Annotated in this window: 60 protein-coding genes and 1 tRNA gene (1 of these 61 running past the window's edge); 41 read left to right on the top strand and 20 right to left on the bottom strand. The window is 65.0% G+C overall.

Going from position 1 to position 55763, the window contains the following annotated elements; genetic code table 11:
- The 13 genes from AC1DN0_RS20130 to mnmH all read left to right on the top strand — a co-directional run.
- A partial coding sequence (locus AC1DN0_RS20130; protein WP_477145944.1) for a TorF family putative porin occupies positions 1-377 on the top strand: 377 nt, incomplete at its 5' end.
- A gap of 64 nt (positions 378-441) precedes the next feature.
- Positions 442-780 carry a P-II family nitrogen regulator gene (locus AC1DN0_RS20135; RefSeq protein WP_006159494.1) on the top strand — a complete coding sequence of 113 codons (339 nt, stop codon included), beginning with the start codon at positions 442-444 and terminating at the stop codon, positions 778-780.
- Between the two features lie 31 nt (positions 781-811).
- Positions 812-2344 carry an ammonium transporter gene (locus tag AC1DN0_RS20140; protein WP_045241381.1) on the top strand — a complete coding sequence of 511 codons (1533 nt, stop codon included), beginning with the start codon at positions 812-814 and terminating at the stop codon, positions 2342-2344.
- 28 nt (positions 2345-2372) lie between these two features.
- On the top strand, positions 2373-2570 hold the full coding sequence (locus tag AC1DN0_RS20145; protein WP_441626946.1) for a hypothetical protein: 198 nt from the start codon (positions 2373-2375) through the stop codon (positions 2568-2570).
- Between the two features lie 293 nt (positions 2571-2863).
- Entirely contained in the window at positions 2864-4159 is a 1296-nt protein-coding gene (gshA, locus tag AC1DN0_RS20150; RefSeq protein WP_035861103.1) for a glutamate--cysteine ligase, read from the top strand.
- A gap of 86 nt (positions 4160-4245) precedes the next feature.
- Positions 4246-5199, top strand: coding sequence for a glutathione synthase (gene gshB / locus AC1DN0_RS20155; RefSeq protein ID WP_441626948.1), 954 nt, complete (start codon positions 4246-4248; stop codon positions 5197-5199).
- Positions 5200-5289: 90 nt separating this feature from the next.
- Positions 5290-5745, top strand: coding sequence for a PTS sugar transporter subunit IIA (locus AC1DN0_RS20160; protein WP_035860999.1), 456 nt, complete (start codon positions 5290-5292; stop codon positions 5743-5745).
- Entirely contained in the window at positions 5714-5983 is a 270-nt protein-coding gene (locus AC1DN0_RS20165; RefSeq protein ID WP_477145945.1) for an HPr family phosphocarrier protein, read from the top strand. Before AC1DN0_RS20160 ends, AC1DN0_RS20165 begins: the two co-directional genes overlap by 32 nt.
- 137 nt (positions 5984-6120) lie before the next feature.
- Positions 6121-7896, top strand: a complete 1776-nt coding sequence (gene ptsP, locus AC1DN0_RS20170) for a phosphoenolpyruvate--protein phosphotransferase (protein WP_441626950.1) — start codon at positions 6121-6123, stop codon at positions 7894-7896.
- Positions 7897-8140: 244 nt separating this feature from the next.
- Positions 8141-8437, top strand: coding sequence for a (2Fe-2S)-binding protein (locus AC1DN0_RS20175; protein ID WP_045241377.1), 297 nt, complete (start codon positions 8141-8143; stop codon positions 8435-8437).
- A gap of 111 nt (positions 8438-8548) precedes the next feature.
- Positions 8549-9028 (top strand): bacterioferritin, encoded by a 480-nt coding sequence (gene bfr, locus AC1DN0_RS20180; protein ID WP_035861007.1) that lies wholly within the window; start codon positions 8549-8551, stop codon positions 9026-9028.
- Positions 9029-9303: 275 nt separating this feature from the next.
- On the top strand, positions 9304-10371 hold the full coding sequence (selD, locus tag AC1DN0_RS20185; protein WP_441626953.1) for a selenide, water dikinase SelD: 1068 nt from the start codon (positions 9304-9306) through the stop codon (positions 10369-10371).
- Positions 10371-11483, top strand: a complete 1113-nt coding sequence (gene mnmH, locus AC1DN0_RS20190; protein WP_441626955.1) for a tRNA 2-selenouridine(34) synthase MnmH — start codon at positions 10371-10373, stop codon at positions 11481-11483. The genes selD and mnmH overlap by 1 nt, the downstream gene beginning before the upstream one ends.
- Positions 11484-11490: 7 nt before the next feature.
- Here mnmH and AC1DN0_RS20195 read toward each other — a convergent pair whose 3' ends face one another.
- From AC1DN0_RS20195 to gpmA, 3 genes are all read right to left on the bottom strand, one after another.
- Positions 11491-12264, bottom strand: a complete 774-nt coding sequence (locus tag AC1DN0_RS20195) for a HesA/MoeB/ThiF family protein (RefSeq protein WP_441626957.1) — start codon at positions 12262-12264, stop codon at positions 11491-11493.
- Positions 12265-12315: 51 nt separating this feature from the next.
- Positions 12316-13908, bottom strand: coding sequence for a S41 family peptidase (locus AC1DN0_RS20200; protein ID WP_441626959.1), 1593 nt, complete (start codon positions 13906-13908; stop codon positions 12316-12318).
- A 165-nt stretch (positions 13909-14073) separates the two neighbouring features.
- Positions 14074-14820, bottom strand: a complete 747-nt coding sequence (gpmA, locus tag AC1DN0_RS20205; RefSeq protein ID WP_477102594.1) for a 2,3-diphosphoglycerate-dependent phosphoglycerate mutase — start codon at positions 14818-14820, stop codon at positions 14074-14076.
- Between the two features lie 140 nt (positions 14821-14960).
- On the opposite strand from gpmA, the gene AC1DN0_RS20210 reads away from it, so the two are divergent.
- The 5 genes from AC1DN0_RS20210 to AC1DN0_RS20230 all read left to right on the top strand — a co-directional run bounded on the left by AC1DN0_RS20210 (position 14961) and on the right by AC1DN0_RS20230 (position 18718).
- Complete coding sequence (locus tag AC1DN0_RS20210; RefSeq protein ID WP_441626963.1) at positions 14961-15374, top strand: rhodanese-like domain-containing protein; 414 nt, start codon at positions 14961-14963, stop codon at positions 15372-15374.
- Between the two features lie 135 nt (positions 15375-15509).
- The gene (gene grxC / locus AC1DN0_RS20215; protein ID WP_035861020.1) at positions 15510-15767 is read left to right on the top strand and encodes a glutaredoxin 3; all 258 of its coding nucleotides are present in this window, start codon (positions 15510-15512) and stop codon (positions 15765-15767) included.
- Positions 15768-15927: 160 nt separating this feature from the next.
- Complete coding sequence (gene secB / locus AC1DN0_RS20220) at positions 15928-16446, top strand: protein-export chaperone SecB (RefSeq protein ID WP_441626966.1); 519 nt, start codon at positions 15928-15930, stop codon at positions 16444-16446.
- Between the two features lie 107 nt (positions 16447-16553).
- Positions 16554-17570, top strand: coding sequence for an NAD(P)H-dependent glycerol-3-phosphate dehydrogenase (locus AC1DN0_RS20225; RefSeq protein ID WP_441626968.1), 1017 nt, complete (start codon positions 16554-16556; stop codon positions 17568-17570).
- 140 nt (positions 17571-17710) lie between these two features.
- Positions 17711-18718, top strand: coding sequence for a Bug family tripartite tricarboxylate transporter substrate binding protein (locus tag AC1DN0_RS20230; RefSeq protein ID WP_477145946.1), 1008 nt, complete (start codon positions 17711-17713; stop codon positions 18716-18718).
- 20 nt (positions 18719-18738) lie between these two features.
- Here the strand turns inward: AC1DN0_RS20230 and trmL are convergent, their stop codons facing one another.
- Entirely contained in the window at positions 18739-19209 is a 471-nt protein-coding gene (gene trmL / locus AC1DN0_RS20235; protein WP_441626972.1) for a tRNA (uridine(34)/cytosine(34)/5-carboxymethylaminomethyluridine(34)-2'-O)-methyltransferase TrmL, read from the bottom strand.
- Between the two features lie 128 nt (positions 19210-19337).
- On the bottom strand, positions 19338-20270 hold the full coding sequence (locus tag AC1DN0_RS20240) for a double zinc ribbon domain-containing protein (RefSeq protein ID WP_477145947.1): 933 nt from the start codon (positions 20268-20270) through the stop codon (positions 19338-19340).
- On the opposite strand from AC1DN0_RS20240, the gene AC1DN0_RS20245 reads away from it, so the two are divergent.
- The 8 genes from AC1DN0_RS20245 (at position 20259) to AC1DN0_RS20280 (ending at position 26994) form a co-directional block, all read left to right on the top strand.
- The gene (locus tag AC1DN0_RS20245) at positions 20259-21209 is read left to right on the top strand and encodes a methyltransferase domain-containing protein (RefSeq protein ID WP_441626974.1); all 951 of its coding nucleotides are present in this window, start codon (positions 20259-20261) and stop codon (positions 21207-21209) included. The genes AC1DN0_RS20240 and AC1DN0_RS20245 overlap by 12 nt on opposite strands.
- Positions 21210-21473: 264 nt before the next feature.
- Positions 21474-21983: a DUF2244 domain-containing protein gene (locus tag AC1DN0_RS20250; protein WP_441627092.1), complete on the top strand. Its 510-nt coding sequence runs from the start codon at positions 21474-21476 to the stop codon at positions 21981-21983.
- Positions 21984-22041: 58 nt separating this feature from the next.
- A complete protein-coding gene (gene coxB / locus AC1DN0_RS20255; RefSeq protein ID WP_441626976.1) occupies positions 22042-23307 on the top strand; it encodes a cytochrome c oxidase subunit II in 1266 nt (421 codons plus the stop codon).
- Between the two features lie 23 nt (positions 23308-23330).
- The gene (gene ctaD / locus AC1DN0_RS20260; RefSeq protein WP_035861038.1) at positions 23331-24935 is read left to right on the top strand and encodes a cytochrome c oxidase subunit I; all 1605 of its coding nucleotides are present in this window, start codon (positions 23331-23333) and stop codon (positions 24933-24935) included.
- 60 nt (positions 24936-24995) lie between these two features.
- Positions 24996-25127: a cytochrome oxidase small assembly protein gene (locus tag AC1DN0_RS20265; protein WP_276265928.1), complete on the top strand. Its 132-nt coding sequence runs from the start codon at positions 24996-24998 to the stop codon at positions 25125-25127.
- Positions 25128-25144: 17 nt separating this feature from the next.
- Positions 25145-25759, top strand: a complete 615-nt coding sequence (locus tag AC1DN0_RS20270; RefSeq protein WP_441626978.1) for a cytochrome c oxidase assembly protein — start codon at positions 25145-25147, stop codon at positions 25757-25759.
- Between the two features lie 31 nt (positions 25760-25790).
- Positions 25791-26003 (top strand): DUF2970 domain-containing protein, encoded by a 213-nt coding sequence (locus tag AC1DN0_RS20275; RefSeq protein ID WP_035861042.1) that lies wholly within the window; start codon positions 25791-25793, stop codon positions 26001-26003.
- A gap of 130 nt (positions 26004-26133) precedes the next feature.
- Positions 26134-26994, top strand: coding sequence for a cytochrome c oxidase subunit 3 (locus AC1DN0_RS20280; protein ID WP_441626980.1), 861 nt, complete (start codon positions 26134-26136; stop codon positions 26992-26994).
- A 167-nt stretch (positions 26995-27161) separates the two neighbouring features.
- On the opposite strand, the gene AC1DN0_RS20285 is transcribed toward AC1DN0_RS20280, so the two are convergent.
- On the bottom strand, positions 27162-27371 hold the full coding sequence (locus tag AC1DN0_RS20285) for a twin transmembrane helix small protein (RefSeq protein WP_035861044.1): 210 nt from the start codon (positions 27369-27371) through the stop codon (positions 27162-27164).
- 84 nt (positions 27372-27455) lie between these two features.
- Between AC1DN0_RS20285 and AC1DN0_RS20290 the strand changes: the two genes are divergently transcribed.
- The 5 genes from AC1DN0_RS20290 (at position 27456) to AC1DN0_RS20310 (ending at position 31810) form a co-directional block, all read left to right on the top strand.
- On the top strand, positions 27456-28199 hold the full coding sequence (locus AC1DN0_RS20290) for an SURF1 family protein (RefSeq protein ID WP_477102596.1): 744 nt from the start codon (positions 27456-27458) through the stop codon (positions 28197-28199).
- 133 nt (positions 28200-28332) lie between these two features.
- Positions 28333-28989 (top strand): SCO family protein, encoded by a 657-nt coding sequence (locus AC1DN0_RS20295; protein WP_441626984.1) that lies wholly within the window; start codon positions 28333-28335, stop codon positions 28987-28989.
- 7 nt (positions 28990-28996) lie between these two features.
- Positions 28997-30100, top strand: a complete 1104-nt coding sequence (locus AC1DN0_RS20300) for a COX15/CtaA family protein (protein WP_441626986.1) — start codon at positions 28997-28999, stop codon at positions 30098-30100.
- Entirely contained in the window at positions 30097-31032 is a 936-nt protein-coding gene (locus AC1DN0_RS20305; protein WP_035861055.1) for a heme o synthase, read from the top strand. The genes AC1DN0_RS20300 and AC1DN0_RS20305 overlap by 4 nt, the downstream gene beginning before the upstream one ends.
- A 148-nt stretch (positions 31033-31180) precedes the next feature.
- Complete coding sequence (locus AC1DN0_RS20310) at positions 31181-31810, top strand: SCO family protein (RefSeq protein WP_045241358.1); 630 nt, start codon at positions 31181-31183, stop codon at positions 31808-31810.
- A 114-nt stretch (positions 31811-31924) separates the two neighbouring features.
- Here the strand turns inward: AC1DN0_RS20310 and rpoH are convergent, their stop codons facing one another.
- A complete protein-coding gene (gene rpoH, locus AC1DN0_RS20315) occupies positions 31925-32821 on the bottom strand; it encodes an RNA polymerase sigma factor RpoH (RefSeq protein ID WP_477145948.1) in 897 nt (298 codons plus the stop codon).
- 390 nt (positions 32822-33211) lie between these two features.
- Between rpoH and AC1DN0_RS20320 the strand changes: the two genes are divergently transcribed.
- Complete coding sequence (locus tag AC1DN0_RS20320) at positions 33212-34087, top strand: pirin family protein (protein WP_441626989.1); 876 nt, start codon at positions 33212-33214, stop codon at positions 34085-34087.
- 17 nt (positions 34088-34104) lie between these two features.
- Here the strand turns inward: AC1DN0_RS20320 and ybiB are convergent, their stop codons facing one another.
- The 5 genes from ybiB to AC1DN0_RS20345 all read right to left on the bottom strand — a co-directional run bounded on the left by ybiB (position 34105) and on the right by AC1DN0_RS20345 (position 39387).
- A complete protein-coding gene (gene ybiB, locus AC1DN0_RS20325) occupies positions 34105-35115 on the bottom strand; it encodes a DNA-binding protein YbiB (RefSeq protein ID WP_441626991.1) in 1011 nt (336 codons plus the stop codon).
- A 114-nt stretch (positions 35116-35229) separates the two neighbouring features.
- The gene (locus AC1DN0_RS20330; RefSeq protein ID WP_477145949.1) at positions 35230-36033 is read right to left on the bottom strand and encodes an ABC transporter ATP-binding protein; all 804 of its coding nucleotides are present in this window, start codon (positions 36031-36033) and stop codon (positions 35230-35232) included.
- A 34-nt stretch (positions 36034-36067) separates the two neighbouring features.
- On the bottom strand, positions 36068-36862 hold the full coding sequence (gene ntrB, locus AC1DN0_RS20335) for a nitrate ABC transporter permease (RefSeq protein ID WP_235184883.1): 795 nt from the start codon (positions 36860-36862) through the stop codon (positions 36068-36070).
- Between the two features lie 233 nt (positions 36863-37095).
- Positions 37096-38415 carry a CmpA/NrtA family ABC transporter substrate-binding protein gene (locus AC1DN0_RS20340; RefSeq protein WP_045241387.1) on the bottom strand — a complete coding sequence of 440 codons (1320 nt, stop codon included), beginning with the start codon at positions 38413-38415 and terminating at the stop codon, positions 37096-37098.
- Between the two features lie 324 nt (positions 38416-38739).
- Positions 38740-39387 carry an ANTAR domain-containing response regulator gene (locus tag AC1DN0_RS20345; RefSeq protein ID WP_045241354.1) on the bottom strand — a complete coding sequence of 216 codons (648 nt, stop codon included), beginning with the start codon at positions 39385-39387 and terminating at the stop codon, positions 38740-38742.
- A 210-nt stretch (positions 39388-39597) separates the two neighbouring features.
- Between AC1DN0_RS20345 and AC1DN0_RS20350 the strand changes: the two genes are divergently transcribed.
- Both AC1DN0_RS20350 and maiA read left to right on the top strand, forming a co-directional pair.
- Positions 39598-40299 (top strand): fumarylacetoacetate hydrolase family protein, encoded by a 702-nt coding sequence (locus AC1DN0_RS20350; protein ID WP_441626995.1) that lies wholly within the window; start codon positions 39598-39600, stop codon positions 40297-40299.
- 4 nt (positions 40300-40303) lie between these two features.
- Positions 40304-40951 carry a maleylacetoacetate isomerase gene (maiA, locus tag AC1DN0_RS20355; protein WP_441626997.1) on the top strand — a complete coding sequence of 216 codons (648 nt, stop codon included), beginning with the start codon at positions 40304-40306 and terminating at the stop codon, positions 40949-40951.
- 81 nt (positions 40952-41032) lie between these two features.
- On the opposite strand, the gene ftsY is transcribed toward maiA, so the two are convergent.
- Positions 41033-42214, bottom strand: a complete 1182-nt coding sequence (gene ftsY, locus AC1DN0_RS20360; RefSeq protein WP_441626999.1) for a signal recognition particle-docking protein FtsY — start codon at positions 42212-42214, stop codon at positions 41033-41035.
- A 60-nt stretch (positions 42215-42274) separates the two neighbouring features.
- On the opposite strand from ftsY, the gene AC1DN0_RS20365 reads away from it, so the two are divergent.
- The 5 genes from AC1DN0_RS20365 to AC1DN0_RS20385 all read left to right on the top strand — a co-directional run bounded on the left by AC1DN0_RS20365 (position 42275) and on the right by AC1DN0_RS20385 (position 46911).
- Complete coding sequence (locus AC1DN0_RS20365) at positions 42275-43801, top strand: M16 family metallopeptidase (protein ID WP_477145950.1); 1527 nt, start codon at positions 42275-42277, stop codon at positions 43799-43801.
- Between the two features lie 20 nt (positions 43802-43821).
- A complete protein-coding gene (locus tag AC1DN0_RS20370; protein WP_441627003.1) occupies positions 43822-45183 on the top strand; it encodes a M16 family metallopeptidase in 1362 nt (453 codons plus the stop codon).
- A gap of 72 nt (positions 45184-45255) precedes the next feature.
- Positions 45256-45909, top strand: a complete 654-nt coding sequence (gene rsmD / locus AC1DN0_RS20375) for a 16S rRNA (guanine(966)-N(2))-methyltransferase RsmD (protein WP_441627005.1) — start codon at positions 45256-45258, stop codon at positions 45907-45909.
- Positions 45910-46096: 187 nt separating this feature from the next.
- Positions 46097-46582 carry a pantetheine-phosphate adenylyltransferase gene (coaD, locus tag AC1DN0_RS20380; RefSeq protein WP_035861092.1) on the top strand — a complete coding sequence of 162 codons (486 nt, stop codon included), beginning with the start codon at positions 46097-46099 and terminating at the stop codon, positions 46580-46582.
- A 68-nt stretch (positions 46583-46650) separates the two neighbouring features.
- Positions 46651-46911 carry a YfhL family 4Fe-4S dicluster ferredoxin gene (locus AC1DN0_RS20385; protein WP_035861094.1) on the top strand — a complete coding sequence of 87 codons (261 nt, stop codon included), beginning with the start codon at positions 46651-46653 and terminating at the stop codon, positions 46909-46911.
- Positions 46912-47010: 99 nt separating this feature from the next.
- On the opposite strand, the gene pth is transcribed toward AC1DN0_RS20385, so the two are convergent.
- The 7 genes from pth to AC1DN0_RS20420 form a co-directional block, all read right to left on the bottom strand.
- The gene (gene pth, locus AC1DN0_RS20390) at positions 47011-47604 is read right to left on the bottom strand and encodes an aminoacyl-tRNA hydrolase (RefSeq protein WP_441627008.1); all 594 of its coding nucleotides are present in this window, start codon (positions 47602-47604) and stop codon (positions 47011-47013) included.
- 334 nt (positions 47605-47938) lie between these two features.
- Positions 47939-48535, bottom strand: a complete 597-nt coding sequence (locus AC1DN0_RS20395; RefSeq protein WP_183032821.1) for a 50S ribosomal protein L25/general stress protein Ctc — start codon at positions 48533-48535, stop codon at positions 47939-47941.
- Positions 48536-48652: 117 nt separating this feature from the next.
- Positions 48653-49606: a ribose-phosphate pyrophosphokinase gene (locus tag AC1DN0_RS20400; protein WP_017229695.1), complete on the bottom strand. Its 954-nt coding sequence runs from the start codon at positions 49604-49606 to the stop codon at positions 48653-48655.
- Positions 49607-49705: 99 nt separating this feature from the next.
- Positions 49706-49782: transfer RNA gene (locus AC1DN0_RS20405), tRNA-Gln, on the bottom strand.
- Between the two features lie 60 nt (positions 49783-49842).
- Complete coding sequence (gene ispE / locus AC1DN0_RS20410; RefSeq protein ID WP_441627010.1) at positions 49843-50721, bottom strand: 4-(cytidine 5'-diphospho)-2-C-methyl-D-erythritol kinase; 879 nt, start codon at positions 50719-50721, stop codon at positions 49843-49845.
- Positions 50718-51332: a lipoprotein insertase outer membrane protein LolB gene (lolB, locus tag AC1DN0_RS20415; RefSeq protein ID WP_441627012.1), complete on the bottom strand. Its 615-nt coding sequence runs from the start codon at positions 51330-51332 to the stop codon at positions 50718-50720. The genes ispE and lolB overlap by 4 nt, the downstream gene beginning before the upstream one ends.
- An 84-nt stretch (positions 51333-51416) precedes the next feature.
- Positions 51417-53309 (bottom strand): tetratricopeptide repeat protein, encoded by a 1893-nt coding sequence (locus AC1DN0_RS20420; RefSeq protein WP_477145951.1) that lies wholly within the window; start codon positions 53307-53309, stop codon positions 51417-51419.
- A gap of 139 nt (positions 53310-53448) precedes the next feature.
- Here AC1DN0_RS20420 and mutM point away from each other — a divergent pair, with 139 nt between their 5' ends.
- The gene (mutM, locus tag AC1DN0_RS20425) at positions 53449-54363 is read left to right on the top strand and encodes a bifunctional DNA-formamidopyrimidine glycosylase/DNA-(apurinic or apyrimidinic site) lyase (RefSeq protein WP_441627016.1); all 915 of its coding nucleotides are present in this window, start codon (positions 53449-53451) and stop codon (positions 54361-54363) included.
- 273 nt (positions 54364-54636) lie between these two features.
- Positions 54637-55763, top strand: the 5' portion of a protein-coding gene (locus AC1DN0_RS20430; protein WP_441627018.1) for a dynamin family protein. 817 nt of this gene lie beyond the right edge of the window; the window shows 1127 of its 1944 coding nt (coding positions 1-1127); the start codon lies at positions 54637-54639; its stop codon lies off the right edge, out of view.

The following is a 55763-nucleotide window of genomic DNA, read 5'->3' on the forward strand; positions in this document are numbered from 1 at the left end:
GAAGTGTATGTCGGCGCCGGGAAGTGTATGTCGGCGCCGGCTACGGTCCTGTGTTCTTCAAGTATTCGCAGGCGCTGACCAACCTGTTCGGATTCGCCGACAGCAAGTACAGCTACTACGCCGACCTGTCGGCCAATGTGCCGCTGAATTTCTGGGACCTGACGCTGAACGCCCACGTGGGCTACCAGAACGTGAAACACGTGAACAGCGCCTCGTACACGGACTGGAAGCTGGGGCTGACCAAGGACCTGGGCAAGGGCTTCGCACTGGCGATCGCCTATATCGATACCAATGCCCACAACTCGGTCTACACCAATACGTCTGGCCGCTATGTCGGCAAGGCTACCGCCTGGGCTTCGATCACCAAGACTTTCTAAACACGCATCAGGTTGAGCGGGCGCCGGACGCACGCCGGGCCGTCCCGCTCAGAGGAGAAATCGGATGAAACTGATCATCGCCGTCATCAAGCCGTTCAAGCTCGACGAGGTGCGCGAAGCGCTCTCGGATGTGGGCGTGTCCGGCATCACCGTGACTGAAGTCAAGGGCTTCGGTCGCCAGAAGGGTCACACCGAACTGTACCGGGGCGCGGAGTACATCGTGGACTTCCTGCCCAAGGTGAAGATCGAAGTGGCCGTCCCGGACGATGTGGTCGACCGGGCCATCGAGGCGATCGAGAAATCGGCGCGGACCGGCAAGATTGGCGACGGCAAGATCTTTGTCGCGCCCATCGAGCAGGTCATCCGCATTCGTACCGGCGAGACCGGCGGCGACGCGCTGTGACGCACAGCCCAACGACAAGAGGTTAATCACAATGAAATCCTGGTTCAAGCGCATCCTGACAACCGGCGCCGTGGCGCTGGCCCTGGGCACGGCCGGCATCGGCCTGTCCACCCACGCCGTGGCACAGGACAAGCCCGCGCCCGAAGCCTCCGCGCCGGCCGCTGCCACCGCCGTACCTGCAGCTGCCCCTGCTCCCGCGGCAGCGGCGGCTGCGCCTGCAGAGGCTGCCGCCCCCGCCGCGGCGCCTGCACCGGTGCCCAACAAGGGCGATACCGCGTGGCTGCTGGTTTCCACGGCGTTCGTGATCCTGATGACGCTGCCGGGCCTGGCACTGTTCTACGGCGGCCTGGTCCGCTCGAAGAACATGCTGTCGGTGCTGATGCAGTGCCTGGTGATCTTCTCGCTGGTGTCGCTGCTGTGGGCCATCTACGGCTACAGCTTCGCCTTCACCGAGGGCAACGCCTTCTTTGGCGGCACCGACCGGCTCTTCATGAAGGGGCTCAACGTCGATGCCGTGGCTGCCACCTTCAGCAAGGGCGTGGTGGTGCCGGAACTGGCTTACTTCGCATTCCAGTGCGCTTTCGCGGCCATTACCTGCGGCCTGATCATCGGCGCCTTTGCCGAACGCGCCAAGTTCTCGGCCGTGCTGGTGTTCGTGGTGCTGTGGTTCACCTTCTCGTACATCCCGATGGCCCATATGGTCTGGTTCTGGCCCGGTCCTGACCTGTACACCGACGCGGCAGCAGGTACCGCAGCCACCGCCAAGGCTGGCTGGCTGTTCCAGAAGGGCGCGCTCGACTTCGCCGGCGGCACGGTGGTGCACATCAACGCAGCCGTCGCTGGCCTGGTGGGTGCCTTCATGTTCGGCAAGCGCATCGGATTCGGCCGTGAGGCCCTGCGTCCGCACAGCCTGACCTTCACCATGGTCGGCGCCTCGCTGCTGTGGTTCGGATGGTTCGGTTTCAACGCCGGTTCGGCGCTGGAAGCCAACGGTTCGGCTGCGCTGGCCTTTGTCAACACGCTGCTGGCGACCTGCGCCGCAGTGCTGTCCTGGACCTTCGGCGAATGGATCAGCAAGGGCAAGCCCTCGATGCTGGGCGGCGCTTCGGGCGCGGTGGCAGGCCTGGTGGCCATCACCCCGGCGGCCGGCTTCGTGGGCCCGATGGGCTCCATCGTGATCGGTATCGCCGCTGGCCTGCTGTGCCTGTGGGGCGTGACCGGCCTGAAGAAGCTGCTGGGCATGGACGACTCCCTGGATGTCTTTGGCGTGCACGGCGTGGGCGGCATCCTGGGTGCGTTGCTGACCGGCGTGTTTGCCTCGCCGAGCCTGGGCGGCACGGGGATTTACGACTACGTGACCAATAAGGTGGCGGACGACTATTCGATCATGGGCCAGTTGTGGATCCAGTTCGAAGGCGTGCTTACCACCATCGTGTGGTCGGGCGTGGTGGCCTTCGTGGCCTTCAAGCTGGTGGATATGCTGATCGGCCTGCGGGTGCCGGAAGAAGAAGAGCGCGAGGGCCTGGATATCACCTCGCACGGCGAGACCGCGTATGAAGCCTGATCGCAATGGTGTTGTGCTGGAGAGCTGATTGGGAATCTTCTCTCAGGAGTTTCGCCCGGCCTTGTGCCGGGCTTTTTTCGGTCAGGCGGCACGCTTCGTGGCGGAATCGGGGCGCATCCCGCCGTCATTGGCCGGGATGGCGGCGCTGTTCTTCGCAAAGTGCTTAAATCCGATCTTAAAAAGCTTCAATTGTTTTCAGGGGGTAGCGCACATACAGTGCGAGTGAGGCAGTTTCCTCCACCTGCAGAACGCTCCCCGTATCTGTCAGGCCATTTGAAAGCGCGGCTCCGGTCGCGCTTTTTTTTTCCTGCCCGCGGCCCTCGCCGGCAGGTCGCCCGGAAGTGTCTCCGATTGCTCCTGCGCCCACCCCCCCCCTTTTATTCCTGAGCCGCACCCCCATATCCGTATCCCTTATCCCTTATGCTGTCGCTCGCATATGCTTATTCAGGCGGCGCCAGCAGCCAATTGGCCGTTCCTCTACAATCTGGGCGAACGATAAAGACGATCACTAGGATGTATATGGTCCCGCATCTCATCACCGCGCTGAACGGTCCGCTGCTCGAGCTGGAAAAAAAGATCCTGGATGCGACGCCGTCCATCGAGCGCTGGTTCAGGCTGGAATGGCAGGAACATACGCCTCCGTTCTATTGTTCGGTCGACCTGCGCAATGCCGGCTTCAAGCTGGCCCCGGTCGATACCAACCTGTTCCCCGGCGGCTTCAACAACCTGGCGCCCGAAATGTTGCCCTTGGCCGTCCAGGCGGCCATGGCGGCAATCGAGAAGATCTGCCCGGACGCCAAGAACCTGCTGCTGATCCCCGAGCGCCACACCCGTAACATGTTCTACCTGCAGAACGTGGCGCGGCTGTCGCTGATCATGCGCCAGGCCGGTCTTAATGTCCGCCTGGGCTCGCTGTCCGAAGACATCACCGAACCGACCCCGATCGAGTTGCCCGACGGCCAGACGCTGGTGGTGGAGCCGTTGGCCCGCCTGGGCGCGCGCGGTCGCCGCCTGGGGCTGAAGGACTTCGAYCCCTGYTCGATCCTGCTCAACAACGAYCTCTCSGCCGGCATTCCGCCGATCCTGGAGAACATCAACGAGCAATACCTGCTGCCGCCGCTGCACGCGGGCTGGTCGACGCGCCGCAAGTCGAGCCATTTCGCCGCCTACGACGAGGTTGCCAAGAAGTTTGCCAAGCTGATCGACGTCGATCCGTGGATGGTCAACCCGTACTTCGCCAAGTGCTCGGGCATCGATTTCCACGAGCGCGTGGGTGAAGAGGCACTGGCCGACTCGGTCGAAGGCGTGCTCAAGAAGATCGCCAAGAAGTACCGCGAGTACGGCATCAAGGAAACACCCTATGTGGTGGTCAAGGCCGACGCGGGCACCTACGGCATGGGCATCATGACCATCAAGGATCCTTCCGAAATCAAGGGGCTGAACCGCAAGGAACGCAACAAGATGAGCGTCGTCAAGGAAGGCCTTGAGGTCAACGACGTCATCATCCAGGAAGGGGTGCACACCTTCGAGAAGGTCAACGAGGCGGTGGCCGAGCCGGTGGTGTACATGATCGACCGCTATGTGGTCGGCGGCTTCTACCGCGTCCATACAGGCCGCGGCAACGACGAGAACCTGAATGCGCCGGGCATGCATTTCGTGCCACTGGCCTTCGCGCCCAATGGCATTCCCGACAGCCATGCCAAGCCTGGCGCAGCGGTGCCGAACCGTTTCTACATGTACGGCGTGGTGGCGAGGYTGGCCTTGCTGGCGGCGTCGCTGGAACTCGAGAAGACGGACCCGAATCCGATTCTCTGACATGTCTGAAATGGCGCTGCCCCGCTGGCGGCGCCTTGACGCGCCGCGCAAACCACGCGGCAACCCTGCGACCGGGACGAGCCATCATGCGTATTCTGTTTATTACCGATCCGCTGCACACCTTCAAGACCTACAAGGATTCGACGTACGCCATGATGGTCGAGGCGGTCGAGCGCGGGCACGAGCTGTTTTCTTGCCTGCAGTCGCAGCTGTCGCTGTCGGCCGACCAGGTGGAGGCGGTTGTGCATCCGCTGCAACTCACAGGCGATCCGCATGACTGGTACCGCACCGGCGAGGCCAGCCTGCAGCTGCTGACGGGCTTCGATGCCGTGCTGATGCGCAAGGACCCGCCGTTCGACATGGAATACGTCACCAGCACCTGGCTGCTGGAACTGGCGGAGTCGCAGGGCGCCAATGTGTTCAACAAGCCGCAGGCGGTTCGCGACCATTCCGAGAAGCTGGCGATTGCCCAGTATCCCGAATTCATCACGCCGACGCTGGTCACGCGGGATGCCGACCGTATCCGCGCTTTCCATGCGGAGCATCGCGATGTCATTCTCAAGCCGCTCGACGGCATGGGCGGGATGGGAATCTTCCGGGTCGGCCCGGACGGCATGAACCTTGGCGCCATCATCGAGACCCTGGGCGAGGACGGCGCGCGCACCCTGATGGTGCAGCGCTATATCCCCGCCATCAAGGACGGCGACAAGCGCATCCTGCTGATCGGCGGCGTGCCCGTGCCATATTCGCTGGCGCGCATTCCCAAGGATGGCGAAGTGCGCGGCAACCTGGCCGCGGGTGGTACCGGCCGCGCCCAGGAGCTTTCCGCGCGCGACCGCGAAATCGCCGAGTCGCTGGCGCCGGGCCTGTGGGAGCGCGGTTTGCTGCTGGTCGGGCTGGATGTGATCGGCGATTACCTCACCGAAGTCAATGTGACGAGTCCGACCTGTTTTCAGGAAATCACCCAGCAGACCGGCTTCCAGGTTGCCGCCATGTTTATCGATGCGCTGGAGCAAGCCGTGCAGGCCCGTGGCCGCTGAGCTGTTGGCGCCGCGCCAAACCGGGGCGCCGAGCTGAATCTCCGGCCAGCGTGCCTGCTACAATCGCGTCAATCCAACGGATTCACCACCATGGCAGGCATCCTGATCATCGCGCACGCCCCGCTGGCTTCGGCATTGCGCGAGTGCGCCGCCCACGTCTACTGCGGCCAGCCGCAACGGCTTGAAGCCATCGACGTCATGCCCGACGCCGAGCCTGCGGCCGTGCTGGCCGAAGCCCGGCGGCGCCTGGCCGAGGTCAGCGAAGACAATGGCGCGCTGGTGTTGACCGATATCTTTGGTGCCACGCCGGCCAATATCGCGGCCCGCCTCGCCGAGCCGGGCCGCGTCAAGGTGCTCGCCGGCGTCAATCTTCCCATGCTGGTGCGTGCCATTTGCTACCGTACCGAGAAACTCGACCAGCTTGCCCTCAAGGCGCTGGCGGGAGGCTCGCAGGGTGTGCTGCAGGTAGGCTCCACCACCGTCCAGAACCAGATCGCAAATCATCCCGACAAATATGCTGCAGAGGGACACCAACATCATCAATAAGCTCGGGCTGCATGCACGGGCTTCCGCCAAGCTGACGCAACTGGCGGGTAACTTCGTCAGTCAGGTCAAGATGTCGCGCAACGGTCGGCAAGTCGACGCCAAGAGCATCATGGGCGTGATGCTGCTGGCCGCCGGCATCGGCTCCACCGTGACCATCGAGACCGACGGACCCGATGAGCAAGAGGCGATGGACGCGTTGCTGGCGCTCATCGCCAACCGCTTCGGCGAAGGAGAGTAGGAAGCCGATTCGGGATGAAAGCGGCGGCACGGAACGCCGCGGCGCGCCTGGCCAGGGCCGCTTCGTTTCATCCTGGCACCGCTTCCAAGGTTGCTGGCCCTGGCCAGACTTTTTAAACGTTCCTGACGGAGCGGTACATGCCATTTGCCCTGCACGGCATCCCGGTCTCGCGCGGCGTCGCCATCGGGCGCGCGCATTTGCTGGCGCCTGCTGCGCTTGATGTCTCCCATTACCTGGTCGACGAAGATCGGCTTGAGGCCGAGGTGGAACGCCTGCGCGCGGCACGCGCGGCGGTGCGGGCCGAACTGGTCACGCTAAAGCGCGATCTCCCGCGCGAAGCCCCGGAAGAGCTGGGCGCSTTCCTTGATGTGCATGCGATGATCCTCGACGACGAGGCGCTTGCGCGCGAGCCCGAGGCACTGATCCGCAACCGGCGCTATAACGCCGAATGGGCGCTGACCACGCGGCTCGAAGAACTGATGCGGCAGTTCGACGAAATCGAGGACGAATACCTGCGCGAACGCAAGGCGGATATCCGCCAGGTGGTCGAGCGCATTCTCAAGGTGCTGGCCGGCGCGGCCGTGCTGGCGCCGGCCCCGGTGCCGCCTTCGTCCCTGGCGCCCGATGGCGAGCCGGCACCCGGCGTGATCGTGGTGGCCCACGACATCTCGCCGGCCGACATGCTGCAGTTTCGCCATACCGTGTTCCACGGCTTCGTGACCGATCTCGGCGGGCGCACCTCCCATACCGCCATCGTCGCGCGCAGCCTCGACATCCCTGCCGCGGTGGGCGTGCAAAGCGCCAGCGAACTCATCCGCCAGGACGACTGGGTCATCATCGATGGCGATGCCGGCCTGGTCATCGTCGATCCGTCGGCCATCATCCTCGAGGAATACCGGCACAGGCAGAGCGAGCGGGCACTGGAGAAAAAGCGCCTGCAACGCCTGCGCCATACGCCTGCCGTGACGCTGGACGGGCTTGAGATCGACCTGCTGGCCAATATCGAGATGTCCGAAGACGCGACCGCGGCGCTGACCGCCGGCGCGGTCGGCGTGGGCCTGTTCCGCTCGGAATTCCTGTTTATGAACCGACGCGGGGAGCTGCCCGACGAGGAAGAGCAGTTCCAGGCATATCGCGGCGCGGTGGACGCCATGCACGGGCTGCCGGTCACCATCCGCACCATCGATATCGGCGCCGACAAGCCGCTGGATGGCCGGGAGGGGCGCGATGGGCGCGGCGACGATTTCGAAACCGCGCTCAACCCCGCGCTCGGCTTGCGCGCGATCCGCTGGTCGCTGTCCGAGCCGGCCATGTTCCTGACCCAGTTGCGTGCATTGCTGCGGGCCTCGGCCTTCGGGCCGGTGCGGCTGCTGATCCCGATGCTGGCCCACGCGCGCGAGATAGACCAGACTCTGGACCTGATCGCACAGGCCAAGCGCCAGCTTGACGTCCGTGGCCAGGCTTTCGACCCGTTTATCAGGGTCGGAGCGATGATCGAGATCCCGGCCGCCGTGCTGATGCTGCCGCTGTTCCTGCGGCGCATGGATTTCCTCTCCATCGGCACCAACGACCTGATCCAGTACACGCTTGCCATCGACCGCGCCGATAACGCCGTGGCCCATCTCTACGACCCGCTGCATCCGGCGGTGCTGCAACTGATCGCGCGCACCATCCGCGAGGCCAACCACGCCGGCGTGCCGGTGGCGGTGTGCGGCGAAATGGCCGGAGATCCCGCCATGACCCGGCTACTGCTGGGCATGGGGCTGCGCGAATTCTCGATGCATCCTTCGCAGTTGCTGCGGGTCAAGCAGGAAGTCCTGCATGCCGACTGCGAACGGCTGGAACGGCTGGTCGAGCAGGTGCTGAGCGCCTACGAGCCGGAGGAACTGGCCTGCGCGCTGAAGCAGCTCTGATTGCGACTGACAACCCTGTACAGACTAAGGTTTTTCGGGAAATGCAACACTCTCAGTGAGCATTATAAGGCACTTTAATGCGGCTTGTGACGTTGTCTCAATCCACAATTTCCTGCGTAAGTGCCGTGTGGTTGGCATGTACATTTTGTGGCTTAATGGGAATTGTTATCATTTTCGATCTCTGATATTCTGACGTACATCGCGGGTGACATGCCGGTGTCACCCCTCTCTCAAGGAGGGATTTGTGTACGTTTGCATCTGCAATCAGGTTACTGACCGAGAAATCCATGGGGCCGCGCATCTTGGCGTGGCCACGCTCGACGAGCTGGCTGAAACGCTGGGCGTGGGCACCTGCTGTGGCCGTTGCCGCGAATGCGCGCAACAGGTCCTTTGCGAAGGCGTCGCCGCGGTCCGCAATGTCAAGGTCGCCACCATCCAGGTCGTGGACATTTCCTCCTGTTCGCCTTCGGGTCCACGTGCCATAATGGACACTCGGGACCCGGCAGTCGCGAACGATCAGCGTACCGAGCTGGTTGCTTGAACTCGCCCGTAACTATCAGGTTACGGCGCGGTTTCGGTCGTTCAGACTGCATGCGGCGCGTCTTGCGCCGCTTCGCGTTTTTGCGGGGGCCCGTTGCTACAGGAGCCTCCTATGAAAGGTGACAAGAAGGTCATCCAACATCTGAACGCGCAGCTGAAGAACGAGCTGACCGCGATCAACCAATACTTCCTGCATGCTCGCATGTACCGCCACTGGGGCCTCAAGAAGCTCGGCGACGTGGAGTACAAAGAATCCATCGGCGAGATGAAGCACGCCGATCGCCTGATCGACCGCATCCTCATGCTCGATGGGCTGCCCAACCTGCAAGACCTCAACAAGCTGCTGCTGGGCGAAGACACCCCGGAAATGCTCAAGTGCGACCTGAAGCTCGAGCAAGGCGCGCATGCCACCGTCAAGGAAGGCATTACTTACTGCGAATCGGTGGGCGACTACGTTAGCCGCGAGATCCTGGTCGACATCCTGACCGACACCGAAGAGCATATCGAGTACCTCGAAACGCAGCTCGACCTGATCGACAAGGTTGGTCTGCCGAACTATCTGCAGTCGCAGATGGAGCCGGGCGAGCAGTAATCCGCCCAGCAGTCGGCCGCGGGTTCGCAAGAACGCAGTGGCCGCGCTCGCGCGGCGCCGTTCGGTGCTGCCGCCTCTCCCCGCATCCGGGTAGTAACTCTTCTCATTCGGATTCCCATTCCTTGCCAGTCGCTTCGCAGCCATCGCCGTTGCCGTGCCGGCGCCAGCTTGCCCGCGATCCGCGCGTGCAGCGGCGAGAGGCGCCAGATAGCATATAGGKTGCAGATGAGCGAGCGCACGCATTCGCAAACGCCACGAAACAGGAGCCGAGGATCATGGCAGAACCCATTCGCCTGACGCAGTACAGCCATGGTGCCGGCTGCGGCTGCAAGATATCGCCACAGGTGCTCGATGTGATCCTGGCCGGCAGCGGCAATCAGCATCTCGACCCGCGCCTGTGGGTCGGCAATGCCTCCCGCGACGACGCGGCCGTCTACGCGCTGGACGGGCTGGATCACGGCCGCGGCGTGGTTTCCACCACCGATTTCTTCATGCCGATCGTCGATGATCCCTTCGACTTCGGACGCATCGCCGCCACCAATGCCATCAGCGACATTTATGCGATGGGGGGCGATCCGTTGCTGGCCATCGCCATCCTCGGCTGGCCGGTGAAGTTGCTGCCACCCGAGGTGGCGCGCGAGGTGGTGGCCGGTGGTCGGCGCGCCTGCGAGGATGCCGGCATCCCGCTTGCCGGCGGGCATTCCATCGATGCCCCGGAGCCCATCTTCGGGTTGGCGGTGACGGGTGTGGTCGACCGCGCGCACCTGAAGCGCAACGATACCGCCACCGCCGGGTGCCGCCTTTACCTGACCAAGCCGCTGGGCATCGGCGTGTTGACCACGGCCGAGAAGCAGGGCCGGCTGCGCGCGCAGGATGCGCACCTGGCGCGTGACTGGATGTGCGTGCTCAACCGCCCCGGCAGCCGTTTTGGCAAGCTGGCCGGCGTGCGGGCCATGACGGACGTGACCGGCTTTGGTCTGCTCGGGCACCTGGTTGAAATGGCCGATGGCAGCCGCCTTACCGCTCGCCTCGACTACTCGGCGGTGCCGCTGCTGCCGGAGGTATTGCGCTATGTGGACGCCGGTTGCGTGCCTGGCGGTACGCAGCGCAACTTCGATAGCTATGGCGCGCGGATTGGCGCCGGCATAGGCAACCTGGGCGGCGCGCTGAGCGAGGTGCAGCGCGCCGTGCTGTGCGATCCGCAAACCAGCGGCGGTCTGCTGGTGGCGGTCGAGCCTGCCGGCGAAGCCGAATTCCACGCTGCCTGTGCCGAGTCCGGCCTGGCATTGGCACCGGTTGGTGAGATGGTGGTGCAGGGCCAGTACGCCGTCGAGGTGATCTGATGCGCGACGATGCGTGCGATTTCCGCCGGCTTTTCCTGTCCGGTGCCGCTTTGCTCGATGTACGCGCGCCGGTGGAATTCGCGCGCGGTGCGTTCCCTGGCGCGGTGAACCTGCCGCTGATGGACGACGACGAGCGCCACCAGGTGGGCTTGTGCTATCAGGAGCAGGGGCAGCAGGCCGCGATCGCGCTGGGCCACCGCCTTGTGAGCGGCGACGTCCGCGCCGCGCGCACCGCCGCCTGGGCGGCGTTTGCGCGGGCGCATCCGGAGGGCTATCTGTATTGCTTCCGGGGAGGCATGCGTTCGCAGATCGTGCAGCAGTGGCTGCGCGACGATGCCGGCATTGCCTATCCGCGCGTGACGGGCGGCTACAAGGCGATGCGCGCTTACCTGATCGACGTCATCGATGCCGCCGCCGCCGAGTGCGGCCTGCTGATACTGGGCGGACTGACTGGCAGCGGCAAGACCGAGCTGATCGCCGACCTGATGGCTAGCCAGGATGCGGCCATCGACCTGGAGGGCGAGGCCCGCCATCGCGGTTCCAGTTTCGGCCGGCGCGCGGTCGCGCAGCCCACGCAAATCGATTTCGAGAGCGATCTGGCGGTCGCGCTGTTGCGCCACCGCGCGAGCGGGCGTGCTGCCCTGGTGGTCGAGGACGAAGGGCGCTTCATCGGCGCCCGGAACCTGCCGCAGTCCTTCTACCTCGCCATGCAGGCGGCGCCGCTGGTCTGGCTCGAGGAGCCTTTCGAGGCGCGCGTGGATCGTGTGCTGGAGGACTACGTGCTTGGCCTGTCGCAGGAATTCATCGAGGCGCTTGGCGAGGAGGCGGGATTCGCCGCTTATGCCGCACGCCTGCGGGATGCGATGGCGGCAATATCCAGGCGGCTCGGCGGAGCCCTCTACGAGCGGCTCTCCGACTTGCTGGGGCAGGCGCTGGAGCGCCAGGCCGAGTCGGGCCAGACCGAGCTGCACCGGGGATGGATCGGGGTTTTGCTGCGGCAATACTACGATCCCATGTATGCCTACCAGCGCGAGCGGCGCGAGGCCAGGATCGTATTCCGCGGCGAGCGCACCGCCGCGCTCGCCTTCCTGCGCGAGCGTACGCGCGCATGACTGGCGCTTAGTGGCCGGCGTCCCCGTGGGCCTCGCCGCCGCCGCAGACTTCGCAATCCGGCACGCGCCCAAGGCGCATGGTGGTCCATTCCATGCCGAGCGCATCGACCATCAGCAGCCGGCCGGCCAGGGTGGTGCCGATCCCCATCAGCAGCTTGAGCGCCTCTGCCGCTTGCACGGTGCCGACCATGCCCACCAGCGGCGCGAATACGCCCATGGTGGCGCAGGCCACTTCCTGCGCCGGCTGTGAGGGCGGGAACAGGCAGGCATAGCAGGGTGCGCCCGGCTGGCGGCGGTCGAACACGCTGATCTGCCCGTCGAAGCGCAGCGCAGCGCCGGACACCAGCGGCACGTTGTGCCGCACGCAGGCGCGGTTGACCGCCTGGCGCGTGTCGAAGTTGTCGCAGCAATCGAGCACCACATCGGCCCCGGCCACCAGTTGCGCCAGTTCGGCGGCGCCCACGCGAGCCTGCACCAGGCGGACGTCGATGCCGGGGTTGATGCGCAGCATGCCTTCACGCGCAGACTCCACCTTGGGTCGGCCGACATTGGCGGTGGTATGGATGACCTGGCGCTGCAGGTTGGTCAGGTCGACCACGTCGTCATCGACCACGGTAATGGTGCCAACGCCGGCGGAGGCCAGGTAGGGCAGGGCTGCGGCGCCCAGGCCGCCGGCGCCAATCACCAGCGCGTGGCTGGCCAGCAGCCGGCTCTGTCCCTCGATGCCGAGTTCGTCGAGCAGGATATGCCGCGAATAGCGCAGCAGTTGATCGTCGTTCATGGCGTGCAATGCAAAAGCGGCCCCGCGGGGCCGCTGTCGTCCATCAGGTTTTCAGGGAGCCTTGCCGGTCGGCGTGCCCAGCGGCGTTCCAATCGGTGCGCTCGCCGGCGGGGCGCTGGCTGGTGTCTTGCCGCCAGCTTTGGCCGGGGTGGTGCCAGACTTCGCGGAGGCCGGCTTGGCCGGCTTGTCCGACACGGCCACGGCTTCGAGCTTGGACTTCGAGCGCTTGACCGGCTGGCCTTCGAGCTGTGCGATCGCCTGCTGCAGCATGAAGTCCTCGGCCGAACCGAATTCGATCGGCTTCTTCTTGCGTTCCTTGTCGCGCTCTTCCGGCGACTTCTTGGCGTTGTCTTCCTCCAGCCGGCGCAACTCCTCGACGCGGCGCTGCTCGCGCTCGTTCATCTCGGGCTCCTCCGACTCCTGCTTGTTATGCAGGTGGCGCTCGGTGTCGATTTCGCGCGTGATCAGCGCGTCGTCAGGATCGCCTTCCGGGTTCTGGTCGACCGGGATGTCCGGGCGGATGCCCTTGGCCTGGATCGATTTGCCCGTCGGCGTGTAGTAGTACGCGATGGTCAGCTTGATGCCGGTGTCGTTGGTGAGCGGACGCACGGTCTGCACCGAGCCCTTGCCAAAGGTGGTCTTGCCCATGATCAGCGCACGCTTGTGGTCCTGCAGCGCACCGGCGACGATTTCGGAGGCTGATGCCGAGTAGGCGTTGGTCAGCACCACCATCGGGATCTTCTTGTACAGCGCCGGCAGGCTCTTGAGCGGATCGTCTTCGAGGGACGACAGCCGGTAGTTGTTGAACGTGGTCTTGTAGACGCGCTTGGCGTCGGGCACCTGGCCGTTGGTCGAGACCACGGTCACGTCATCGGGCAGGAACGCTGCCGCTACCCCGACCGCGCCTTGCAGCACGCCGCCGCCGTTATTGCGCAGGTCCAGGATCACGCCCTTGAGGTTCGGGTTCTTTTGCGCCAGTTCGTCCAGTTTCTTGCCCAGGTCCGCCACGGTGCGCTCCTGGAAGCTGGTCAGCCGCACCCAGGCGAGCTTGTCGTTGTCGATGAGCTTGGCCTTGACCGACTGCACGCGGATCTCGGCGCGCGTGATCGACACCGGGAAGGTGCGTTCCTCGCTCTTGCGATAGATGGTCAGCGTGACCTTGGTGCCCGGTTCGCCGCGCATGCGCTTGACAGCCTGTTCGAGCGGCAGGCCGCGCACGGGTTTGTCGTCGATACGGGTGATCAGGTCGCCGGGCTGGATGCCGGCACGGAAGGCGGGTGTGTCTTCGATCGGGTTGATCACCTTGACCAGCCCTTCTTCCTGGGAGATTTCGATCCCCAGGCCGGCGAAGCGGCCGCGCGTGCCTTCCTGCAGTTCCTTGAAATCCTTCTCGTCCAGATAGGCCGAATGCGGATCCAGGCTGGCGACCATGCCCTTGATGGCTTCAGTCAGCAGCTTCTTGTCATCGACCGGCTCTACGTACTCGCGCTTGATCTGGCCAAAGATGTCCGCCATCAGGCGCAGTTGCTCCAGCGGCAGGGGCCCTGAAGAGTTCTGCGCGGTGGCCGATAGCTGCAGCGTGGCGAGCACGCCGGCAACGAGTCCGGCAGAAACAAGACTTATGTTCTTGAGCGTCTTACGCATGAGGGCTGCCTGAACGTGTGAGGATTGTGCTGTGTCGGAGCCGGCCTGGCGTATCACACCGGCCGGTTTTGTCCGACAGTATAAGAGGGAGCGGCAAAAAAGGCCTGATCCACTGCATGAGGCGGCCGGGCGATGCGCCTGGGCGGCGCCCGCCCGGCCCTTGCCTCAGCGTGCCTTGCCCTGGTTCGCCACGGCGGCCAGGGAGGCGGCGATCGCTTTCTGGTCGCCCAGGTAGTAATGACGCAGCGGGCGCAGGTCGGCGTCCAGCTCGTACACGAGCGGGGTGCCATTGGGGATATTGATGCCAACGATATCGTCATCCGAGACCTGGTCCAGATACTTCACCAGCGCGCGGATGCTGTTGCCATGGGCYGCGATCACCACGCGCTTCCCCGATTTGATGTCGGGCGCAATGGATTCGTTCCATAGCGGCAGCACGCGGGCCACCGTGTCCTTCAGGCATTCGGTCAGCGGGATCTGCTCGTGCGGCACCTGGGCATAGCGCGGATCGTCGTACGCGACGCGCGGATCGTCCGTTTCGAGCGCCGGAGGCGGCGTGTCGTAGCTGCGGCGCCATACCAGCACCTGCTCGTCGCCGAACTTGGCGGCGGTCTCGGCCTTGTTCAGGCCCGACAGCGCGCCGTAGTGGCGTTCGTTCAGGCGCCATTCGTTCCGGACCGGGATCCACATCAGGTCCATTTCGTCCTGCACGTGCCACAGCGTGCGGATAGCGCGCTTCAGCACCGAGGTATAGGCTACGTCGAAGCCCAGGCCGGCTTCCCGCAGCAGCTTGCCTCCCAGCTTGGCCTGGGCCACGCCGGTGTCGGTCAGGTCGACGTCGACCCAGCCAGTGAAGCGGTTTTCGAGATTCCACGTGGATTCGCCGTGGCGGATGAGAACGAGTTTGTACATGCTGCTTCCAAAGCGTGAGAAACCTGTGTGCGCCATGCCACATACCGCCGCAGTTGTGTCAAGTAGGAGACAATGGCGGGTCGCGGGCACGAAACCGTCTATTTTATAATGCCGCCGACTCAACCCACCGGAATGCCAACGTGAATTTCTTCGCCGACTACAACAACCTTGCCTTGATCGCCCTCGCCGTGGTGTCGGGCGGCCTGCTGGCCTGGCCCGCCATCACGCGCGGAACCGCCGGCAAGACCGTCAATCCGGCCGCCGCGACCCAGCTGATCAACAAGCGCAATGCGGTGGTCGTGGATATCCGGGAAGCCACCGAATACGCCAAGGGCCACCTGCCGCAAGCCAAGAGCGCGCCACTCGCGGATCTTCCCAGCCGTGCCGCCGGCCTTGCAAAGGACAAATCCGTCCCAATCATCGTCGTGTGCCAGACCGGCCAGCGCTCGGGCAAGGGTCAAGCAGTCTTGAAGGAAGCCGGTTACAGTGAGATCTATTCGCTCGAAGGCGGCTTGGCCGCCTGGCAGCAAGCCGGCCTGCCCTTAGTCAAGTAAGGGGCGCCTGAAGCGGCTCCGGGGGCATGCCCCGTCGCCGCGCCAGCAGGGCGCCCGTCTTTGTCCGGTGTGGCGCAGTCCTGGCTTGCCGGCACCCGAGCTACGACCAGAGTCCCGTTTTTCAAGGAGAACCGCATGGCCCGCGTTGTGATGTACAGCACGGTAGTTTGTCCGTATTGCCAGATGGCCGAGCGCCTTCTGAAGGCCAAGGGCGTCGACGCGATCGAGAAGATCCTGATCGACCGCGAGCCCGGCAAGCGCGAGGAAATGATGACGCGCACAGGCCGCCGCACCGTGCCGCAGATCTACATCGACGAGACTCATGTGGGCGGCTTCGACGACCTCTCGGCGCTCGATCGCCAGGGCGGGCTGGTGCCCCTGCTGGCTGCCTGAAGGCCCCGCAGCCTCGGCGCGGGTGAATTCGTCACCCGCGTCATGTACCATATGCGTTTTCCAACCGGGTGCCGACCCGGGCCGTTGCCAGGGCCATTCCAGCCCGTGGCGCAGATGGTCCGTACGCCAGGTGCCCAACGCCTCTTTCCGGAAGCCTTTCATGAGCGACCAGCAAAACAATCAGCAGGAAGACCAGCCGTTCTTCAACATCCAGCGTGTGTACCTGAAGGACATGTCGCTCGAACAGCCGAATTCGCCCGGCATCTTCCTCGAGACCGAAGCACCGGCCGTGGAAGTGCAGGTGAACGTGGGTGCCTCGCAGCTGCAGGAAGGCATCTTCGAGGTGGTGGTGACCGGTACCGTGACCACCAAGGTGCAGGACAAGGTTGCCTTCCTGGTGGAAGCGCACCAGGCCGGCATCTTCGATATCCGCAACGTGCCGGTGGAGCAGCTCGACCCGCTGCTGGGCATCGCTTGCCCGACCATTCTCTACCCGTACCTGCGTGGCAATATCGCTGACGTGATCACCCGCGCCGGCTTCCAGGCCATCCACCTGTCGGAAATCAACTTCCAGGCGCTGTACGAACAACGCCTGCAGGCAGCCATGGAAGAAGCCGAAGCCGCACAGGGCGGCAGCAGCGGCATCGTGATGCCCGACGGCAGCCAGGCTCGCCACTGATCCTGCTGCAGTCAGTTGCAAAGACGGGGCCTCGGCCCCGTTTTGTCTTTCCGGCCCGCGTTACTTGATGAATGCGGCTTTGAGGCTGAACCAGCGAGGCGAACGCCATGAAAATCACTGTCTTCGGTGCAGGTGCCTGGGGCACCGCGCTCGCCAGCCATGCCGCCGCGGCCCACGATGTGGTGCTGTGGGGGCGTGACGTCACGCAGCTGGCGGGCATCGGCGCCGACCGCGTCAATGCCACTTACCTGCCCGGCGTACCGTTGTCCGGGCGGCTTGCGGTCGAGCCGGATTTCGAGCGCGCCGCGGCGCATGCCGATGTCGAACCCGACGGTCTCGTGATCGTGGCCACGCCCGTCTCGGGCCTGCGCGAAATGACGCGCAGGCTGGCCGCGCGCCAGACCGGGGCGTTGCGCATGCTTTGGCTGTGCAAGGGCTTCGAGGCCGGCACCAATGCACTGCCGCACCAGATGGTGCGCGAAGAACTCGATGCCGCCGGCCGTCTGCACGACACCAGCTACGGTGTGCTGACGGGCCCCAGCTTTGCCCGCGAGGTGGCGCTTGGCCTGCCGTGCGCGCTGACCGTGGCGGGCACGTCGCCCGCGCTCGCGGAACTGGCGCAGCATGCCTTCCATCACCATGCGATGCGCATCTACGGCAGCGACGACCTGGTCGGTGCCGAGGTAGGCGGCGCTGTCAAGAACGTGCTGGCGATCGCCACAGGCGCCAGCGACGGGCTGGGCCTGGGCCTGAACGCGCGCGCCGCGCTGGTGACGCGCGGCCTGGCCGAGATGACGCGGCTGGGCATGGCGCTGGGCGGCCGTGTTGAAACCTTTATGGGTCTGGCGGGCATGGGCGACCTGATCCTGACCGCCACGGGCGACCTCTCGCGCAACCGCAAGGTTGGCCAGCAACTGGCCGAGGGCAAGACGCTGGCGCAGATCCTGGCCGAACTGGGCCACGTAGCCGAAGGCGTGCGCTGCGCGCAGGCGGTGGCGGCGCTGGCAGCGGCAAAGGGCGTCGATATGCCGATCACGCGTGCGGTTTGCGCGGTGCTCTTCGAAGGGCTGCCCGCCGCCGACGCGGTGGCGCAACTACTGCAGCGCGACGCACGCGATGAGTGAGCGCATGCTGACCCGGCAACCATCGCGGACCTCCCGCGCCTGGCCGGTCGCTGCCATTTGCCAGGGACGCGAGTCCCTTCTTGATTGATTTCATTGAGTCCGGCGGCGATACGCTTGCGCATTTGCCACCGCCTTGCATCATGTCCCAAGACTTCATCGCGGCCCGCCGCCGCACCCTGATCGCCCTTGCCGCCGGCGCCATGTCCGGCATGGCAGGGACGGCAATGGCTTCGCCCGCGGCCTCCCAGCCCTGGCCAGCGCGCCCGATCCGCATGGTGGTGCCGTTCCCGGCCGGGTCCTCGCCCGACCTGATCGCGCGCCTGCTGACCGAGAAGCTGGCCGTCGCGCTCGGGCAGCCCGTGGTAGTGGAAAACCGCCCGGGCGCCGGCGGCAATATCGGCACCGGCATGGTGGCAAGGGCCGCGCCGGATGGCTACACCTTGCTGCTGACCATCAATGGCCCGCTAGTCACGGCGCCGACCCTGTCGCGCCATCTTGGCTACGACCCGGTGCGCCAGCTCGCGCCCGTGTCGCTGGTGGCAACTTCGCCCAATGTCCTGGTGGTGGATGCCCGCCTGCCGGTGCATGACGTACGCGAGTTCGTGGCGCTGGCACGGTCCCGTCCGGGCGTGCTGAACTACGGGTCGGTCGGCAACGGCAGCGCTTCCCACCTGGCGATGGAGCAGCTCAAGGCCGCGGCGGGGATCGACCTGCAGCACATTCCCTATCCGGGCTTCGCGCAGATCACCACCGCCATGGTCGGTGGCCAGGTGCAGGCTGGCTTCATGGTGCCGGCCATCGCCATGCCCCTGGTGACTGCCGGCAAGCTGCGCATCATCGCGGTCACCACCAGCGGGCGCACCGGCCTGTTGCCCGCGGTGCCAACCGTGGCGGAATCCGGCTATCCCGGCTTCGAGGCGATCTCGTGGCAAGCGGTGCTGGCGCCGGCGGGAACGCCCGCGCCGGTGATCGACCGGCTCTATCGCGAACTGGTGGCCATCATCGGCAGCGAGGATGTGCGCGCCAAGATGCGAGCCCAGTATTTCGTGCCGGCAGGGACGGCGCCACAATCGCTGCGCCAGACCATGGCGAGCGAAAAAGCGCGCTGGGACAAGGTGATTCGCGTCGCCGGCGTACAGCCGGAATAAAGCGCTTTCGTCAGCCCGGATCAGGCGCCGCCGGCAAAGCCGTTCTGGCGCCAGGCTTCGAACACGACGACCGCGACGGTATTGGAGAGGTTGAGGCTGCGGTTGTCCGGCCGCATCGGCAGGCGGATGCGCTGCGTGGCGGGAAACCACTCGCGCCGCTCCGGCGCCAGCCCGCGCGTTTCCGAGCCAAACACGAACCAGTCGCCAGGCTGGAAGCCGACCTGTCCAAACGGCGTCGAGCCGTGCGTGGTCAGCGCGAACATGCGGGTGGGGTCGGGCTGTTCGCTTTCCATCAGCGCATCCCAGTTCTCGTGCACGCGCATGCTGGCGTACTCGTGATAGTCCAGCCCGGCACGGCGCATGCGCGCATCCTCGAGCGGAAAGCCGAGCGGCTTGACGAGGTGCAGGCGCGCGCCGGTGTTGGCGCACAGGCGAATCACATTGCCGGTATTCGGGGGGATCTCGGGTTCGACCAGGACGACATTGAACATGGGAGTGGGCGGGCCGGAGGCGCCGCAGCCGTGAAACGCTGCGCAGCTTACCCTGCCGGGGGCCGCCTGTCACGCCGGGCAGTGGCGGGGAGGGTCAGCGCGTACTTCACTTGATGGCGGCGCCGGGCCTAGGGTGTGCGCAGCGCCACCAGCAGCGTCACACGCGTTGCGCCGTGAGCCTTCAGGACCCGCGCCGCTTCGCCCAGTGTGGCGCCGCTGGTCATCACATCGTCGACCAGGCCGACATGCAGGCCCGCGACATCGTGCCCGGGGCCGAGGCCGAAGGCGTCTTGCAGGTTGGCCTGCCGCGCGGGCAGGTCCAGCGTGGCCTGCGCCGGGGTATCGCGCAGGCGCGCCAGCAGCGTCGGCGCGGCGCGCACGCCGAGAYGGCGTGCCAGTGGGCGTGCAATTTCCCAGGACTGGTTGAAGCCACGTTGCGCCAGCCGCCGCGGGGACAGCGGAATTGGCGCCAGCACATCGGGCAGAGTCAGTCCGCACGTGGCGGAAGCGGCCTGCCAGCGGCTTGCCAGTTCGCCCGCGAGCCAGTCCGCCAGCGGCAGCACGCCGCCGAATTTCAGAGCCAGCACCGTGCCGTCCTGCGGGCTGGCGTAGTCGCCGAGCGCGAGGGTGGCATCGAAGGGCGGCGGTTCATGGCGGCATTGGCTGCAGATCGGCGCATTGCCCGGCCCCGCGGCGCGCCCCAGGGGGCGGGCGCAGCAGCGGCAGCGCGGCAGCGGCGCCAGCAGCTCCTCCGCGCAGCCGGCGCAGACGGTTTCGTCCTGCACCGTGCCGCACAGCGCACAGGCCGCCGGCAGCAGCGCGCGCATCCAGCGCCGCGCATGCTGGCGCAGTGTGCTGTCGCCGGGGCATGCTGGCAGGTGCAAGGCGGGCGTGGGAGCCGGATGTGATGCCGGGCCGCCGCCGGCAGGCGCGGCGGCGGGCGCGTATACTTGCGGTCCGGTCGCGCTGTCCGCTGGCGCGCGCACCGTTTCCCGGACGGGCGCATCGCTGCGGCCGCCATCCCCATTCTCTTGCCGCCTGGTTTGACCGTGTCCCTGCATGACGCCGACTCCCCCGATGCCTATTTGCCGCCCACGCGGCTGACCCGCCTCGCCTTCGACCGGCGCAGCGCCGGTTTCGGCCAGCTCGATTTCCTGCTGGGCGAGATCGGCCAGCGCATGCAGGAGCGCATGCAGATGATCCGGCTGGCGCCGGCGCGCGCGCTCGACATTGGCTGCGGCCACGGCCGCGGCCTGGCCGCGCTGCGCGCCCAGTATCCGGATGCGCAGATCGCCGGCCTTGATATCTCCGGCGCCATGCTGCGCGAAGCGGCGCAGCGCGATCCCCAGCGCCAGTCCGGGTGGCTGGGGCGCCTGCTCGGCAAGCGCCCCACGTTCGACCTGGTGCAGGGCGATCTTGCCACATTGCCCTTCGCGCCGGCCAGTTTCGACCTGTTGTGGTCCAACCTCGCGCTGCACTGGCATCCCGAGCCGCATCGGGTCTTCCCGGAATGGCACCGGATCACCCGCGACGAAGGCCTTGTGCTGTTCTCGTTGTTCGGGCCCGATACGCTGGCGGAGTTGCGCGCCGCGTTCGCCGAAGTAGATGGCGACACGCATTCCCTGCGTTTCGTCGATATGCACGATATCGGCGACATGCTGGTGCACAGCGGCTGGTCGACGCCCGTGATGGACATGGAAACCCTGACCGTCACCTACGAGTCGCCGCGGACCCTGCTCCGTGAAGTGCAGGCCTTCGGCGGCCTGCGCCTGCCGCCGGTGGCCGGCAAGGGCGGGGGCTTGCGCGGGCGCGCCTGGCTCGACGCGCTGCTGGCCGCGTTCGAGCGGCGGCGCAATGCCGACGGCCTGATCCCGCTCACGTTCGAGATCGTCTACGGTCATGCCTGGAAGCTGGCGCCACGCGGCAAGCAGGCCGTCGACGAGCTGGGACACGCTGTCGTCCCGCTCGACAAGATCGGCCGCGCGCGGCAGCGCAAGTAACGTGGCCGACGCCCTTGCATGCATCGCTCGCGCAGTCAAGCAGGCTTTCGCACGCACCGCGCTGAAGCACAAAAACTTGTCGCGCGCTAGCCCGTTGGTCAAGTGGCGGCCTTGTCCGTGTAGGCGAAGCGCCCTATAATGCGCCAGTTTGTCGCAGTGGTCTCCCTGGCACTATTTGCCCGAAATCGCACCCCAATGGTGCGTCCCAGGCGCAATCGTCCAGGCGTGCATCCGGTCACAGCGGTTGGCGATGCAAGGTTGGCGATGCAAGACTTGGGTATCGCATTCCAGACGGCGCAAGACGAATCCGACGGCAGGTCCGGCGGATCCGGCGCGCCGGACAAAGACTGGCTGATGAAGCGGAATTGCTCGCTGTCTCCACGCCAGGTTGGCTGGTTTTACCTCTCGATCGTCAGCATTTCGCTTGCCATCGCCTTGTTTTTTGCGTGGCGAGGGTCGTGGCTCGTCCTTCCCTTTGCCGGGTTGGAGCTGCTTGGACTGGGCATTGCCCTGCTGGTGCATGGGCGGCACGCGTCGGATTACGAACGCGTCAGCCTGGCCGACGGCAGGCTGGTAGTGGTTTCGGTCAGTGCAGGGCAGCTGACACGGCATGAGTTCAACCCGCTGTGGGTGCGGGTCGAGCTGGATGAATCATTGCGAGCGCTGGTGTTGCTGCGCTCGGGCGGGAGCGCTGTGCGGGTGGGGTGTTTTCTGGACCCGTACAAGCGGCGAAAGTTCGCGCAGGAACTCGTATCGGCTTTGCGTTATCTCTGAGAGGCAGCGAGGGCCCCGCGAGTGACAGATTTGAATCTGTAAATTGGGTAGATAACAAATGAAAATGTGGAAGAAGGCATCCGCAGCGTGTCTGGTGGGCGCGTCCCTGCTCACTGGTCATGCAGCCCTGGCAGTGGAAGACATGCCAGGCGGCCCCGCAGTGCGTCAGCTCAATCTGACCGAGCCGGTCACCAAGATCGCCGAGCAGATTCACTGGCTGAACTGGATGATGCTGATCATGTGCACCGTGATCTTCATCGGCGTTTTCGCGGTGATGTTCTACTCCGTGTTCACGCACCGCAAGTCCAAGGGCGCGAAGTCGGCCTCCTTCCACGAAAGCATCACCGTCGAGGTGATCTGGACCATCATCCCGTTCCTGATCGTCATCGGCATGGCCCTGCCCGCCACCAAGACGGTCGTGGCGATGAAGGACACCACCAATGCCGACATCACCATCAAGGCCACTGGCTACCAGTGGAAGTGGGGCTACGACTACCTGAAGGGCGACGGCGAAGGCATCTCCTTCGTGTCCACCCTGACCACCCCGCGCGAACAGATCAACAACGAGGCCCCCAAGTCGAACACCTACCTGATGGAGGTGGACAACGAGATGGTGGTGCCCGTGAACAAGAAAGTCCGCATGGTGCTGACGGCCAATGACGTCATCCATGCCTGGATGATCCCGGCCTTCGGCGTCAAGCAGGATGCGATCCCCGGCTTCGTGCGCGACACCTGGTTCAAGGCCGAGAAGGTTGGCGTGTACCGTGGCCAGTGCGCCGAGCTGTGCGGCAAGGAACACGCCTTCATGCCCATCGTCGTGCGCGTGGTTTCGGACGCCGACTACGCCAAGTGGGTTGACGGCAAGAAGAAGGAACTCGCCGCCAAGGCCGACGACCCCAACAAGACCTGGACCCTGGAAGAACTCAAGGCCCGTGGCGAGAAGGTCTACACCGCCAACTGCGCGGTCTGCCACCAGCCGAACGGTAAGGGCGGCGGCGCGTTCCCGGCCCTGGACGGCTCCAAGGTCGTCAACGGTCCCGATGCTGGCCAGATGCACATCCTGCTGGAAGGCAAGGGTGCCATGCCGGTCTGGAAGCACCTCTCCGATACTGAACTCGCTGCCGTCATGACCTACACCCGCAACAGCTGGGGTAACAAGACTGGCGAAGTGATTCAACCGAGCGATTTCGTGAACGCCCGTGCCGGCAAGTTCCGCGAAGGCGGTGGCGCACCCGGCGCCAGCGGCGGCGACGCCGCACCGAAGACGGAAGACAAGCCCGCTGCCAAGCAGGCAAGCGCCGCGGGTGACCGCGCGGCAGGCTGAACAGGATTTCAGGAGTTTTCGCGATGAGTACTGCTACCCCGGACGCGCTCGCCCACCCGCACGACCACGCCCACGATGAGCACCACGATCATCCGCACGGCTGGCGCCGCTGGCTGTTCGCCACCAACCACAAGGACATCGGTACGCTGTACCTGCTGTTCTCGTTCACCATGCTGCTGTCTGGCGGCGCGCTGGCACTGCTGATCCGTCTCGAACTGTTCGAGCCGGGCCTGCAGTTCTTCCGCCCGGAACTGTTCAACCAGTTCACCACCATGCACGGCCTGATCATGGTGTTCGGCGCGATCATGCCGGCCTTCGTCGGCTTCGCCAACTGGATGATCCCGCTGCAGATCGGCGCATCCGACATGGCCTTCGCGCGGATGAACAACTTCAGCTTCTGGCTGATGCCCCCGGCGGCCCTGCTGCTGGTGCTGTCGTTCTTCGCACCGGGCGGCGCCACCGCCGCCGGCTGGACCCTGTACGCGCCGCTGTCGGTGCAGATGGGCCCCGGCATGGACATGGCGATTTTCGCCATGCACATCATGGGCGCCTCGTCGATCATGGGTTCGATCAACATCATCGTCACGGTGCTCAATATGCGCGCACCCGGCATGACGCTGATGAAGATGCCGATGTTCTGCTGGACCTGGCTGATCACCGCCTACCTGCTGATTGCCGTGATGCCGGTGCTGGCTGGCGCCATCACCATGGTGCTGACCGACCGTCACTTCGGCACGAGCTTTTTCTCGGCGGCAGGCGGCGGCGACCCGGTGATGTACCAGCACATCTTCTGGTTCTTCGGGCACCCCGAGGTCTACATCATGATCTTGCCGGCCTTCGGGATCGTCTCGCACGTCGTGCCGACCTTTGCCCGCAAGCGGCTGTTCGGCTATAGCTCGATGGTGTACGCGACCGCCTCGATCGCTATCCTGTCGTTCATCGTGTGGGCTCACCACATGTTCACGACCGGCATGCCCGTGACCGGCCAGCTGTTCTTCATGTACGCCACCATGCTGATCGCGGTGCCGACGGCCGTGAAGATCTTCAACTGGATCGCTACCATGTGGCGCGGCTCGATGACCTTCGAGACCCCGATGCTGTTCGCGATCGGCTTCATCTTCGTGTTCACCATCGGTGGTTTCACGGGCCTGATGCCGGCGGTTGCCCCGATCGACATCCAGTTGCAGGACACCTACTTCATCGTGGCGCACTTCCACTACGTGCTGGTGGCGGGCTCGCTGTTCGCGATGTTCTCGGGCTTCTACTACTGGGGTCCGAAGTGGAGCGGTTTCATGTACAACGAAACCCGCGGCCAGATCCACTTCTGGGGCTCGATGATCTTCTTCAACATCACCTTCTTCCCGATGCACTTCCTYGGGCTGGCCGGCATGCCGCGCCGCTATGCCGACTACCCGACGCAGTTCGCGGATTTCAACGCGATTGCTTCGATCGGTGCCCTGGGCTTCGGCCTGATGCAGGTGTATTTCTTCTTCTTCGTCGTGCTGCCGTCCTACCGTGGCGGCAAGGCAGCCGGAGACAAGCCTTGGGATGGCGCCGAGGGCCTGGAATGGACCGTGCCGTCGCCGGCCCCGTTCCACACCTTTGAAGTTCCTCCGCAGGTCAAGTAAGCAACGATGCGCGGAAGGATGGGCACGGCCCGTCCTTCCGCGTCACGCAGGCAAGGTGTTATGCAGGATCCAAACAAAAGTCCATCGCAGGCAGACCGCAAGGCCTCGAATCGTCGTCTCGGCCTGATCCTTTTCTCCATCGTGATGGTTTTCTTTTTGGGTTTCTTCGCCAAGATGATTCTTCTCGGCTGAAGCTGCAGGGTATTGAGATGAGCGTGAGCCAGCAGTCAAACGATGCCACCGACAAGAAGTTCAACCGCGGGATGCTGCTGCGTCTGCTGGTGGTGGTGGCGTTGATGTTCTCGTTTGGCTATGCGCTGGTGCCGCTGTACAAGAAGATCTGTGAGATCACCGGCCTGAACGTGGTGACCACGCGGGATCTGTACGGCGGCCAGGTCAAGAATACACAGGTGGACAAGACCCGCACGATCACGGTCGAGTTCGATTCCAACGCGCGCGGTCCATTTGCCTTCCGTCCGGTCAAGAGCAGCATGGAAGTGCACCCGGGCGAAATGACCACCATCGTCTACGAAGTGGCGAACGGGCAGACGCGCGACATCTCGGCGCAAGCCATCCCGAGCTACCTGCCCAAGCTGGCCACGCAGTATTTCAAGAAGATCGAGTGCTTCTGCTTCAAGGAACAGACGCTGAAGGCGAAGGAAGCACGCGAGATGCCGGTGGTGTTCGTGATCGATCCGGACCTGCCGAAAGACGTGAAGAACATTACGCTGTCCTACACCTTCTTCGAGATCGGTACGCCGGTGGCCCAGGCGCCGCAGGGCCCGCTTGAGGCGCAGCCGGCCGGAGCAGGCAAGGGCATTTGAGTAGCAGGTGAAGTGGTTGTAAGGGGTAGCCGTGGATGAGATGAAGGACGCGGTCAAGCGCAAGCTGTCTTTTGCGCAGACCCTGCGCGCGGTGTTCTGGTCGTTTATCGGCCTGCGCAAGGGTAGCGAGCATGAACGCGACATGGCACAGCTCAATCCGGTCCATGTGATCATCGCCGGCCTGATCGGGGTAGCCATCCTGATCGCCGTGCTGATCACCGTCGTGCGTGTGGTGGTGGGGTAGACAGACTGTCGCGCGCGGGAACGGGCAGGGAGAAGTAAAAGCAGGCAAAAGCATGCCGCCGGCCAGCAGTCGGGGCCGGATGTGCGGATAACGATTACTGAATCAAAGACTCTGAGCTGGAGATAAAAGAATGAGTGCGAATCGCGCAAACGCTCCGTACTACTTCGTACCGGGCCCCTCGCGCCATCCGATCACGGCAAGCTTTGGCTTGTTGCTGACGGCTGGGGGTGCTGCTGGTTGGGTAAACGGGCAGAGCTGGGGGCCGTATGTCTGCATCCTGGGCCTGGTGTGGTTCCTGTTCGTGCTCAAGAGCTGGTTCAGCGAGGCGATCAGCGAGTCCGAAACCGGCAAGTAYGGCAAGAACATCGACCTGTCATTCCGCTGGTCGATGGGCTGGTTCATCTTCTCCGAAGTGATGTTCTTCGCAGCGTTCTTCGGCGCGCTGTTCTATGCCCGCAACATCGCCATGCCGTGGCTGGGCGACCTGAACAACAAGATCCTGTGGCCCGACTTTTCAGCCGTATGGCCTAACTTCGGCCCGGCCGGGGTCGTCGAGTCCTTCCAGACCATGGGCCCGTGGCCGATCCCGACGATCAACACGGCGCTGCTGCTGATGTCCGGCGTGACGCTGACCTGGGCGCACCATGCGCTGCTGGCCAACAAGCGCAGCCAGCTGATCCAGGGCCTGGTGCTCACCATCCTGCTGGGCGCGGTCTTCATGTGCTTCCAGGTGTACGAGTACCACCATGCGTACACGGAACTGAACCTCAAGCTGACCTCGGGCATCTATGGTTCCACGTTCTTCCTGCTGACCGGCTTCCACGGCTTCCACGTGACCATGGGCGCGATCATGCTGACGGTGGTGCTGGTGCGCGTGCTGAAGGGGCATTTCACCCCCGATCATCACTTCGCCTTCGAAGGCGCGGCCTGGTACTGGCACTTCGTCGACGTGGTGTGGCTGTTCCTCTACATCGTGGTGTACTGGCTGTAAGGCACCCGACTGCAGTGCCCGCCGGCGATGCTGGCGGAATCGCCGGGAGAGATCTCCTCCCGGCGAAGAACAACAAAAAACAAGCGCCGCAGGAGTTTAGCCACTGCGGCGCTTGTTTTTTGCAGTTCGAACGCGTGTGGCCAGTCGCGTCGGCCGGCGCGCCAGGCTCAAGGCCCCATGCGAATACCCGTGCTTTGTATCCAGCCCATCCAGTGAGAGAACAGGATGAAGACGAACAGCGCCACGGAAAAGCCGACCCGGAACATCAGAGAGCGCATCATGTTCGGCGTCTTGCCGCGGTCGCGCATCATGAAGAATAGCGCCGAGGCCAGGCTGCCGATGATGAGGATGAACGCGATGATGATGACAATGCGCATGGAGGGCCCGCAAGTGCGGGGTCGGCTAGAGGTAATGTGCCATTATCGCATCGCCGCTCTCGAGGAAGCACTCGGGAGCTGCCCGTGAAGCTTTGGCGCGCGCTGAGCCCGGTTCCCACCATCGCCGCGCTGGTGGTCATTGCCGTCACTTGCGCGCTCGGCAACTGGCAGCTTGACCGTGCCCATGAAAAGCTGGCGCGTGCCGCGCGGCTGGAGGCGCTGGCTGCGCAGCGGCCCCTGGCGGTGGGCAGTGCCCTGGTCGAAGGGCAGGTAGCGGAGCGCCGGGTGCGCGTGCGCGGCCGCTTCGATGCGGCGCATACCGTTTTGCTGGACAATCGCCCACATGGCAACGGCACCGACAGCCGTGCCGGATTCATGGTGCTGACGCCGCTGCGCGTCGTGGCGAACGATCCCGGCGCGCCAGCGGTGCTGGTGCTGCGTGGCTGGCTGCCGCGCGACGCGCAGGACCGTACGCGCATCGCGCCATTCCCGACCGCCGAGGGCGATGTGGAGCTCGATGGCACCGCGCTGGCCGCGGTTCCCAAGGTCTTCAGCCTTGGCCAGGGCGCCAACGCGGAGGCCGGGCAGAAGATCCGACAGAATGTGGATCTTGCTGCATTCGCGAAAGAGCTTGGCGTGCCGCTGCAGCCCTTCGTGCTGGAGCAGCGCACCGATAGCGGCGACGGGCTGGCGCGCGACTGGGCGCCGGCGGATACCGGCGCCGATCGCCATTATGGCTACGCCTTCCAGTGGTTCGGCCTGGCCGCGCTGACGATGGTGCTGCTGGTGGCGTTGAGCTGGCGGCGCGCCGCCCGCATGGCGGCTTGAGAGACATGGTTACGACGGCAGCCGGCGCTTGCCCGCACGCGACAGGATTGCCGGCGCAACAACCAGCGAACCACAGCGGGACGGGGCGGTCAGATGACCGCAGCCGCCTCTAACGACAGACAGACGAAACACTATGCAACAGCCAGATCCCGCTTCCGCCCAGGCCGCCCGCGTCGCGCCGCAAGATTCGCGTATCGACGCCCGCACCCGCCGCGGGCGCATCCAGATGCTGTTGCTGCTGCTGGTGTGCGCTTCGCCTGTGATTGCCTCTTACCTCACTTATTACGTGTTCAAGCCGGCGGGCGGTGCCACCAACTATGGCACGTTGGTCGAGCCGCAGCGCCCGATGCCAGCGATGCAGATCGGCAACGAGCGGGCCGAGACCGTGCCGCTGGATAGCTTCAAGGGCAAGTGGCTGCTGGTCACGGCCGATGGCGCCGCCTGTGACGAGGCTTGTGCCAAGAAGCTGTTCACCATCCGCCAGATCCGTGCGGGGCAGGGACAGGACCGCGAGCGCATCGTGCCGGTATGGCTGATCAGCGACGATGGCCCGATCGATCCGCGCCTGTCGGCCGCCTACAACGAGCCCTATGCCGGTGTGCGCTTCCTGCGCGCCAATCGCGAAACCATGCAGAAATGGTTGCCGGCCGAGCAGGGTGGGCGGATCGAGGACACGCTATTCCTGGTCGATCCGCTGGGCAACCTGATGATGCACTTCCCCAGGGATCCGGACCCCAAGAAGATGAGTTCCGATCTGAAGAAGCTGCTCAAGTACTCTCGCATCGGGTGAGGCGCGCATGCTGCTCCAACTCGCCATCATCGGCGTCCTGATCGCGCTGTTCCCGCTCAGCTATGTGCTGGTCAAAGGGGATCGCAACAAGTACCGCAAGCTGGTGTGGATCACCGCCTTCCTGACGCTGGACCTGATCATGTTCGGCAGTTTCACGCGGCTGACGGATTCCGGCCTTGGCTGCCCGGACTGGCCGGGCTGCTACGGCCACTCCAATCCGCATGCCGCGCAGGAGCATATCCGTGCGGCCGAAACCGCCTTGCCCAGCGGGCCCGTGACCATCACCAAGGCGTGGATCGAGATGATCCACCGCTACTTCGCCATGGCGGTCGGCGTGCTGATCATCACGCTGATGGTGCTGGCCTGGGTCAAGCGGCGCGAACTCAGGCAGTCGCCCTGGTTCGCCACCGGCGTGCTGCTGCTGGTGTGCGTGCAGGGCGCGTTTGGCGCCTTTACGGTGACGCTCAAGCTTCAGCCCATCATCGTGGTCACGCACCTGATGTTGGGCATGGGCCTGCTCGCGGCATTGATCTGGCTGGGTTCGCGCAGCGACCCGCCGCTGGCGATCGCGCCGCAAGCGGGCGCGCTGCGCTGGCCGGCACGCATTGCGCTGGCCCTGCTGGTCATCCAGATCTTCCTGGGCGGCTGGGTGAGCACCAATTACGCGGTGCTGGCCTGCACCGACTTTCCGCTGTGTAACGGCCAGTTGGTGCCGGACATGGACTTCCGCCACGGCTTCACCCTGTGGCGCCAGCTCGGCATGACAGCCGACGGCGACTACATTCCACACTCGGCCCTGGTGGCGATCCACTGGGTGCATCGTGGTTTTGCCTTCGTCGTGCTGGCTTTCCTGGCCTGGTTCGGCCTGCGGGCGCGCCGCTTTGGCGGCCTCGCCCACAGCGCCGGCTGGCTGCTGGGCGTGCTCGCGCTGCAACTGGCTACCGGCCTTTCGAACATCGTGTTCGACTGGCCGCTGGGCGCCGCGGTGGCGCATAACGGCGGCGCGGCGCTCTTGCTGCTGCTATTGGTTCGTCTCAATTACAATATAGGGCTCGCGGCCCGGTCCGCGAACATTGCTACGGACGTGCCGGCTGCCGCGCGCGCCACATGAAAGACAAGAACTCGCCAGTGGTTACTGCTACCCACACACATCCCCTCGGACGGGTTCGCCACCTGGTCCGCCAATACGCCGCCCTTACCAAGCCCCGTGTGACGCAGCTTGCCGTCTTCTGCGCCATCATAGGCATGTTCCTGGCCACGCCGGGCATGGTGCCCTGGCCGGTGCTGATCGGGGGCGCCGCCGGTATCTGGCTGCTGGCGGGTGCCGCTTTCGCCATCAACTGCCTGGTGGAGCAAAAGGTCGACGCGCTGATGCGCCGCACCGCATGGCGCCCCTCCGCCACCGGCGAGATCACAACTATCCAGACCCTGGTGTTCTCGGCGGTGCTGGGCGGCGCGGGGATGTGGCTGCTGCACGTTTATACCAACGACCTGACCATGTGGCTGACGGTTGCCACCTTCGTCGGCTATGCCGTGGTGTACACGATCCTGCTCAAGCCGGCCACGCCGCAGAATATCGTGATCGGCGGCCTGTCCGGCGCCATGCCGCCGGCGCTTGGCTGGGCGGCTGTCGCTGGCGAACTGCCGGCCGAAGCCTGGTTCCTGGTGCTGATCATCTTCACGTGGACCCCGCCGCACTTCTGGGCCCTGGCCCTGTATCGCCGCGCCGACTACGCCAAGTCCGGCTTGCCGATGCTGCCGGTGACGCACGGCGAGCGCTTCACGCTGCTGCACATCCTGCTGTACACGCTGATCATGATTGCGGCCACGCTGCTGCCATTCGTGTACGGGATGTGCGGTTACATTTACCTGGCGGCGGCGCTGATCCTGGGGGGCGGTTTCCTCGCATACTCCTGGAAGATGTACCGCAACTATTCCGACGCACTGGCGCAGCGGACTTTCCGTTTCTCTATCCTTTACCTCTCGCTGCTGTTCGCCGCGCTGCTGGTCGATCACTACTTCAAGTTCCTGCCGCAAGGCTGAGCGGCCGGACGGCGGCTTGCGACATCTTGTCGCGGCCTGAGCGCGCGGCGGCCCCAATCGGCGATACTGCTTCACATCTGTTAATGTGACCTTGCCGCGCCCGGCCGATTGCCGGGCGGTCCTGGCTCGCCAAACCACCCGAACCCGCATGCCGAACCGCTTCCCTCCGGGCTTCCTGCCCACTTTCGCCACCTTCCGCCGGTTGTGCCTGCTGGCGTTGTGCTCGCTGCTGCTTGCTGCATGCGGCCAGCAGCGCGCGTCATTCAAGAACGTCGATATCACCGGCGGCAGTGAATTCGGCAAGGACTTCGTCCTCACCGATCACAACGGCAAGGTGCGCTCGATCGCGGACTTCAAGGGCAAGGCGGTGGTGATGTTTTTCGGCTATACGCATTGTCCCGACGTGTGCCCGACCACCATGGCGGAGTTGAAGGCGGTCATGGAGCAACTGGGGCCGGATGCCGACAAGGTGCAGGTGCTCTTTGTCACGGTCGATCCCGAACGCGATACGCAGGCGCTGCTGGCGCAATACGTGCCGGCCTTCGATCCGCGCTTCCTGGGTATGCGCCCGGCCGACGACGCCGCGCTGCAGAAGGTCGCCAAGGACTTCAAGGTGTTCTACGCCAAGGTGCCAGGCACATCGCCGTCCAACTACACCATGGACCACTCGGCGGGCAGCTATGTGTTCGACCCCAGCGGGAAGCTGCGGCTGTTCATTCGCCATGGCCAGGGACCGGAGCCAATTGCGCACGACATCAAGCAACTGCTTGCTTCCTGAGGGGCGTGGCCGGTGTAACCGGTAGACAAAATGAAACAGGGCCGGTCGCGAGACCGGCCCTGTTGCTTTCGGGAAAAGGGCGGGGGTGAAATGCCCGCCGCCGCCCGGCGTGCCTCAGGCAAATGCCTGCAGCGCTCCCTTCATCTTCTTCATCGCCGCGGTTTCGATCTGACGGATACGTTCGGCCGAGACGCCGAATTCGTCAGCCAGTTCGTGCAGCGTGGAACCGCCGGACCCGTCGTCGTTGACCTGCAGCCAGCGCGCTTCGATGATGCGGCGGCTGCGGTCGTCGAGCTTGGACAGCGCTTCCTCCAGGCCTTGCACCTGCATGCGGTCGTGGCGCTGGGCCTCGATCACGCGGGTGGGTTCGTTGTGGTTGTCGGCCAGGTAGGCGATGGGAGCGAATTCCTCTTCGCCGTCGTCGATCTGGCCTTCCAGCGCCAGGTCACCACCAGACAGGCGGGTTTCCATCTCCATCACTTCTTCCGGCTTGACGTTCAGCTCGCGCGCAACCGCGTCGATCTGTTCCGGGGTGAAGGTATGGGCACCCTGCTTGTGGCTGCGCAAGTTGAAGAACAGCTTGCGCTGGGCCTTGGTGGTAGCCACCTTGACCATGCGCCAGTTCTTCAGCACGTATTCGTGGATCTCGGCCTTGATCCAATGCATCGCATACGACACCAGGCGCACGCCCWKGTCCGGGTCGAAGCGCTTCACSGCCTTCATCARGCCGATRTTGCCTTCCTGGATSAGGTCCGCATGGGGCAGGCCGTAGCCGAGGTACTGGCGGGCGATGGACACCACCAGGCGCAGGTGCGACAGCACCATGCGGCGCGCAGCGTCAACGGAGTCATGCTCGCGCAGCTCGCGCGCGAGCCRCTGCTCTTCCTCGGGGGTGAGCAGGGGAATACGGTGGACAGCCTGGATATAGCTGTCCAGATTTCCCAGCGTTCCGGGAAGCGTCAGCGCAAACGTGCCAGTACCTTGGGGCACCGTGGGCAGACGGTTGGTCATTTGGGTTTGGTCAGCAGATAGGACCGCGTTCACTCGATTGCTCCTTTTGCATCCGGCGGGTGGGTTGCCCGCGTACGCCAACCCATGGGGGCTACGCACTGCATTGCAACACATATTAGCACTCAAGCCGAGTGGACTGCTAAGTTGGAGTAGTTATAGGGTTGATAGTTCCGGATAATCGAAATCTGTTTTTACATAGCGTTTCCTGCGAGGAGCTTTGCGTGATGTGGCGTGGCCACTATCTCATGCGAGCCCTCGAACGATCCGACATGGATTAGAGGGACCACGCGCCCTTCGGTTCTATCGCCAAATGAGATGCAGTGTTTCTACAGCGGCTACACTCTTTTCATTTGCGCAATCCGCAAGCATCGACCGAACCGGGGAGAATTCATGTCTGCTATCGAACACTTGCTCAAGCCGCACACGCGTGACCTTGGCGACTTTGCCGTCAGCCGGCTGCTACCCGCGGCGGCAACGCAGACCGTCGGGCCGTTTATTTTCTTCGACCATATGGGACCCGTGGCGATGCCTCCGGGGGAAGGTGCGGACGTGCGTCCGCATCCACATATTGGGCTGGCGACCGTCACTTACCTGTTCGAAGGCGAGATCCTTCACCACGACAGCCTTGGCAGCAAGCAGGTGATCAGGCCGGGCGACGTGAACTGGATGACGGCGGGAAAGGGCATCGCGCACTCGGAACGCTCGCCGCAGGCCGCCCGCGATGCCGGGCCGCGCTTGCATGGCATACAGACCTGGGTGGCGTTGCCAAAGGAGTTCGAAAACGTCGAACCGTCCTTCCATCATCACCCCGCTGCAACGCTGCCCAAGCTGGAGCGCCCCGGGGTACGGATGACGGTGATCGCCGGAGATGCCTTTGGCGCGGAGGCTCCCGTGAAGGTGTTCAGCCGCACGCTCTATGTGGCCATCGAACTGGATGCGGGTGCCAGCCTGGAGATTCCGCCGGAGCATGCCGAACGTGGCATCTATCCGGTGGACGGCAGCGTTGCGCTGGATGGCGAAATATTGCCGGAACGCCATTTGGCGGTGTTGGTGCCTGGCGTGCCAGTGACGCTGACCGCGCAGGCGCCTTCGCGCGTGATGCTGCTAGGCGGCGATCCGACGGACGGGCACCGCTTTATCTTCTGGAATTTCGTCGCCAGCAGCAAGGAAGCGATCGAGGCGGCCTCCCAGCGCTGGGAGGATGACCAGTTCCCGCGCGTGCCCGGCGAGGACGATCGCATCCCGCTGCCGCAGCGCAAGCGCTGAAAGCGCCCGGGCCTGCCTCAGACCGGGCTGGCCCAGGTCACGCGCGTTCCCTGTTGCAGGCAGTCGCGGATTGCCTCGATCTGCGTAGCGATCGGAGCCGGGACGGGTGCCTTGCCGTCCAGCACGAGGCGGATCCAGGCCGCAGTCTGGTCCACGTCGCTGCCGGGTGGCAATTCCGGCACTTCGGTGATGGAGCCCGCGGTGGGATCGACCAGTGTGCGCTGATGTCCGTCGTGTAGCCAGTCGATGCGGCTGCCGCGCCGCGCATCGGCCACCACTTCGCCTTCGGTGCCGCGCGCCAGCAGCACATTGGCCGGCTCACGGGAGAAGTAGTCAGTCAGCGTTTCCCGGTACTCGGGATGGGTGTAGCTGTACAGGCGCAGCGCTTCCGCCGGGGAGTGGGTGCCGACCGGCTGGAGCATCTTGACCACCGTGTGCGCGGAGTTGCGCAAGCCGATCTGCATGCGCCTGTCGAGCATGGCGGCCAGCGCCGGCGACAGCACGTCGATCGGCAGCACCGCCAGCGGGCCCGGCTGGCTGTCCTTGCTGCGAAGCTGGGCTTCGGCCTGCGCCACGGAACTGCACGGGGCGATGCCCAGCGCCTCGAATAGCGAGAGGCTGGTCACGCGCCCGTTGAACTGGCGGCTGCCGTGCACCAGCACGGGAATGCCCTCGCGCGCCAGCAGCAGGGCCAGCAGCGGTACCAGGTTGGGCTGCTTGCGCGCGCCGTTGTAGCTTGGGATGGTCACAACAATGCGGTCCGGCGGCGCCGCCAGCGGCAGGCAGTGCGCGTGCGCGGCATCGAGCATGCCGGCCAACTCGTGCGGGGCTTCGCCCTTGATGCGATAGGCCATCAGCACCGCGCCCAGCTCGATATCGGCCACGCGGCCGGCCAGCATGGCATCGAACAAGGCCTGCGCGTCCTCGCGCGGCAGCGCGCGGGCGCCGTTGACGCCCCGGCCGATTTCCTTGATGTACTTCGCCGCGGCGAAAGTCGGGGCGGAGGGCGTGGCAGGCGTGGTGGTCATGGCGGGCTGGGGCGATGTGGTTTGAGGTTCATGATAGCGGAGCGGACGGGCCGTGCCCATCGCATTGGCCAATGCCGGCCTGCCATGCCGCCGCGCCCGCTTGCCGGCGTCCGCTCAGGCGGCTTCCTTCAGCGCCGGATTGCGCTGCTTGCGATACAGGAAGTCCAGCACCGCGGTCCGGCACGCGTGATAGTTCTTGTCGTCGGCCAGCGCCATGCGCTCGCGCGGCCGTGGCAGGTCCACCTTCAGCACTTCGCCGATCGTGGCGGCCGGGCCGTTGGTCATCATGACGATGCGGTCGGCCAGCATCACCGCTTCGTCCACATCATGGGTCACCATCACCACCGTGCTGCGGGTCTTGGCCACGATCTTGATSAGTTCGTCCTGCARGTGCGCGCGGGTSAGCGCATCCAGCGCGCCGAATGGCTCRTCCATCAGCAGCAYCTTGGGCTCCATCGCGAGCGCCCGCGCGATGCCCACGCGCTGCTTCATGCCGCCCGAGATTTCCTGCGGATACTTGGATTCGGCATGGGTGAGCCCGACCATGGCCAGCGTGTCGTGGGTGCGCGCCTTCAGTTGCGCCTTGGTTTCGCTGCCGCCGAACACGCGTTCCACGCCAAGGTAGACGTTTTCGAAGCAGGTCAGCCAGGGCAGCAGCGAGTGGTTCTGGAACACCACCGCCCGATCCGGGCCGGGCCCGGCGATCTCGCGCTCGGCGCAGATCAGTGCGCCGGCGCTGGGACGGTCCAGTCCGGCCAGCAGGTTGAGCAAGGTGGACTTGCCGCAGCCGGAGTGGCCGATCAGCGTGATGAACTCGCCGCTGGCGATGGACAGGTTGACATCGCGCAGGGCGACGAACGGCCCCTTCTTGGTCTTGAAGGTCTGCCCGACGTTTTCGATACGGACGAACTTTTCCATGAGGTTCTCCTTGGCGCTGCGCGCGGTAGCCGTCTTAGTTGCCGTAGCTGAAACGCTTCGCCAGGCTCAGCAATGCGTATTCGAGCAGCAGCCCGACCACGCCGATGATGAAGATCGCGATGACGATGTGCTCCACCTTCAGGTTGTTCCACTCGTCCCACAGCCAGAAGCCGATGCCGGTGCCACCGGTCAGCATCTCCGCGGCCACGATCACCAGCCAGGCCGTGCCGATCGACAGCCGCACGCCGGTCAGCATGTAAGGCAGGACGGCCGGCAGCAGCACGCGTGTGAACACCTTCCACTCCGACAGGTCGAGCACGCGCGCGACATTCAGGTAATCCTGCGGCACGCGCGTCACGCCCACCGCGGTGTTGATCACCATCGGCCAGATCGAGCAGATGAAGATGGCCCATATCGCCGCCGGGTTGGCAGACTTGAACAGCAGCAGCCCGATCGGCAGCCATGCCAGCGGCGAGACCGGGCGCAGCAGGCTGATGATGGGCGCCATCATGGCGTTGAGAAAAGCGAAGCGGCCCAGCGCGAAGCCGGCCGGGATGCCGATCAGCGCCGCCAGCCCGAAGCCTGCCGCGACCCGTGCCAGCGACGCCAGCACGTTCCAGCCGATGCCCTGGTCATTGGGGCCGTTGCGGTAGAAGGGGTCGGCAAACAAGGGCACGGCGGCATGCCAGGTAGCGGCCGGCGTGGGGATGGCGGGGATCATCGTGGCGATACCGTGCCAGACCAGCAGGAACAGCGCAAAGCCGGCAACAGGCGGCATCAGCTTCAGCACGATGGCCGCGAAGGCATCGCGCCGTGCCGCACTGCGCAGAGCGCGTTCATGAGCCCGCTGGTCGCCAGGCGCGGCGAGATCGGCGGGGCTGCCGCTGTCTGCGGGCGCGGCTTGGGTGCCGGCATGGGCGGCCGGCTGGGCAAGTGCATTCACGTCAGGCTCCTTCAGGGGCCGGCGTGTCGCCACGCCGGCGTTCAAGCGGCAATCAAATCGAAATCACTCGGCAGGCGAACGGTGCGGCCGGCGCGATATCAGGCGAAATCGCGCAGGGCTCAGGCCTTGATCTTGAAGCCGTCGGCGTAGGCCTTCGGATCCTTGCTGGCATCCCACACCACGCCGTCCAGCAGCTTCGCGGTACGGAAGTCGCTCTTGGGTACTGGCACCTGCGCGGCCGCGGCACCTTGCTTGTAGACGTCGATGCGGTTGACCTTCTTCGCCACCGCCAGGTAGTCGGGGTGGTCCTTGAGCAAGCCCCAGCGCTTGTGCTGCGTGAGGAACCACATGCCGTCGGAGAGGAAGGGATAGTTGGTGCTGCCGTCCTGGTAGAACTTCATCGAGTCGGGATCGTCCCAGGTCTTGCCCAGGCCATTGCTGTAGCGGCCAAGCATGCGGTCCAGGATGATGTCCATATCCGTGTTGACATAGGACTTGGCGGCAATCGTTTCCGCGGTCTTGCGGCGGTTGGAGGCCGAGGCATCGATGTACTTCGATGCCTCCAGCACGGCGGCAACCATGGCGCGGGCCGTATTGGGGTACTTCTGCACGAACTCGGCGGTGGTGCCCAGGGTCTTTTCGGGGTGATCCTTCCAGATCGCCTGCGTGGTCTCGGCGGTAAAGCCGATCTTGTCGGCGATTGCGCGCGCGCCCCAGGGCTCGCCCACGCAGAATCCGTCCATRTTCCCCACGCGCATATTGGCCACCATCTGCGGCGGCGGCACGGTGATGGCCTTGGCGTCCTGCATCGGGTTGATGCCGTTGGCGGCCAGCCAGTAGTACAGCCACATCGCGTGGGTGCCAGTGGGGAAGGTCTGGGCGAAGGTGTAATCGCGCTTTTCCCTGGCCATCAGCGCTTTCAGGCTGGCACCGTCCTTGACGCCTTTTTCCGCCAGTTTGGACGACAGCGTGATGGCCTGGCCATTGTGGTTCAGGTTCATCAGCACGGCCATGTCTTTCTTGGGCCCGCCGATGCCGAGCTGCACGCCGTAGATCAGGCCGTACAGCACGTGTGCCGCATCGAGTTCGCCGTTGACCAGCTTGTCGCGCACGCCGGCCCAGGAGGCTTCCTTGGTGGGCGTGATCTTGATGCCGTATTTCTTGTCGAAGCCGAGCGTGCCGGCCATCACTACCGAAGCGCAGTCCGTCAGCGGGATAAAGCCGATCCGCACTTCCGGCTTTTCCGGCGCATCCGAGCCGGCTGCCCAGGCTCCGGCGCGCACGAGCGGGTCGACCAGCGTGATCACGCTGGCGCCGGCGATGGTGGCCAGGGCGCGGCGGCGGCCGCTGCTGGCGGGTACCGCATCGGCGCCGGCGGCGCTGGCGTCGGTGGCAACCGCGGCGTGCAGCGGCTTGGCAATCTTCAGGCGAGAGGGCATTCCACGGCTCCAAATGAAAAGCGTCCTGAACCGCGCCGCTTTCGCCAAGAATGCGGGGCAGTTCAGGACGCCGTTGTCCCGTGATGCGGCGCGGCCGTCGTTGGCGGCGCACATCGGTTTGTGATCGGCCGTCGTTGGCCGATGTCTGGATTACGCAAGCCGCGTGCCAAGCTTGTTATGCAGGGTGCAGTCAATATTCGCGCGAACGCGGTGACGCCCTGGCCCGAAGGGGCAGGGCGGCGGGCGGTACCGGTGCGCGGGCGGTAGGGCGGCAGCGCCATCCTTGTGCATTGCACCAAGCGCGTGCGGGGCGTCGCCCGCGCCTTAACTCATTACATCGATGACGCGCCGTGCCGCTTCGACGAGCTTGATGCCACGCTCCATGGCCATGCTGCGCAGCCGCTTATAAGCCTCTTCCTCGCTCATGCCGCGCTCTTTCATCAGCAGGCCCTTGGCGCGTTCGACTTCCTTGCGCTCGGCCAGCTGCAGGCGTGTGGCATCCAGCTCGGCGCGCAACTCCTGATCCAGTTCGAAGCGCGCATACGCCACGTCGAGCACGGTCTTCACGCGATCGGCGCGCAGCCCGTCGACGATGTAGGCGGTAATGCCTGCCGTCAGCGCGGCCTTGATGCGCTGGGCGTCGTCGTTGTCCGTAAAGAGCACGATGGGGCGCGGCGCGTGCTGGGTGGAGACGCATACGTGCTCGACTGTATCGCGCGCCGCCGATTCCGAGGCGATGATGATCAGGTCCGGCTGCCGCGCGGCGATCGCGTCGGGGAGCCGCAGGTCGGCGTCCACCGTCTCGATGTCGGTGAAGCCCGCCGACACCAGCCCGGCATGGATCGTCTCGACGTTGAGCGGGTCGGCGTCGTGGGGATCGCGCACCAGCAGGATGCGCAGCGTGCGCGAACCCGCGGCGGAGGCGGGCGCGGGACTCGTCGGACTGGGAGGGGCTGGGGGGCGTCGGTTCATGGCGTCACTTGGGATCTCTCGTGCCATGCAAGATTCGCGCCGAGATGCTTCTAATTGTATTGCGGGGTTTCCCGGATTCAATGGTTTGCCGGCATACGCGGCGGGAACCGCCGGTGTATGCTATTGCCCTGCTGCGCGGCGGGGCGTCTGCTGGCGACGCCGCATGCCGGTGCGTAGCCTAAAACACAGTGCACAAGTCTGGAGAGAAGGATGACCGAATTCGTATTTGCCCCGCCGGCGCCCAACGGCGTGCCCGTGCGCGGCAGCAGCGCTCAGTTCCCGGTGCGCCGGGTTTACTGCGTGGGCCGCAATTATGCCGCGCATGCGCGTGAAATGGGTTCGGATCCCGACCGCGAGCCGCCGTTCTTCTTCTGCAAGCCCGCCGACGCGGTGAGCTACGTGGCCGACGGCAGCGAAGGCACCTTCCCCTATCCGCAGGGCACYGGCAACTGCCACTATGAAGTGGAACTGGTCGTCGCCATCGGCAAGGGCGGCAAGGACATCGCCGAGGCGGACGCCGCCAGCCACGTGTTCGGCTATGCCCTCGGCCTCGACATGACGCGCCGCGACTTGCAGAACGAATCCAAGAAAACCGGCCGCCCATGGGAAACCGGCAAGGCCTTCGACAAGTCCGCCCCCATCGGCCCGATTGTGCCGGTGTCCGCCATCGGCCATCCGGAGAAGGGCGCGGTGACGCTGTCCGTCAATGGCGTCGAGAAGCAGCGCGGCGATCTTTCGGACCTGATCTGGTCGGTGCCCGAGATGGTGTCTTATCTCTCCAGGCTGTTTGAGCTGCAGCCCGGCGACCTGATCTATAGCGGCACGCCAGAAGGCGTGGGCCCGGTGGTGAAGGGCGACATCATGCAGTGCAAGATCGAAGGCGTGGGCGAACTGACCGTCAAGGTGGTCTGAGCCTATGTTCAAGCTCTACAGCTACTTTCGCAGCTCGGCGTCGTACCGGGTGCGCATCGCGCTGCGGCTCAAGGGCCTGCCTTATGAGTATGTGCCGGTGCATCTGTTGCGCGACGGCGGCCAGCAACTGCTGCCGGCCTACCGCTCGCTCAATCCCGATGCGCTGGTGCCGACCCTGGTCGACGATGACCAGGTATTGATCCAGTCGGTGGCGATGGTCGAGTACCTCGACGAGACGCATCCCGAGCCGCCCTTGCTGCCGGGCACCGCGCTGGATCGTGCCTACATTCGCGCGGTGGCGCTTGAGGTCGCGTGCGAAATTCATCCGCTGAACAACCTGCGCGTGCTGAAGTACCTCAAGCACACGCTGGGCGTGGCGGAGGAAGCCAAGGACGCCTGGTACCGCCACTGGGTCGAACTGGGTTTCGAGTCGGTGAATACCAACCTGGTGCGCTCGGGCAAGGCAGGGCGTTTCTGCTTCGGCGATACGCCGACGCTGGCCGATATCTGCCTGGTGCCGCAGGTGTTCAACGCGCAGCGTTTCAATATCGATGTTGGCCGCTATCCGGCGATTGCCAAGGTGTTCGAGTCTTGCATGGCGCTGCCCGCGTTCCAGCAGGCCGAGCCCAAGGCGCAGCCGGACGCCGAGTAAGCCTGGCGCGCAGGTCCGGCGCTGGCAGGCGTAAAGAAAAAGCCCCGCAAGCAGTTGCGGGGCTTTTCGTTGCCGCCGCGTTCAGCCCAGCAGCGCTTCGGCAAATTCATCGGCATTGAAGGGCTGGAGGTCTTCGACCTTTTCGCCCACGCCGATGAAGTAGACCGGCACCGGCCGCTGGCGCGCGATCGCGGCCAGGATGCCGCCCTTGGCGGTGCCGTCGAGCTTGGTCACGATCAGCCCGGTCAGCCCCAGCGCATCGTCGAAGGCCTTGACCTGGGACAGCGCGTTCTGGCCCGTATTGGCATCGATCACCAGCAGCGACTCGTGGGGCGCGGTCGGCATCGCCTTGGCGATGACGCGCTTGACCTTCTTCAGCTCCTCCATCAGATGCAACTGCGTGGGCAGGCGGCCCGCGGTATCGGCCATCACGATATCGATGCCGCGTGCGCGCGCCGCGTTGACCGCGTCGAAGATCACCGCGGCCGGGTCGCCGCTCTCCTGCGAGACCACGGTCACATTGTTGCGCTCGCCCCAGATCGTCAATTGCTCGCGCGCGGCGGCGCGGAAGGTGTCGCCGGCCGCCAGCAGCACGGACTGGTGATAGCTCTGGAAGTGCTTGCACAGCTTGCCGATGCTGGTGGTCTTGCCGGCGCCGTTGACACCGGCGATCATCATCACCATCGGTTGCTCGCGGCCCAGCACCATGGTTTTCTCGAGCGGGCGCAGCAGGTCGGCCAGCAGTTCGCGCAGTGCGATCTTGACGCCCTCGGAGGTCTCGATGCGTTCGTTCTTGACGCGGCGGCGCAGCGCGCTCAGCAGGTGTTCGGTTGCCTCGACGCCCGTGTCCGCCATGATCAGGGCCGTTTCCAGCTCCTCGAACAGGTCTTCGTCCACCTTGACGCCGACAAACAGCGTGCCCAGGTTGCGGCTGGTTTTGGACAGGCCGGTGCGCAGGCGCTGCATCCAGCCGCGCTTGGCCTCGGCGGTGGCGGCCGGTGGCGGTGTCAGGACCATATCCCCGATAGCGGCATGGGCAGGCGGGACGACGGGTGAGAAAACCGGTTGGGCGGCCGGCGCGCTGACGGCCGGCGCGTGCGCTGACGGGGCTGGAGGGGCGGCGGCCGGGCCGGGTACAGCAGCGGGAACCGGGGCTGACGCACCGGCGGGCGCTGGTGCGGGCGCTGCAACGGGCGCGGGGACCTGCGCCTCGGGTGGCGCGCTGGCCGGTTCGGCCTTGCGCTTCTTCCAGAAACTAAACATTGGGAAAGGGGTCAATACCCCGGTAGAATCAATCGCCAAAATTCTAGCAGACGGGGTCGCATGAACCATTGTGCTGTCAGGTCCAGGTCGGGCGCCGCCCGTACCGCATCGCCTCTTGCCGGCGCCGGCGCTATTCGCCCGGCCGCTTTCTCCCGGCGCCTTATTCCCACCCTCCTGTTGATCGCCATGCCCTGGTTCGGCGCCGCTTACGCGCAGACCGGCGTGGTGGCGCCGCCGCTGTCCACCGGACAGGCCGCCGCGTCCCAAAACGCCGCGGCGGAGGYCAATACCACCGAATTCAAGCTGTCCAACGGCATGCGGGTCATCGTCAAGGAAGATCACCGCGCGCCCACCGTAGCACACCAGATCTGGTACCGCGCGGGCGGCATCGACGAGGTSAGCGGCACCACKGGCGTGGCGCACATGCTTGAACACATGATGTTCAAGGGTACACCAAAGGTCGGGCCGGGGGAGTTTTCCAAGCAGATAGCGGCGTTGGGTGGGCGCGAGAACGCACTGACCAACCGCGACTTCACCCTGTACTACCAGCAGATCAGCAAACAGTATCTGCCCAGGATGATGGAGCTCGAGGCCGACCGCATGGCCAATCTCATCATCAAGAAGGATGAGTTCGAGCGGGAGATGAAGGTCGTGATGGAAGAGCGGCGCCTGCGCACCGACGACTCCGCGCGCGGCACCGTCTACGAGCAGTTGCTGGCCACCGTGTTCACGGCGGCGCCCTACCGCCATCCCGTGATCGGCTGGCCGGCTGACCTCGTCAACATGCGCGTCGAGGACGTGCAGGCCTGGTACAAGAACTGGTACGTGCCCGACAACGCCCTGCTCGTCGTTACCGGCGACGTCACGGCGGCCGAGGTCAGGACGCTTGCTGAACGCATCTACGGCAAGCTCAAGGCGCGTCCCCTGCCGTTGCGCAAGGACCAGCTGGAGCCGGTGCAGAAGGGCATCAAGCGGATCTGGGTCAAGGCTCCCGCGGAGAACCCGTACATCGTGATGGCGTACAAGGTGCCGCGCCTGCACGATGTCGAGAAGGACGTCGATCCCTACGCGCTGGAGGTCCTGTCGGCCGTGCTGAACGGCTACGACAATGCCCGCCTGACGCGAGACCTGGTGCGCGAGCGCCGCATTGCCGACGACGTCAACGTGGGCTACGACAGCATCAATCGCGGCGAGTCCATCATGGTGCTCGATGGCACGCCGGCCAATGGCCACACCACCGAGGAGATCGAGCGCGCGCTGCGCGACGAGATCGCCCGCATCGCCCGCGAAGGGGTTTCGCCTGAAGAACTCAAGCGCGTCAAGGCGCAGGTCGTGGCGGCGCAGATCTACAAGCGCGACTCGGTGTTCGGCCAGGGCATGGAAATCGGCGTGGCCGAGATTTCAGGCATTTCCTGGCGCAAGCTCGACCGCATGCTGGAGAAGGTCAAGGAAGTCACGCCTGCGCAGGTGCAAGCGGTGGCCGGCAAGTACTTCAACGACGATAACCTGACCGTGGCGACCCTGCTGCCGCAACCCATCGACCCGAACAAGCCAAAGGCACCGGTTGACGCCGGCTCGCTCCGCTAAAGCCTTTCAGAGGACCGACGATGTCTCTCTTTGCCCCGACGATCCCGTCGCCGCGCGTGCTGCGCCGTATCGCAGGCGCTGCCTTCGGCGCGCTTGCCCTGATCGCTTCGCAGGCCGCGCTGGCTGCCATCCCGATCGAACAATGGACCACCTCTACCGGCGCCCGCGTGTATTTCGTGCGCAGCCCGTCCATCCCCATGCTCGACGTCAATATCGATTTCGACGCCGGCAGCCGCTATGACCCGCCGGGCAAGGCCGGCCTTGCCACGCTCGCGTCAGCCCTGCTCGACAAGGGCGCCGCCGCGCAGGACGGCCAGCCAGCGCGCAACGAAGCGCAGGTTGCCGACGCCTTCGCCGACACGGGCGCCGATTTCGGCGGTGCCGCCAGCAGCGATCGGGGCGGTATCGGCCTGCGCACGCTGACCTCCGAGCCGGAGCTCAGCCAGTCGCTTGCGCTGGCTGGTCAGTTGATCAAGGCCCCGGCCTACCCGGACACCGTGGTGGCGCGCGAGAAGCAACGCCTGATCACGGCGATCCGCGAGGCTGACACCAAGCCGGGGGTGATTGCCGACAAGATGGTGTCGAAGGCGATCTATCCCGCCCATCCGTATGGCGTTTCGCCGACCGCGGCGTCGGTCGAATCGATCACACGGGCCGATATCGAGCGTTTCTGGCGGGACAATTACGCGCCATCGCGTGCTGTCGTGACGCTGATCGGCGCCATCGACCGCAAGCAGGCCGAGACCATCGCCGAGCAGCTAACCCGCGGCCTGCCCGCGGGAGCCACGCCGCCTGCGATGCCGCCCGTGCAGCCAACGATCCCGGCTAGCGAGCAGCGAGTGCCGCATCCGGCGCAACAGGCCACCGTGGCGATTGGCCAGCCCGCCATCGCGCGTGGCGATCCCGATTACTTCGCCCTGCTGGTAGGCAACTACGTCCTCGGCGGCGGTGGGTTCAGCTCGCGCCTGACCGATGAGGTACGGGAGAAGCGCGGCCTGACCTATGGTGTCGACAGCTACTTCGCCCCGGCCAAGCAGGCAGGGCCCTTCGGCATCGGCCTGCAAACCAAGAAGGCGCAGACCAACGAGGCATTGGCCCTGGTGCGCAAGGTGCTGGCGCAATACGTGGCGGAAGGCCCCACCGACGCCGAACTGAAGGCCGCCAAGGACAATCTCATCAATGGCTTCCCGCTGCGCATCGACAGCAACCGCAAGCTGCTGACCAATGTGGCCAATATCGGCTGGTACAGGTTGCCGCTGGACTACCTCGATACCTGGACCAGGCAGATCGGCAAGATCACGCGAGCCCAGGTCAAGGAAGCCTTCCAGCGTCACGTGCGTCCCGACGCCATGGCGACTGTGATCGTGGGCGGGCCGGAATGAGGGCGTGAGTGGTGCGGGCGCTTCGGTCCCTGGCGCTCGCGCGATCTGACCCGCAGGCTCTACAATCACGGCATGAATTCGCGTACCCGATCTCCCTCGCCCGCTGCCAGCGGGCGAAACTCTTCCCCCTCGCCGCGGCAGGCACCCGCGCAGGTCCGCATCATCGGCGGCAAGTGGAAGCGCACGCCGCTGCCCGTACTCCACGCCGAAGGGCTGCGTCCCACGCCCGACCGCGTGCGTGAAACTCTGTTTAACTGGCTCGGCCAGGACATGTCGGGGCTGGCCTGCCTCGACCTGTTTGCGGGTTCTGGGGCACTTGGCTTCGAAGCCGCTTCGCGCGGTGCGCGGCAGGTCACAATGGTGGAGGCCAACCCGCGCGTGGCCAAGCAATTGCGCGACAACCAGTATCGCCTCGACGCCCAGCAGATCCGGGTTGTGCAGGGTGATGCATTTGCTACGGCGGCGCAGATGCCGTCAGCGAGCTTCGACGTGGTTTTTCTCGATCCGCCGTTTGCCGAGGATTGGCTGGGCCCTGCGCTGGAGCATGCGGCACGGCTGTCGCGGCCGGGCGGTGCCGTCTATGTGGAAACCGATCGTGCGTTGACCGGCCCGGATGCCCCAGTGCCGGCGGCGCTGGAGATCGTGCGGCATGCCCGCGCGGGCGCGGTGCATTTCCATTTGCTGCAGCACAGGAATAATCGATTCGGGGGCGCGGACGCGGCATGACCGGCCATCGCACGCTAGATGCGGCACTGCCGCGAAAGCGTGTTGCAATGGCTTCCAAGTACCGCGTTTAGAGTTACACTACGCCGCTGTTGCCAACGCTCGTCACGCAGCCTTGGCCCCAGCCCTCAACCATAGCGGGCGGGGTCGATCGGTCCAGGACCGGCAGCGGGCAGAATAAGGAGGAAGCATGGTCGTCGCGGTCTATCCCGGCACTTTCGACCCAATGACCCGGGGCCACGAGGATCTGGTGCGCAGAGCGTCCAATATCTTCGATGAACTCGTGGTCGGCGTGGCGTATAGCCCCAACAAGCGCCCATTCTTTTCGCTGGAAGAGCGCATAGGCATCGCTCGCGAAGTCCTGGGACACTATCCCAATGTGCGAGTCGAAGGTTTCTCCGGCCTGCTCAAGGATTTCGTGCGCAAGAACAATGCGCGGGTGATCGTGCGGGGTTTGCGTGCCGTCTCCGATTTCGAGTATGAGTTCCAGATGGCGGGCATGAACCGCTACCTGCTGCCGGACGTGGAAACCATGTTCCTGACGCCCTCGGACCAATACCAGTTCATCTCGGGCACGTTCGTGCGCGAGATCGCGGTGCTGGGCGGCGATGTCAGCAAGTTCGTATTCCCGTCGGTCGAGCGCTGGCTTCAGGAGAAGATTGCCAAACCGGAATAAAATAGAGCTTCGGGACATGTCGGCCGCGGCCAGTCGGGCGCGGGCATGTCTGGCTTAAAGGAAACACCATGGCACTGATGATCACCGACGACTGCATCAACTGCGACGTTTGTGAGCCCGAGTGCCCAAACGAAGCTATTTCGATGGGGCCCGAGATCTATGAGATCGACCCCAACAAATGCACGGAATGCGTCGGACACTTCGATGAGCCGCAATGCCAGCAGGTTTGCCCGGTGGCTTGCATCCCGAACGACCCCAACCGGGTCGAGACGCGCGATACCTTGATGCAGCGCTATCGTCTGCTGACGGCGGCCAAGCGGGTGGCTTGACGCGGGCATTGCGCCCTGCGGCACAAAAAAGCCCCGTCACCGAGAGGTGACGGGGCTTTTTTATTGGTCCGCCTGCGGTTTGCTGCTTGCGAAGCGCCTTCAGCGGGTGGTGTGCAACTCCAGCATGGCGCGTTCGTTTTCGCCCCTGGCCAGCAGCGCCAGCGGCGCCAGGCTACGGTCGATGGCTTCGTCGATGGCCTGCTGCTCCTCGCGGCGCGGCGGCTTCAATACATAATTGATCACATCCTCCCGCTCGCCGCCACCGCTTGCCGAGTTGCGCGGATGGCCCACGCCGATGCGCAGGCGCCAGTAGTCCTGCGTTGTCAGGTGCGCGGCAATGTCCTTGAGTCCGTTGTGGCCGCCGGCGCCGCCGCCGCGCTTGAGCTTGACGGTACCGGGCGGCATGTCCATTTCGTCGTGGGCTACCAGGATTTCGTCAGGCAGGATCTTGTAGAAACGCGCCAGCGATACCACTGACTGGCCGGAGCGGTTCATGAACGTGGACGGCTTGAGTAGCCAGATGTCCTGGTCCCATAGCCGCGCGCGCGCGGCCAGGCCGTGGAAGCGGCCTTCAACGCGCAGGGTGGCGCCGCCCATGCGGGCCAGTTGGTCGACCAGCCAGAAGCCGGCGTTGTGGCGGGTGGCTTCGTATTCCGCCCCGGGGTTGCCGAGACCGACGATGAGTTTGATCATGGGTTGGACTGCTTGGTTGGGAGGACTCAGGCGGATCTGACTGCGACTGCTTAACTGCAGTGTCATAGGCCTAAAAGCCTAAAATCAAAGGCAGTTTCACCACCCCTGCGGGGCGGCGACCTACTTTCTTGTCACGCCAAGAACGTAGGCAAAGAAGGCGCCCCATACGGGATGGGCAAACATTCACGGCTCGCTTCGCATCGCGCAGGGGCTGCCAGGGGCCAAGGATACTCGATTGGGCGCACGAAAAAAAACCGCCGGACGCGCCGGCGGTTTTTTCTTGCGGCTGCGAGAGCCGTCCTGTTGCACGTCCCGAAGGCCGCGTTCAGGGTACTCAGGCAGCAGGCGTTTCTTCGGCTGCAGCAACGCCGCCGGCCGGCAGCGAGATGCTGGCGATAGCAGGGTTTTCGTCGCCGTGGGTGATGGCGCTCACGCCCTTCGGCAGCTTCACGTCGGACAGGTGCAGGGTCTGGCCCAGTTCCGCGTTACCCAGGTCCACTTCGATGAACTCAGGCAGGTCGGCCGGCAGGCACGACACTTCCAGTTCGTTCAGGATGTGGTTGACGATGCCATGGCCCAGCTTCACGCCCGGGGCGTTTTCCTGGTTCATGAAGTGCAGCGGCACCTTGACGTGGATCTTGTCGGTGGCCGACACGCGCTGGAAGTCGACGTGCAGGACCAGCGGCTTGAACGGGTGCATCTGGAAAGCGCGCAGCAGGGCCTTTTCAGCCTTGCCTTCCACTTCGAGGTCGAGAATCGACGAGTGGAATGCTTCTTTCTTCAGCGCATGGAACAGCGCGTTGTGATCCAGTTCGATCATCTTGGGCTCGGCTGCGCCGCCATAGATGATGCCGGGGGTCTTGCCGGCGTTGCGCAGGCGGCGGCTCGCACCCGTTCCCTGTACGCTACGCTCGAAGGCTACTACTTTCATGATGACTCCAAATGTAAGAGGGCTGTCCGCGACCAGACAGCCCGATGAATCGCGCCTGCACCGTAACCGGGGTGTCCCCGAAAAACGGCCGCAAACGCGGTAAAGCGTTGAATTCTATCAGGAATCGGCAAACAGCGACATGATCGAGTCGCCCTTGACGATCCGGGTGAAAGTCTCCGCCAGCAGCGATGCGGTCGACAGTTGGCGAATCTTGCCGGACTGGATCGCATCGTCGCGCAGCGGAATGGTGTCGCACACCACCACTTCATCCAGTTCGGAGTCGGCGATACGGGCAGCCGCGCCGCCGGACAGCACCGGATGGGTACAGTARGCGAACACCTTCAGCGCGCCGCGCTCCTTAAGGACCTGGGCGGCCTTGCACAGCGTGCCGCCGGTGTCGATCATGTCATCCATGATCACGCAGTTGCGGCCGTCGACTTCACCGATGATGTTCATCACTTCAGCCACATTGGCCTTGGGACGACGCTTGTCGATGATGGCCAGGTCGCAGTTCAGCTGCTTGGCCAGCGCACGGGCGCGCACCACGCCGCCGACGTCGGGCGAGACCACCAGCAGATTGCCGTAGTTTTTCTCGCGCAGGTCGCCCAGCAGAACCGGGGAGGCGTAGATGTTATCAACCGGGATATCGAAGAAGCCCTGGATCTGGTCGGCGTGCAGGTCCATGGTCAGGACGCGCTCGACGCCGGCGACTTCCAGCATATTGGCTACCACCTTGGCCGAGATCGCGACGCGCGCCGAACGCGGGCGGCGGTCCTGGCGGGCATAGCCGAAATAGGGCATGGCGGCAGTGATGCTGCGTGCCGAGGCGCGCTTGAGCGCATCGACCATCACCATCAGTTCCATCAGGTTGTCGTTGGTCGGCGCGCAGGTGGACTGCAGCACGATAACGTGCTTGCCGCGAACATTTTCCTGGATTTCAACTTGGACTTCGCCGTCGGAGAACCGGCCGACCTGGGCTTTCCCGAGCGGGATGCCGAGGTGCTGCACGACAGCCTCCGCGAGTTTGGGGTTGGCGTTGCCGGTAAAAACCATCAAGCCTTCGCTGCTCATTCGGTGCACCTGTCTTGCTGCTGGAGGGGGGAAAGATTGCTGCCGGCTAGTGCCGGCAGCTTTGTCGTGCGGGTCCATAAGGACACTATAGGAATGTAATGGCAGGGGAAGAAGGATTCGAACCTTCGAATGCCGGAATCAAAATCCGGTGCCTTGACCAACTTGGCGACTCCCCTACACAACCGGGCACGTCCATCGTCACATTCAACTGCCTGCGACGCCGAACGAAAAACTATTTATGCGAGCGTTGCGAGCGGGTGGTGCGATAAACTCTTCGCACACCTGCCATCCCATTCGGGAGGCAACCGGTCTAGTACCTGCTGCGCCGTTTGCGAATCGTTGAATCGCGCAAACACGCAGGCTCCGGAACCGGTCATCCTTGCATGGGGACTGTATTGTCTCAGCCATTCAAGGGCTCGGGCAACTTCGCCGAACTTCACTGTTGCTATCGCTTCCAGGTCGTTGCGACCGAAACCGAACTTGTTTGTGCATCCAGTGAAGTCCGCTATTATGCTGATGGGCGTATCCCTTGTCAAGCGCTCGTCCGAAAAAATTGCAACGGTAGGAACATGCTGGCGCGGGTGGATGATCACGAACCAGCTTTCGGGCAACGCGACCGTCGTCAGTTCCTCGCCAACACCCTCGGCGAAGGCGTTTTCCCCATGCAGGAAGAACGGCACGTCCGCGCCCAGCGCGAGGCCGATGCGCTTGAGTTCATCGCGGTCCAGGTGCAGCCCCCACAGGTGGTTCAGGGCCAGCAGCGTGGTGGCCGCATCCGAAGAGCCGCCGCCAATGCCGCCACCCATCGGCAGCCGCTTGGCGATGGCGATGTCGGCGCCAAAGCGGGTTCCGCTGGCCTGCTGCAGCGCCCGTGCGGCGCGCACGATCAGGTCGGTCTCGGCCGGGACGCCGGCTACCTCGGTGGTGCGCTCGATGCGGCCATCTTCGCGGCGGCGGAAGTCCAGCGTATCGCTCCAGTCCACCAGTTGGAACACCGTCTGCAACATGTGATAGCCATCGTCACGACGCCCGGTCACGTGCAGGAAGAGATTCAGCTTGGCGGGAGCGGGGCAGCCGCGCAGTTCAGCGGGGGGCAGGGTACGGGCAGTATTCATTGCGCTTGCTCCGGATCGATCACAAGGCGCACGGAGAGCGGGCTGCCGTCGCCATCGCGTGCCAGGTCGATACGGCGCGGCAGCGCCGTGGCTGCGGTTGCCGCGGCAGGGGTTTCCTGCCACGACACATAGCGTACTGTCCAGCCGTTCTGCGCCAGGGTGGCCAGCCGCCCGCTATCGTCGCGGGTGGTGCGCGCCGGGCTGCCCGGCGCGGGGCGCGCGTGCAGCCAGTCGCGCATGCCGGCCACCGGCAGCGAGAAGCCAAGCGCCTCTTCCAGCAGGGTATCCACCTCAGGCGCATTGCGCGGGGGCTGGTTGGGGAGGTCGAGCGTCGCGCCGGAAGGGGTGGACGTGACCACGGCAAGGGTCTGCCCCAGCGGCGAGATCAGGTCCAGCCGCACGTTGCGGCCTTGCTCGTGCCATTGAAAGCTGCCCTGTACGCCTTCCTCGCGGCCGTAGCGCACGTAGTTGGCGGCGAAGCGTCCGCTGAGGTCGCGCGCCCTGGCGGTCTCGCCGGCGTCGAACTGCCGCGTTGGCGTGATGCTGGCGCAGGCGGCAAGCCAGACGGGGGCGCTCAGGCAGAGCAGGGCTAGGCGTCGGGATTTATGCATGTAGTCTTGCGCCCGCACCGGCGCAGCCGGGCGCCGGGCGTCCGGCCCGGCGGAGGTTTGCGGGCTGTCGGATGAATCGGGAGATTACTTGAGCGCGGAGAGCGGCACGTTATAGCGCCGCAGCGTGTCGATTAGGATGACGTTGTCCGGCTCGATCTTGGCGGCTTCGTTCCAGGTCTTGCGTGCTTCATCCTGCTGGCCGAGTTGCCACAGCACCTCGCCCAGGTGGGCACCGATTTCCGCTTCGGGCGCCTTGGCGTAGGCGTTCCGGAGCAGTTCGGCAGCTGGCTGCAACTGGCCCAGGCGGAATTTGACCCAGGCCAGGCTATCCATGATGTAAGGATCGTCCGGTCCCAGCGCGGAGGCCTTCTCCAGCAACTGGAGGGCTTCCGGCAGGCGCACGTTACGGTCCGCAAGGGAGTAGCCGAGCGCGTTGTAGCCCTGCTTTGCGTCGGGCTGCATCGCGATCACCCGGCGCAGCCGCTTTTCCATGCTGTCGTAGCGCTTCTCGCGCTCGTCGAGCATGGCCAGCTCGTAGACCCAGTCCGAATTGTCGGGCTCGGCAGCGACGCGCTCCTCCAGCACCTTGCGGGCGCGGYCGTAGGCTTTGGCATCGATCAGCATGCCAACCTCGGCCTGCCGGATCGCGGTCATGCGCTGCGCGCGCTGGTCGGGCTCGGCGATATCCTCGGCATCGGCCAGCATATCGTTGAACACGGCCTGTGCGTCGTCGAGCTTGCCCATGCGCCCAAGCAGCTGGGCGCGCTTGACGGCGGCCGCGGGCGCCAGGCGGCTGTCGTCGATGCGGTCGAGCCACGCAACGGCGGCGGGGTAGTCCTTCTTTTCCTCGGCGATCTGCGCCAGGTACTGGTAGGCGATATCGGGGCTGGCGGCCGGCACCTGCTCGGCCAGTTGCAGATACTCTTTCAGGTACTGCTCAGCTTCGTCATAGCGTTTGGACTGCAGGCTGGTCAGGCCAAGGGCGAGCGGCACGCGCGGGTCCTTGGGCGCTATCTTGCGCAGGGTCTCGAACTCGGCGCGGGCGGCTTGCAGGTCGTTCTGCTGCAAGTACAGGCGCGCCAGCGTGATATGGCCGTTGACCGAAGCAGGGGCCTTGCCGACGAACGACTTCAGGCCGGCGATGGCCTCGTCCGGTGCGCTGTCGGCGCGCAATTCGGCCGCCATCAGCGCGGCGGCTTCATAGTCGGGGCGGATGCGCTGGGCTTCGTCGAGTTCGGCCAGGGCGCCGGGAATGTCGTTGGCGGCTTCCTTGGCGCGGGCCAGGGCAAGGTGGGTTTCGGCAGAGCGGGCGTCGCTCGCTGTCAGGCGCTGCAGCAGGGCGGCGGCACCGGCGGGATCGCTGGTTCGCGAAAGCTGCTGCTGCATCTGCAGGATCGCCTCCGGCCGGTGGCTTGGCGGCACGCCATTGAGCTGCAGGGCCAGCAAGGGTTCGGCTTCGTCCCAGCGGCCGCTCAGGACCAGCAGGGTGGAAAGGACTTGCCGCGCACCAGCCGATGTGGGCGCGAGTTCGGTCCACAGGCGCGCAGCGTCGAGCGCTTGCTGCGCGCTACGTGCATTGAAGGCGATCTCGGTGGCGCGCTGGGCAAAGCGCGGGTCGCGCGTATTGCGGGCCAGTTCCAGGTAAGTCTGGTAAGCCGGACCGACCACGCCGCGCTGGGCCGAGATTTCCGCCGCCAGGACCCGGTACAGGATGTCGGCGCTCAGCGGCACCGCCGGCAGCGGCATCTTCGGCGGCAACGGGTTCGAGCGGACTGGCGTGATGGCTTCCGCCGCCACCTTCATCGCGGGCCTGCCCTCCGGGGGCGCGGCATGGCTGGCAAGCGGCGCCATGGCGCAGACCGCAAGCGCGGCCGCAGCCGTGGCTGCGAGCCTGTGACGCAGCGGCCGCCGGGTAGAGCGCCGGGTAGGAAGAATTTGAGCGATGGTCATCGGGGTACGGTCCAGGCGGTCCGACATGTGGGTGGGTGCTCCAGCACTCAATGCGATGGGAATGTTAAAGGCATTGTAGCCTGCCGCTACAATGCCTTGCTGATCCGCATGGCACCAGTATGACTGGGTCTCTGGCGGTTGGAGTGGCACAAAAGGGAGAGGTTCGATGCCAGAGTTGCCGGAGGTCGAAGTGACCCGCCGCGGCTTGCTGCCGCACGTGGTGGGGCGGCGCATAGCCGACGTGGTGGTGCGCCATCGCGGCCTGCGCTGGCCGGTTGAACCGGATATCGAGTCACAACTGACCGGCCGGGTGATCGCTCGCATCGAACGGCGCGGCAAATACCTGCTGCTGGAGTGTGTGCGCCAGGCTGCGGCCAGCCTTTTTCCGGATGGCTCTCCTTGCCTGCCGCCAGTAGATGACCGGGGCTGGCTGCTGATCCACCTCGGCATGACGGGTACCTTGCGGGTGCTGCCGCAAGCGCCGCCGGCGGGCAGTCACGATCACCTCGACCTGATCCTCGCGGACCCCGCCGACACGCACGCCGATACCGGCACCAGCCTGGTGCTTCGTTTTCGCGACCCGCGCCGCTTTGGCGCTGTGCTCTGGAGCCCGCTCGAAGAGTCGCAGTTGCCAACACATCCGCTGCTGCGCAACCTTGGCGTCGAGCCTTTCGATCCGCGCTTCGACGGAGCCTGGCTGTACCGCCTCGGGCGCGGGCGCAGCGCAGCCATCAAGACGGTGCTCCTGGCGGGAGACATCGTGGTGGGCGTAGGCAATATCTATGCGTCGGAGAGCCTGTTTGCCGCCGGCATCCGTCCCACCACGCCGGCTGGCCGGCTCTCCCTGGCGCGCTGTGAACGCCTTGCCGTCGCGGTGCGGGACACGCTGGCCCGTGCCATCGAGCGCGGCGGCAGCACGCTGCGCGACTTCGTCGGCAGCGATGGCAGCAGCGGCTACTTCCAGCTGGATTGCGCCGTGTATGACCGTGCCGGGCATCCCTGCCGGGTCTGCGGCACCACTATCCGGCAGATCGTCCAGGGACAGCGCTCGACTTTCTATTGCCCTACCTGCCAGCGCTGAAACCGCGCCGCCCTCCTCAAGGCCGACGCCGCACCGAAGTGTTTATTGAGTAACTTCCCGATGCTGTTGCACCGGGCCGATGGGCCGGCGCAACAGCGAGGCCCGCAGGCGACTCGAATTTCACAAAAATCCCCCGGAAACCTGTATCTTCAACAAAGTAAAAAAGTGTTACAAAGACACCATGTCACCGCCCGGGTGCAGGCTATCGGACATCAAGACGCCAGGCCTGCAGCGCCGTCGCGGGGGCTTTTCGCCAAGCCGATCCCAGTGCCAATGACAACCCTCGCCCTTCAATTCGAACAATACGGCGCCTGGAGAACCGGGGTGCTCAATTCCCTGGCCGAATTCCGCTCCTGGCTGCAGCAGCACGATCTCTACGACGCCCAGGCCGACGAACGCGTCCAGCGCATCCAGGGCGTGCTCAAGAGCGACCGGCTCAAGGTAGCCTTCATCGCGGAGTTCTCGCGGGGCAAGAGCGAACTGATCAACGCCATTTTCTTTGCAGACTATGGCCGGCGCATCCTGCCGTCATCCGCCGGGCGCACCACGATGTGCCCGACCGAGCTGCGCTACGACGAGGCCGAGGCGCCGTGCATCCGCCTGCTGCCGATCGAGACGCGCCTGCAGGAAGCCTCCACTGCTGATTTCCTCGACGTCGACGCGCACTGGCATACCGTGCCGCTCGATCCCTCGTCGCCGGATGGGATGCTCGATGCGTTCCGGCACGTGATCGAGACCAACCGCGTCACCCGGGAGATGGCGGAATCGCTCGGCTTGTATAACGAGAACGATCCCGACGCCGCCTACGCGCTCGATGCCGACGGCATGGTGGAGATTTCCCGCTGGCGCCATGCAGTTATCAATTTCCCGCATCCGCTGCTGCGCCAGGGTCTGGTAATCCTTGACACACCGGGTCTCAACGCGATCGGCACCGAGCCGGAACTGACATTGCGCCTGATTCCGGAGGCGCATGTCGTGGTGTTTATGCTCGCCGCCGATGCCGGCGTGACCAAGAGCGACCTGGATCTCTGGCGCAGCCATGTTAGCGCGGGCCACCGCAAGGGCTGCCTGGCGGTGCTGAACAAGATCGACGGTCTGTGGGACCCGCTCAAGTCGCCGGCCGAGACCGCGGCCGAGATTACGCGCCAGGTCACCAACAGCGCCCAGGTGCTGGGGATCGACGAGTCGCGCGTCTATCCGGTGTCGGCGCAGAAGGGCCTGGTGGCCAAGGTCACGCACGATGACGACTTGCTGGCGCGCAGCGGCCTGCCGCAATTCGAACATGTTCTGTCGGATCAACTGATTCCACAGCGGCGTGAGATCGTCGCCGACCAGGTACAGCGCTCGGTGGAGGAAATGACGCGTGGCGCGCAGCAACTGCTGCAGAGCCGCCGCCGCAG

Source organism: Cupriavidus sp. 05N39, from assembly GCF_056397325.1.

Excerpts from the sequence above, each read along its gene's own strand:
- AC1DN0_RS20160 (WP_035860999.1), top strand. The coding sequence starts at position 5,290 with ATGGCAGGCATCCTGATCATCGCGCACGCCCCGCTGGCTTCGGCATTG.
- coaD (WP_035861092.1), top strand. The coding sequence starts at position 46,097 with ATGGTCGTCGCGGTCTATCCCGGCACTTTCGACCCAATGACCCGGGGC.
- AC1DN0_RS20305 (WP_035861055.1), top strand. The coding sequence starts at position 30,097 with ATGAAAGACAAGAACTCGCCAGTGGTTACTGCTACCCACACACATCCC.
- AC1DN0_RS20300 (WP_441626986.1), top strand. The coding sequence starts at position 28,997 with ATGCTGCTCCAACTCGCCATCATCGGCGTCCTGATCGCGCTGTTCCCG.
- selD (WP_441626953.1), top strand. The coding sequence starts at position 9,304 with ATGGCAGAACCCATTCGCCTGACGCAGTACAGCCATGGTGCCGGCTGC.
- ispE (WP_441627010.1), bottom strand. The coding sequence starts at position 50,721 with ATGAATACTGCCCGTACCCTGCCCCCCGCTGAACTGCGCGGCTGCCCC.
- secB (WP_441626966.1), top strand. The coding sequence starts at position 15,928 with ATGAGCGACCAGCAAAACAATCAGCAGGAAGACCAGCCGTTCTTCAAC.
- AC1DN0_RS20395 (WP_183032821.1), bottom strand. The coding sequence starts at position 48,535 with ATGAAAGTAGTAGCCTTCGAGCGTAGCGTACAGGGAACGGGTGCGAGC.
- AC1DN0_RS20345 (WP_045241354.1), bottom strand. The coding sequence starts at position 39,387 with ATGAACCGACGCCCCCCAGCCCCTCCCAGTCCGACGAGTCCCGCGCCC.
- AC1DN0_RS20385 (WP_035861094.1), top strand. The coding sequence starts at position 46,651 with ATGGCACTGATGATCACCGACGACTGCATCAACTGCGACGTTTGTGAG.
- AC1DN0_RS20165 (WP_477145945.1), top strand. The coding sequence starts at position 5,714 with ATGCTGCAGAGGGACACCAACATCATCAATAAGCTCGGGCTGCATGCA.
- gshB (WP_441626948.1), top strand. The coding sequence starts at position 4,246 with ATGCGTATTCTGTTTATTACCGATCCGCTGCACACCTTCAAGACCTAC.
- AC1DN0_RS20295 (WP_441626984.1), top strand. The coding sequence starts at position 28,333 with ATGCAACAGCCAGATCCCGCTTCCGCCCAGGCCGCCCGCGTCGCGCCG.
- AC1DN0_RS20310 (WP_045241358.1), top strand. The coding sequence starts at position 31,181 with ATGCCGAACCGCTTCCCTCCGGGCTTCCTGCCCACTTTCGCCACCTTC.
- AC1DN0_RS20250 (WP_441627092.1), top strand. The coding sequence starts at position 21,474 with ATGCAAGACTTGGGTATCGCATTCCAGACGGCGCAAGACGAATCCGAC.
- rsmD (WP_441627005.1), top strand. The coding sequence starts at position 45,256 with ATGAATTCGCGTACCCGATCTCCCTCGCCCGCTGCCAGCGGGCGAAAC.
- AC1DN0_RS20135 (WP_006159494.1), top strand. The coding sequence starts at position 442 with ATGAAACTGATCATCGCCGTCATCAAGCCGTTCAAGCTCGACGAGGTG.
- AC1DN0_RS20225 (WP_441626968.1), top strand. The coding sequence starts at position 16,554 with ATGAAAATCACTGTCTTCGGTGCAGGTGCCTGGGGCACCGCGCTCGCC.
- AC1DN0_RS20195 (WP_441626957.1), bottom strand. The coding sequence starts at position 12,264 with ATGAACGACGATCAACTGCTGCGCTATTCGCGGCATATCCTGCTCGAC.
- lolB (WP_441627012.1), bottom strand. The coding sequence starts at position 51,332 with ATGCATAAATCCCGACGCCTAGCCCTGCTCTGCCTGAGCGCCCCCGTC.
- ybiB (WP_441626991.1), bottom strand. The coding sequence starts at position 35,115 with ATGACCACCACGCCTGCCACGCCCTCCGCCCCGACTTTCGCCGCGGCG.
- pth (WP_441627008.1), bottom strand. The coding sequence starts at position 47,604 with ATGATCAAACTCATCGTCGGTCTCGGCAACCCCGGGGCGGAATACGAA.
- AC1DN0_RS20320 (WP_441626989.1), top strand. The coding sequence starts at position 33,212 with ATGTCTGCTATCGAACACTTGCTCAAGCCGCACACGCGTGACCTTGGC.
- ftsY (WP_441626999.1), bottom strand. The coding sequence starts at position 42,214 with ATGTTTAGTTTCTGGAAGAAGCGCAAGGCCGAACCGGCCAGCGCGCCA.
- AC1DN0_RS20270 (WP_441626978.1), top strand. The coding sequence starts at position 25,145 with ATGAGCGTGAGCCAGCAGTCAAACGATGCCACCGACAAGAAGTTCAAC.
- mnmH (WP_441626955.1), top strand. The coding sequence starts at position 10,371 with ATGCGCGACGATGCGTGCGATTTCCGCCGGCTTTTCCTGTCCGGTGCC.
- grxC (WP_035861020.1), top strand. The coding sequence starts at position 15,510 with ATGGCCCGCGTTGTGATGTACAGCACGGTAGTTTGTCCGTATTGCCAG.
- AC1DN0_RS20370 (WP_441627003.1), top strand. The coding sequence starts at position 43,822 with ATGTCTCTCTTTGCCCCGACGATCCCGTCGCCGCGCGTGCTGCGCCGT.
- AC1DN0_RS20285 (WP_035861044.1), bottom strand. The coding sequence starts at position 27,371 with ATGCGCATTGTCATCATCATCGCGTTCATCCTCATCATCGGCAGCCTG.
- coxB (WP_441626976.1), top strand. The coding sequence starts at position 22,042 with ATGAAAATGTGGAAGAAGGCATCCGCAGCGTGTCTGGTGGGCGCGTCC.
- mutM (WP_441627016.1), top strand. The coding sequence starts at position 53,449 with ATGCCAGAGTTGCCGGAGGTCGAAGTGACCCGCCGCGGCTTGCTGCCG.
- bfr (WP_035861007.1), top strand. The coding sequence starts at position 8,549 with ATGAAAGGTGACAAGAAGGTCATCCAACATCTGAACGCGCAGCTGAAG.
- AC1DN0_RS20230 (WP_477145946.1), top strand. The coding sequence starts at position 17,711 with ATGTCCCAAGACTTCATCGCGGCCCGCCGCCGCACCCTGATCGCCCTT.
- AC1DN0_RS20140 (WP_045241381.1), top strand. The coding sequence starts at position 812 with ATGAAATCCTGGTTCAAGCGCATCCTGACAACCGGCGCCGTGGCGCTG.
- AC1DN0_RS20200 (WP_441626959.1), bottom strand. The coding sequence starts at position 13,908 with ATGCGTAAGACGCTCAAGAACATAAGTCTTGTTTCTGCCGGACTCGTT.
- AC1DN0_RS20265 (WP_276265928.1), top strand. The coding sequence starts at position 24,996 with ATGCAGGATCCAAACAAAAGTCCATCGCAGGCAGACCGCAAGGCCTCG.
- trmL (WP_441626972.1), bottom strand. The coding sequence starts at position 19,209 with ATGTTCAATGTCGTCCTGGTCGAACCCGAGATCCCCCCGAATACCGGC.
- maiA (WP_441626997.1), top strand. The coding sequence starts at position 40,304 with ATGTTCAAGCTCTACAGCTACTTTCGCAGCTCGGCGTCGTACCGGGTG.